The sequence below is a fragment of the Paenibacillus sp. 2KB_22 genome, from assembly GCF_052115745.1.
GTDB lineage: Bacteria > Bacillota > Bacilli > Paenibacillales > Paenibacillaceae > Paenibacillus.
The window spans coordinates 807,400-864,914 of record NZ_JBFRHG010000002.1 but is presented as its reverse complement, the minus strand read 5'-3'; the positions used below and the strand labels follow the sequence as shown (position 1 = coordinate 864,914).

Annotated in this window: 61 protein-coding genes and 1 riboswitch (2 of these 62 only partly in view); of the genes, 51 read left to right on the top strand and 10 right to left on the bottom strand. The window is 45.9% G+C overall.

What is annotated here, in order from left to right; translation table 11 throughout:
• From dxs to AB4111_RS14800, 8 genes are all read left to right on the top strand, one after another.
• On the top strand, window positions 1-584 hold the final stretch of the coding sequence (gene dxs / locus AB4111_RS14835) for a 1-deoxy-D-xylulose-5-phosphate synthase (protein WP_442032187.1). Its footprint begins 1,324 nt before the window's first position; the window shows 584 of its 1,908 coding nt (coding positions 1,325-1,908); its start codon lies beyond the left edge, outside the window; the stop codon is at window positions 582-584.
• Between the two features lie 22 nt (window positions 585-606).
• Window positions 607-1,452 carry a TlyA family RNA methyltransferase gene (locus tag AB4111_RS14830; protein WP_442032186.1) on the top strand — a complete coding sequence of 282 codons (846 nt, stop codon included), beginning with the start codon at window positions 607-609 and terminating at the stop codon, window positions 1,450-1,452.
• Window positions 1,453-1,536: 84 nt separating this feature from the next.
• Window positions 1,537-2,022 carry a hypothetical protein gene (locus AB4111_RS14825; RefSeq protein WP_442032185.1) on the top strand — a complete coding sequence of 162 codons (486 nt, stop codon included), beginning with the start codon at window positions 1,537-1,539 and terminating at the stop codon, window positions 2,020-2,022.
• A gap of 85 nt (window positions 2,023-2,107) precedes the next feature.
• Entirely contained in the window at window positions 2,108-2,557 is a 450-nt protein-coding gene (gene ahrC / locus AB4111_RS14820) for a transcriptional regulator AhrC/ArgR (RefSeq protein ID WP_017687604.1), read from the top strand.
• Between the two features lie 277 nt (window positions 2,558-2,834).
• Entirely contained in the window at window positions 2,835-4,553 is a 1,719-nt protein-coding gene (gene recN, locus AB4111_RS14815) for a DNA repair protein RecN (protein ID WP_253438793.1), read from the top strand.
• Window positions 4,554-4,673: 120 nt separating this feature from the next.
• The gene (gene spoIVB / locus AB4111_RS14810) at window positions 4,674-6,002 is read left to right on the top strand and encodes a SpoIVB peptidase (protein ID WP_253438790.1); all 1,329 of its coding nucleotides are present in this window, start codon (window positions 4,674-4,676) and stop codon (window positions 6,000-6,002) included.
• A 195-nt stretch (window positions 6,003-6,197) separates the two neighbouring features.
• Entirely contained in the window at window positions 6,198-7,004 is an 807-nt protein-coding gene (gene spo0A, locus AB4111_RS14805) for a sporulation transcription factor Spo0A (RefSeq protein ID WP_253438786.1), read from the top strand.
• 422 nt (window positions 7,005-7,426) lie between these two features.
• Complete coding sequence (locus AB4111_RS14800; protein WP_442032184.1) at window positions 7,427-8,383, top strand: GGDEF domain-containing protein; 957 nt, start codon at window positions 7,427-7,429, stop codon at window positions 8,381-8,383.
• Between the two features lie 261 nt (window positions 8,384-8,644).
• Here the strand turns inward: AB4111_RS14800 and AB4111_RS14795 are convergent, their stop codons facing one another.
• Window positions 8,645-9,454 carry a hypothetical protein gene (locus AB4111_RS14795; protein ID WP_442032183.1) on the bottom strand — a complete coding sequence of 270 codons (810 nt, stop codon included), beginning with the start codon at window positions 9,452-9,454 and terminating at the stop codon, window positions 8,645-8,647.
• A 208-nt stretch (window positions 9,455-9,662) separates the two neighbouring features.
• Here AB4111_RS14795 and AB4111_RS14790 point away from each other — a divergent pair, with 208 nt between their 5' ends.
• The 5 genes from AB4111_RS14790 (at window position 9,663) to AB4111_RS14770 (ending at window position 17,086) form a co-directional block, all read left to right on the top strand.
• Window positions 9,663-11,624 (top strand): ABC transporter substrate-binding protein, encoded by a 1,962-nt coding sequence (locus AB4111_RS14790; RefSeq protein ID WP_442032182.1) that lies wholly within the window; start codon window positions 9,663-9,665, stop codon window positions 11,622-11,624.
• A 188-nt stretch (window positions 11,625-11,812) separates the two neighbouring features.
• Window positions 11,813-13,786 carry an AraC family transcriptional regulator gene (locus AB4111_RS14785; RefSeq protein WP_442032181.1) on the top strand — a complete coding sequence of 658 codons (1,974 nt, stop codon included), beginning with the start codon at window positions 11,813-11,815 and terminating at the stop codon, window positions 13,784-13,786.
• 169 nt (window positions 13,787-13,955) lie between these two features.
• Entirely contained in the window at window positions 13,956-14,993 is a 1,038-nt protein-coding gene (locus AB4111_RS14780) for an NAD(P)/FAD-dependent oxidoreductase (RefSeq protein WP_017687612.1), read from the top strand.
• 431 nt (window positions 14,994-15,424) lie between these two features.
• Window positions 15,425-16,075, top strand: coding sequence for a hypothetical protein (locus tag AB4111_RS14775; protein WP_442032180.1), 651 nt, complete (start codon window positions 15,425-15,427; stop codon window positions 16,073-16,075).
• A 534-nt stretch (window positions 16,076-16,609) separates the two neighbouring features.
• Window positions 16,610-17,086 carry a hypothetical protein gene (locus AB4111_RS14770; protein WP_017687614.1) on the top strand — a complete coding sequence of 159 codons (477 nt, stop codon included), beginning with the start codon at window positions 16,610-16,612 and terminating at the stop codon, window positions 17,084-17,086.
• A gap of 118 nt (window positions 17,087-17,204) precedes the next feature.
• Here the strand turns inward: AB4111_RS14770 and AB4111_RS14765 are convergent, their stop codons facing one another.
• Window positions 17,205-17,804 (bottom strand): thymidine kinase, encoded by a 600-nt coding sequence (locus AB4111_RS14765; protein ID WP_062835251.1) that lies wholly within the window; start codon window positions 17,802-17,804, stop codon window positions 17,205-17,207.
• 176 nt (window positions 17,805-17,980) lie between these two features.
• Here AB4111_RS14765 and AB4111_RS14760 point away from each other — a divergent pair, with 176 nt between their 5' ends.
• Complete coding sequence (locus tag AB4111_RS14760; RefSeq protein WP_253438764.1) at window positions 17,981-18,193, top strand: hypothetical protein; 213 nt, start codon at window positions 17,981-17,983, stop codon at window positions 18,191-18,193.
• A gap of 8 nt (window positions 18,194-18,201) precedes the next feature.
• Here the strand turns inward: AB4111_RS14760 and AB4111_RS14755 are convergent, their stop codons facing one another.
• Both AB4111_RS14755 and AB4111_RS14750 read right to left on the bottom strand, forming a co-directional pair.
• Complete coding sequence (locus AB4111_RS14755) at window positions 18,202-18,549, bottom strand: potassium channel family protein (protein WP_192133999.1); 348 nt, start codon at window positions 18,547-18,549, stop codon at window positions 18,202-18,204.
• A 64-nt stretch (window positions 18,550-18,613) separates the two neighbouring features.
• Window positions 18,614-18,931 carry a DUF2627 domain-containing protein gene (locus AB4111_RS14750; RefSeq protein ID WP_442032179.1) on the bottom strand — a complete coding sequence of 106 codons (318 nt, stop codon included), beginning with the start codon at window positions 18,929-18,931 and terminating at the stop codon, window positions 18,614-18,616.
• 224 nt (window positions 18,932-19,155) lie between these two features.
• Between AB4111_RS14750 and lpdA the strand changes: the two genes are divergently transcribed.
• From lpdA to lipB, 5 genes are all read left to right on the top strand, one after another.
• The gene (lpdA, locus tag AB4111_RS14745) at window positions 19,156-20,580 is read left to right on the top strand and encodes a dihydrolipoyl dehydrogenase (protein WP_442032178.1); all 1,425 of its coding nucleotides are present in this window, start codon (window positions 19,156-19,158) and stop codon (window positions 20,578-20,580) included.
• 139 nt (window positions 20,581-20,719) lie between these two features.
• The gene (locus AB4111_RS14740) at window positions 20,720-21,748 is read left to right on the top strand and encodes a thiamine pyrophosphate-dependent dehydrogenase E1 component subunit alpha (protein ID WP_342570561.1); all 1,029 of its coding nucleotides are present in this window, start codon (window positions 20,720-20,722) and stop codon (window positions 21,746-21,748) included.
• A 2-nt stretch (window positions 21,749-21,750) separates the two neighbouring features.
• A complete protein-coding gene (locus tag AB4111_RS14735; protein WP_062835245.1) occupies window positions 21,751-22,737 on the top strand; it encodes an alpha-ketoacid dehydrogenase subunit beta in 987 nt (328 codons plus the stop codon).
• 48 nt (window positions 22,738-22,785) lie between these two features.
• A complete protein-coding gene (locus tag AB4111_RS14730; RefSeq protein ID WP_442032177.1) occupies window positions 22,786-24,231 on the top strand; it encodes a dihydrolipoamide acetyltransferase family protein in 1,446 nt (481 codons plus the stop codon).
• A gap of 111 nt (window positions 24,232-24,342) precedes the next feature.
• Window positions 24,343-25,050, top strand: a complete 708-nt coding sequence (gene lipB / locus AB4111_RS14725; protein ID WP_253438744.1) for a lipoyl(octanoyl) transferase LipB — start codon at window positions 24,343-24,345, stop codon at window positions 25,048-25,050.
• A 26-nt stretch (window positions 25,051-25,076) separates the two neighbouring features.
• Here lipB and prli42 read toward each other — a convergent pair whose 3' ends face one another.
• Complete coding sequence (prli42, locus tag AB4111_RS14720; protein WP_017687624.1) at window positions 25,077-25,178, bottom strand: stressosome-associated protein Prli42; 102 nt, start codon at window positions 25,176-25,178, stop codon at window positions 25,077-25,079.
• Window positions 25,179-25,260: 82 nt separating this feature from the next.
• Between prli42 and AB4111_RS14715 the strand changes: the two genes are divergently transcribed.
• Window positions 25,261-26,394 (top strand): M20/M25/M40 family metallo-hydrolase, encoded by a 1,134-nt coding sequence (locus AB4111_RS14715; protein ID WP_442032176.1) that lies wholly within the window; start codon window positions 25,261-25,263, stop codon window positions 26,392-26,394.
• 127 nt (window positions 26,395-26,521) lie between these two features.
• On the opposite strand, the gene AB4111_RS14710 is transcribed toward AB4111_RS14715, so the two are convergent.
• Window positions 26,522-26,668: a Z-ring formation inhibitor MciZ gene (locus AB4111_RS14710; RefSeq protein WP_442032175.1), complete on the bottom strand. Its 147-nt coding sequence runs from the start codon at window positions 26,666-26,668 to the stop codon at window positions 26,522-26,524.
• Window positions 26,669-26,790: 122 nt separating this feature from the next.
• Here AB4111_RS14710 and AB4111_RS14705 point away from each other — a divergent pair, with 122 nt between their 5' ends.
• From AB4111_RS14705 to sigF, 11 genes are all read left to right on the top strand, one after another.
• A complete protein-coding gene (locus AB4111_RS14705; RefSeq protein ID WP_442032174.1) occupies window positions 26,791-27,384 on the top strand; it encodes an NUDIX domain-containing protein in 594 nt (197 codons plus the stop codon).
• A gap of 2 nt (window positions 27,385-27,386) precedes the next feature.
• Entirely contained in the window at window positions 27,387-28,607 is a 1,221-nt protein-coding gene (locus tag AB4111_RS14700) for an endonuclease Q family protein (RefSeq protein WP_442032173.1), read from the top strand.
• 174 nt (window positions 28,608-28,781) lie between these two features.
• Window positions 28,782-29,411: a stage II sporulation protein M gene (spoIIM, locus tag AB4111_RS14695; RefSeq protein WP_253438730.1), complete on the top strand. Its 630-nt coding sequence runs from the start codon at window positions 28,782-28,784 to the stop codon at window positions 29,409-29,411.
• A 107-nt stretch (window positions 29,412-29,518) separates the two neighbouring features.
• Entirely contained in the window at window positions 29,519-29,986 is a 468-nt protein-coding gene (gene fur / locus AB4111_RS14690) for a ferric iron uptake transcriptional regulator (RefSeq protein WP_036607866.1), read from the top strand.
• 159 nt (window positions 29,987-30,145) lie between these two features.
• Window positions 30,146-30,388: a DUF4227 family protein gene (locus tag AB4111_RS14685; protein ID WP_017687632.1), complete on the top strand. Its 243-nt coding sequence runs from the start codon at window positions 30,146-30,148 to the stop codon at window positions 30,386-30,388.
• Between the two features lie 75 nt (window positions 30,389-30,463).
• A complete protein-coding gene (locus AB4111_RS14680) occupies window positions 30,464-31,354 on the top strand; it encodes a tyrosine recombinase (RefSeq protein ID WP_253438727.1) in 891 nt (296 codons plus the stop codon).
• 129 nt (window positions 31,355-31,483) lie between these two features.
• The gene (locus AB4111_RS14675; protein ID WP_442032172.1) at window positions 31,484-32,308 is read left to right on the top strand and encodes a purine-nucleoside phosphorylase; all 825 of its coding nucleotides are present in this window, start codon (window positions 31,484-31,486) and stop codon (window positions 32,306-32,308) included.
• Between the two features lie 247 nt (window positions 32,309-32,555).
• Complete coding sequence (locus tag AB4111_RS14670; protein ID WP_442032171.1) at window positions 32,556-33,731, top strand: D-alanyl-D-alanine carboxypeptidase family protein; 1,176 nt, start codon at window positions 32,556-32,558, stop codon at window positions 33,729-33,731.
• A 143-nt stretch (window positions 33,732-33,874) separates the two neighbouring features.
• The gene (gene spoIIAA / locus AB4111_RS14665) at window positions 33,875-34,228 is read left to right on the top strand and encodes an anti-sigma F factor antagonist (protein WP_017687636.1); all 354 of its coding nucleotides are present in this window, start codon (window positions 33,875-33,877) and stop codon (window positions 34,226-34,228) included.
• Window positions 34,225-34,680 carry an anti-sigma F factor gene (gene spoIIAB, locus AB4111_RS14660; RefSeq protein WP_036672324.1) on the top strand — a complete coding sequence of 152 codons (456 nt, stop codon included), beginning with the start codon at window positions 34,225-34,227 and terminating at the stop codon, window positions 34,678-34,680. Before spoIIAA ends, spoIIAB begins: the two co-directional genes overlap by 4 nt.
• Before the next feature lie 14 nt (window positions 34,681-34,694).
• The gene (sigF, locus tag AB4111_RS14655) at window positions 34,695-35,450 is read left to right on the top strand and encodes an RNA polymerase sporulation sigma factor SigF (RefSeq protein WP_036607856.1); all 756 of its coding nucleotides are present in this window, start codon (window positions 34,695-34,697) and stop codon (window positions 35,448-35,450) included.
• An 86-nt stretch (window positions 35,451-35,536) separates the two neighbouring features.
• Here the strand turns inward: sigF and AB4111_RS14650 are convergent, their stop codons facing one another.
• Complete coding sequence (locus AB4111_RS14650; protein WP_442032170.1) at window positions 35,537-36,463, bottom strand: DMT family transporter; 927 nt, start codon at window positions 36,461-36,463, stop codon at window positions 35,537-35,539.
• A gap of 108 nt (window positions 36,464-36,571) precedes the next feature.
• Between AB4111_RS14650 and AB4111_RS14645 the strand changes: the two genes are divergently transcribed.
• From AB4111_RS14645 to AB4111_RS14565, 17 genes are all read left to right on the top strand, one after another.
• Window positions 36,572-37,480 carry an AraC family transcriptional regulator gene (locus AB4111_RS14645; RefSeq protein ID WP_442032169.1) on the top strand — a complete coding sequence of 303 codons (909 nt, stop codon included), beginning with the start codon at window positions 36,572-36,574 and terminating at the stop codon, window positions 37,478-37,480.
• A 573-nt stretch (window positions 37,481-38,053) separates the two neighbouring features.
• Window positions 38,054-38,710, top strand: coding sequence for a stage V sporulation protein AA (locus tag AB4111_RS14640; protein ID WP_442032168.1), 657 nt, complete (start codon window positions 38,054-38,056; stop codon window positions 38,708-38,710).
• Window positions 38,691-39,119 carry a stage V sporulation protein AB gene (locus AB4111_RS14635; RefSeq protein WP_442032167.1) on the top strand — a complete coding sequence of 143 codons (429 nt, stop codon included), beginning with the start codon at window positions 38,691-38,693 and terminating at the stop codon, window positions 39,117-39,119. The genes AB4111_RS14640 and AB4111_RS14635 overlap by 20 nt, the downstream gene beginning before the upstream one ends.
• A gap of 24 nt (window positions 39,120-39,143) precedes the next feature.
• On the top strand, window positions 39,144-40,811 hold the full coding sequence (locus tag AB4111_RS14630) for a spore germination protein (RefSeq protein WP_442032166.1): 1,668 nt from the start codon (window positions 39,144-39,146) through the stop codon (window positions 40,809-40,811).
• A gap of 103 nt (window positions 40,812-40,914) precedes the next feature.
• Window positions 40,915-42,246: a diaminopimelate decarboxylase gene (lysA, locus tag AB4111_RS14625; protein ID WP_017687645.1), complete on the top strand. Its 1,332-nt coding sequence runs from the start codon at window positions 40,915-40,917 to the stop codon at window positions 42,244-42,246.
• A 248-nt stretch (window positions 42,247-42,494) separates the two neighbouring features.
• Window positions 42,495-42,926 carry a peptidylprolyl isomerase gene (locus AB4111_RS14620; protein WP_253438709.1) on the top strand — a complete coding sequence of 144 codons (432 nt, stop codon included), beginning with the start codon at window positions 42,495-42,497 and terminating at the stop codon, window positions 42,924-42,926.
• Window positions 42,927-43,108: 182 nt separating this feature from the next.
• Complete coding sequence (locus tag AB4111_RS14615) at window positions 43,109-44,413, top strand: hypothetical protein (protein WP_442032770.1); 1,305 nt, start codon at window positions 43,109-43,111, stop codon at window positions 44,411-44,413.
• 163 nt (window positions 44,414-44,576) lie between these two features.
• A riboswitch (FMN riboswitch) is annotated at window positions 44,577-44,743 on the top strand.
• A gap of 322 nt (window positions 44,744-45,065) precedes the next feature.
• Window positions 45,066-46,169, top strand: coding sequence for a bifunctional diaminohydroxyphosphoribosylaminopyrimidine deaminase/5-amino-6-(5-phosphoribosylamino)uracil reductase RibD (gene ribD, locus AB4111_RS14610; RefSeq protein ID WP_442032165.1), 1,104 nt, complete (start codon window positions 45,066-45,068; stop codon window positions 46,167-46,169).
• A 60-nt stretch (window positions 46,170-46,229) separates the two neighbouring features.
• Window positions 46,230-46,898, top strand: coding sequence for a riboflavin synthase (ribE, locus tag AB4111_RS14605; RefSeq protein ID WP_253438701.1), 669 nt, complete (start codon window positions 46,230-46,232; stop codon window positions 46,896-46,898).
• Between the two features lie 32 nt (window positions 46,899-46,930).
• The gene (locus AB4111_RS14600) at window positions 46,931-48,163 is read left to right on the top strand and encodes a bifunctional 3,4-dihydroxy-2-butanone-4-phosphate synthase/GTP cyclohydrolase II (protein WP_442032164.1); all 1,233 of its coding nucleotides are present in this window, start codon (window positions 46,931-46,933) and stop codon (window positions 48,161-48,163) included.
• 102 nt (window positions 48,164-48,265) lie between these two features.
• Window positions 48,266-48,733, top strand: coding sequence for a 6,7-dimethyl-8-ribityllumazine synthase (gene ribH / locus AB4111_RS14595; protein WP_442032163.1), 468 nt, complete (start codon window positions 48,266-48,268; stop codon window positions 48,731-48,733).
• Between the two features lie 104 nt (window positions 48,734-48,837).
• Window positions 48,838-49,638, top strand: a complete 801-nt coding sequence (locus AB4111_RS14590) for a segregation and condensation protein A (RefSeq protein ID WP_076328266.1) — start codon at window positions 48,838-48,840, stop codon at window positions 49,636-49,638.
• Entirely contained in the window at window positions 49,607-50,263 is a 657-nt protein-coding gene (scpB, locus tag AB4111_RS14585; protein ID WP_442032162.1) for an SMC-Scp complex subunit ScpB, read from the top strand. Before AB4111_RS14590 ends, scpB begins: the two co-directional genes overlap by 32 nt.
• Window positions 50,264-50,448: 185 nt before the next feature.
• Window positions 50,449-51,186 (top strand): DUF2953 domain-containing protein, encoded by a 738-nt coding sequence (locus AB4111_RS14580; protein WP_442032161.1) that lies wholly within the window; start codon window positions 50,449-50,451, stop codon window positions 51,184-51,186.
• A 148-nt stretch (window positions 51,187-51,334) separates the two neighbouring features.
• Window positions 51,335-51,817: a GerW family sporulation protein gene (ytfJ, locus tag AB4111_RS14575; RefSeq protein ID WP_442032160.1), complete on the top strand. Its 483-nt coding sequence runs from the start codon at window positions 51,335-51,337 to the stop codon at window positions 51,815-51,817.
• 160 nt (window positions 51,818-51,977) lie between these two features.
• Window positions 51,978-52,403 carry a phage holin family protein gene (locus AB4111_RS14570; RefSeq protein WP_442032159.1) on the top strand — a complete coding sequence of 142 codons (426 nt, stop codon included), beginning with the start codon at window positions 51,978-51,980 and terminating at the stop codon, window positions 52,401-52,403.
• Entirely contained in the window at window positions 52,400-53,173 is a 774-nt protein-coding gene (locus tag AB4111_RS14565; protein ID WP_442032158.1) for a peptidoglycan recognition protein family protein, read from the top strand. Before AB4111_RS14570 ends, AB4111_RS14565 begins: the two co-directional genes overlap by 4 nt.
• Window positions 53,174-53,568: 395 nt before the next feature.
• Here the strand turns inward: AB4111_RS14565 and AB4111_RS14560 are convergent, their stop codons facing one another.
• The 3 genes from AB4111_RS14560 to AB4111_RS14550 form a co-directional block, all read right to left on the bottom strand.
• Window positions 53,569-53,796: a hypothetical protein gene (locus AB4111_RS14560; protein WP_339235357.1), complete on the bottom strand. Its 228-nt coding sequence runs from the start codon at window positions 53,794-53,796 to the stop codon at window positions 53,569-53,571.
• Between the two features lie 174 nt (window positions 53,797-53,970).
• A complete protein-coding gene (locus tag AB4111_RS14555; protein WP_442032157.1) occupies window positions 53,971-54,240 on the bottom strand; it encodes a hypothetical protein in 270 nt (89 codons plus the stop codon).
• Between the two features lie 183 nt (window positions 54,241-54,423).
• Window positions 54,424-55,164 carry a GT-D fold domain-containing protein gene (locus AB4111_RS14550; protein ID WP_442032156.1) on the bottom strand — a complete coding sequence of 247 codons (741 nt, stop codon included), beginning with the start codon at window positions 55,162-55,164 and terminating at the stop codon, window positions 54,424-54,426.
• Between the two features lie 188 nt (window positions 55,165-55,352).
• Between AB4111_RS14550 and AB4111_RS14545 the strand changes: the two genes are divergently transcribed.
• The 3 genes in view from AB4111_RS14545 to AB4111_RS14535 are tightly spaced (each overlapping or abutting the next) and all read left to right on the top strand, a layout consistent with a single transcriptional unit that may run on beyond the window.
• The gene (locus tag AB4111_RS14545) at window positions 55,353-56,012 is read left to right on the top strand and encodes a glycosyltransferase family 2 protein (RefSeq protein ID WP_442032155.1); all 660 of its coding nucleotides are present in this window, start codon (window positions 55,353-55,355) and stop codon (window positions 56,010-56,012) included.
• Entirely contained in the window at window positions 55,990-57,081 is a 1,092-nt protein-coding gene (locus tag AB4111_RS14540) for a glycosyltransferase (RefSeq protein WP_442032154.1), read from the top strand. The genes AB4111_RS14545 and AB4111_RS14540 overlap by 23 nt, the downstream gene beginning before the upstream one ends.
• Window positions 57,065-57,515 carry the 5' portion of a hypothetical protein gene (locus AB4111_RS14535; RefSeq protein ID WP_442032153.1) on the top strand. Its footprint extends 188 nt past the window's final position, so 451 of the gene's 639 nt are visible here — the first part of the coding sequence; the start codon lies at window positions 57,065-57,067; its stop codon lies off the right edge, out of view. Before AB4111_RS14540 ends, AB4111_RS14535 begins: the two co-directional genes overlap by 17 nt.

Below are 57,515 nucleotides of genomic sequence, written 5' to 3'. Positions count from 1 at the left end.
TTCTGATGATGCCAAAAGACGAAAATGAATTGCGCCATATGATGAAAACGGCGCTTGATTATAATGAAGGTCCAATTGCTTACCGTTATCCGCGAAACAATGTGGTCGGTGTACCTCTGGATGATGTACTTGTTCCGATTCCAATCGGATCATGGGAGCAACTGCGTCCATCGGAGGGATATGCTGTCATCGCTTCAGGATCGATGGTACAACTCGCTGAAGAAGCAGCGGAGTTGGTGAAGCGGGAAGGTATCACAGCAGGCGTAATCAACGCTCGCTTCCTCAAACCTCTTGACGAGCAGATGCTGCGTGATCTGGCTGTTCGAGGAACCAAATTGATTGTACTTGAAGAAGCATCCCAAGCAGGTAGCATGGGTAGTGCAGTACTGGAGTTTTATGCCGAACAGGGATTGCATGATGTTCATGTACAATTAATGGGGATTCCGGATCGCTTCATTGAGCATGGCAGTATTAAGGAACAACGTGAGGAAGTGGGTCTTACCGTTGAGAATGTATGTGCTGAGCTACGCAAGATGGCTGTTCAATCATCTTACGGCATACCCAAAACACGTTTTCCTTCGTAAATCTACATGATAGGAGATATACATGTCACTCCCGAAAGAACGAATTGATGTTCTGCTGGTTGAGCAGGGCTATTATGAAAGTCGTGAGAAGGCAAAAGCTGCAATCATGGCTGGACTGGTGTACGCCAATAATGAGCCGATCGAAAAGGCGGGCATGAAAATTCCAAGGGAAGCCGAGCTGAAAGTTAAAGGCTCGGTACATCCCTACGTCGGCAGAGGCGGATTGAAGCTCGAAAAAGCGATCCGTCATTTCGGCCTTGATATGAATGGACTTGTCATGCTCGACATTGGTTCCTCCACTGGTGGATTTACGGATTGTGCACTACAGCATGGTGCGTCTCACGTTTACGCTATTGATGTGGGTTATAATCAGCTTGACTGGTCTTTGCGTAATGATGAGCGGGTTACTGTTATGGAACGAACCAACTTTCGCTATGTGACGCCTGAAGATCTGACGGGACCAGTGCCGAACTTTGCGAGCATTGATGTGTCTTTCATTTCACTGCGAATCATATTACCGCCGCTTCTGGCTCTTTTGAAACAACCTGCAGATATCGTTGCATTGATTAAACCTCAATTTGAGGCAGGGCGTGAAAAAGTAGGCAAGTCCGGTGTGGTACGTGATACGAAGGTTCACAAGGATGTTTTGCAGACGATGCTTCATTTTGCCAGTCAACTTGGTTTGCATCTGCAGAGTTTAACTTTTTCCCCGATAACCGGTGGAGAAGGTAATATAGAATTTCTCGCACATTGGCGTCTGGAAGAACCAGAGGCATCACAACCAGAGAACGATCCAGCTTCACTTGATGCACTTGCGGAGCAAGTTGCCAAGGAAGCAGCTCATACATTTACGGGAAACTCATCATAAGATGGGTTTCTTTTCGCTGGAAAGATGATTGGTGTAAAGGGAAATCGTGAATGAACCTCGAATATGTCTTCGAGGTGAGCGATAATGGATGGTCAATATGACACAATCGTTATAGGTGTACTTGCTGTCTGTTTGATCTTGTGGCTGTTCTTCGGCTTGCGTAATTGGGTGAACCGACCGATGCCGGTAAGCTTGTCTGGAATGCAACTGAACGTGAAGATTCAGGATTCCCCTGCCTTGGATTTGCTTGAAGCACAGGGTTACGAAGTCATCGGTGGCAAAATGAAAGTCCCTCTGGCTTTTGAGGCCAATGAATCCGTTTATTACAGCAGATTATTTATTGATTATGTTGCAGAACGTGAGGATCTCAGATACCTGGTGAAAACATCACGTCGCAGACAGCCACTTGAAATGACCGGCCCTGCGCTAAGGGATCGCTTCCTCAATTATCTGTTGTTATATCCTGGCTGTGAAGGATTGCTGTATGTTGATTTGGAGGATTCCGATATTAAGTTAATCAGGCTCATGGACTATCAGGAAGATGTTTATGATGGGGATGATCTTGACTAATATAAAAGAATGAACATTGCAGGGCAAAGTCTGCGGCGGATTTACAATTGCTGCTTTATTGCAATACATTTAACTGGAGGCATGTATGAAAGGACAAAGGCACATCAAGATTCGTGAAATTATTAGTCAAAATGAAATTGAGACCCAGGATGATCTGGTTGAAGCACTGCGCAAATCAGGTTTTCAGGTGACTCAGGCGACGGTATCCCGGGATATCAAGGAACTGCTGTTAATCAAGATTCCGATGGATGACGGACGGTATAAATATTCTTTGCCGACAGATCAACGATATAATCCGATTCAAAAGTTGAAGCGTGCACTCGTTGATAATTTCTTGCACATTGATCACACGAACAATCTGGTTGTGATGAAATGTCTGCCAGGAACAGCCAACTCCATTGCAGCTTTGCTTGATAATATTGAGTGGAATGAAGTCATGGGCACAATCTGTGGAGATGACACCATTCTTATTATCTGCCGGACTGAGGGTAACAGTGTGACCGTTATTGAACGCATCATGGGTTACATTGCTTAAAGTGCGTGTTCAAAAAGATTGATTTTCAGTACCGAGAAGATGTGATGAAGCTAGAAATGGAGTAGCGGAGCGTAGGGAAACTACGTGAGCAACTGCAATGTTTCCGAAGGAAACAACCTTCGTAAGCATTCCACTTATTTCGGCTGAATTCCAACTTCGATGCTGATGATTCCACCGGGCATCCTTCGTAATCAAAAGCGGACTTTTTGAACAACCTCTTGAATCAATGTTTCAAAAACATAATATCTGAGTTAGTCATCCGGAGGTGTTTTTGCAGATGTTAGTTACGTTATCGATTCGCAATCTGGCTGTGGTGGAAGAAGTGGACGTTGTATTTCATCCGGGATTCCATGTACTTTCAGGGGAAACGGGTGCAGGGAAGTCGATTATTATAGATGCTCTTGGCTTAATTGCAGGTGGACGAAGTTCAGCTGATCTGATCCGGTACGGATGTGAAAAGGCAGAGATGGAAGCCCTCTTTGAGATGGAACCAAGTCATCCTGTCTGGCAGACGTTAGAGAAGCTTGGTATCCATTGTGAGCCTGAAGAGCATTTGGTTATTCGGCGTGAGTTGAATACTCAGGGGAAAAGTACGTCCCGCATTAATGGGCAATTGGTCAATCTGACCATGCTACGTGAAGTAGGCGAGAAATTAATTAATATCCATGGTCAACATGAACATCAGAGTTTGCTGCGTGCAGAGAGCCATCTGGGGCTTCTCGATACCTATGGCTCGGAAGTAATCGGACCTGTCAAAGCAAAGTACCAAGAGCGCTACAGCAAGTTTATCACGGCGGAAAAAGAACTGCGTGCGCTTCAGGAGTCGAGTCAGCGGGCATATCAACTCTTGGACATGTATCGCTTTCAGCTTGAGGAGATCGCAGCAGCAAGCCTTACACGTGGCGAGGATGAATTACTCGGGGAAGAACGGGTCAAACTATCCCATAGTGAGAAAATGATGGACAGTGTTGCTGGTGCATATGATCTGCTCAGTGGTCAACGCGGGCTTGAAGCTGTGAGCATTGCTCTTTCAAGAATTGAAGACATTTCTGGATATGACAGCAAAGGACTACAACCCATTGTGGAGCAGCTGCAATCCGCATTTTATCAATTGGAAGATGCGACATTCCAGTTAAGGGATTATCGGGAGAAGATTGAATTTAATCCGGCGAGACTGGAAGAAGTGGAGCAAAGGCTGAATCTGATTTCTGGCCTCAGACGGAAATACGGGGACAGTGTTGAACTTATTCTGAGTTATTATGATCAGATTAGCCATGAAACCGACCAACTGGAGAACAAGGACGAACGGCTGGAGAAATTGCGAGCTGAACGTGACAAAATGCTTAACCTTGTGATGGAGTCTGCTGAAGAACTCAGCAAGGTTCGCAAACAATGCGCCGAGGAACTTGCTGCACAGGTGGAAAGTGAGCTCAAAGATCTGCAGATGGAGCGGACCACACTGCGTGTTCAGATTACCCCATTTGAAGATCCGAAGGGCATAGAATGGAATGGACGCCGTATTCGTCTGAATCGTCAGGGTGCGGACAATGCAGAATTCCTGATCTCACCGAACCCGGGTGAGCCATTAAGACCACTTGGCAAGATTGCTTCAGGTGGTGAGTTGTCGAGAATGATGCTGGCGATGAAGAGTATCTTTGCACGGCATGACCGGATACCTGTGTTAATTTTTGATGAGGTTGATACAGGTGTTAGCGGTAGAGCGGCACAATCCATCGCTGAAAAATTGTTCCGCCTGTCTTCGACTTGTCAGGTTTTCTCAATAACTCACTTGCCACAAGTGGCTTGTATGGCAGATCATCAGTATCTCATTGAGAAACATGTCTACGATGGACGGACGATGACGCAAGTGGAATCGCTGTCAGACGAAGGCAGAGTGAAGGAATTGGCACGTATGTTGGGCGGCGTGGAAATTACAGAAAAAACACTGCATCACGCACAGGAAATGCTGAATTTGGCGGAAGCCAAAAAAGGGTGAAACGAACGGCTGGCGTAATGATTGACAGTAATAAAAGCCTGGGGGCAAGGTTATCTTAAAGGTACGCAATTGGCGACCACCTTTCGTCAAGCGAAAGAAGCAAAGGGAGTGTGACAGCCATTGAATTCCCCCCTCAGGAAGAAATTGCTAGGTCTTTTATTTGCCTTCTTTCTTTGTGTGATTAGCCAGGCCATTCAGCCTGTGCAAAGTTATGCTTCACTGCCGGATGAATTGCAGGTGTTTGCTGGCAGGCAAGCAGATGTCCGGCTCGCTGTACCTGCTGCTTCAAGCGCCGTTGTAGATCGTCCTGATATTGTTGGCTTGGATGATCAGGCAGCGATGCATGTTACGAGTCAACAACCTTTGCATCTTAACCCTCAACAGACGGGACATGCCAAATTAACGTTGAAGTTGTGGGGTAAAATTCCGGTCAAAACAGTCCATGTGAATGTGATACCGGATTTGCGTGTTGTACCCGGGGGTCAAACGATTGGCGTCAAAGTTAAATCGGCGGGCATTCTGGTGGTTGGCCATCATCTAGTCCATTCTGGGCAGGATGAGCGTGTATCGCCAGGAGAAAACGCAGGCATTAAGCTCGGAGATCTGATCACGCATATGGATGGTAAACGCCTGGATGGCGTGGCAGGTGTCTCTGAAGCCGTTGAACTTGCAGGCAAAAGTAAAAAAGGTATTGATGTTGTGTTGAAGCGTGGTAAGGAAACGGTCAAGACTCGATTGACTCCGGCTTATGACTCCGAGGATCAAGCGTGGAGGCTTGGTTTATACATTCGTGATTCTGCAGCCGGCGTTGGCACACTTACCTTCTATGCTCCCGATCAGGGCGTATACGGCGCACTGGGCCATGTCATTACAGATATGAATACACAAACATCTATTGTTGTGGGTAGTGGTCAGATCGTTCAGTCCAATGTGACGTCCATTTCGAAAAGTGAGACCGGTGATCCGGGTGAAAAACGTGCTCATTTCCTCAAGGAAAGCAAAATTTTGGGCAATATTGAACGCAATACGGCTTTTGGTATCTTTGGTAAAATGTCCGGAAATCCTGAGCACAGTTTGTATTCAAAAGGAATTCCCGTCGCTTTCTCACATGAAGTCAAAGAAGGACCGGCCGAAATACTTACCGTGGTTGACGGTCAACAAGTTGAACGCTTCTCCATTGACATTGTCCATGTGGCAGATCAAACGGAGCCAGCAACGAAAGGTCTAGTACTTCGCATCACGGACCCGAAACTGCTGGATAAGACCGGAGGCATCGTTCAAGGTATGAGTGGCAGCCCCATCGTACAAAATGGTAAGTTGATCGGTGCAGTTACTCATGTATTCGTCAATGATCCTAAATCGGGTTATGGTTGCTTCATCGAATGGATGTTACAAGATGCTGGCGTTATGATGAAAAAGGAAAACACGAAGAACCTCAAGGCTGGATAAAAAGCCCTGAGGTTCTTTTTTGTCGAAAGGAAACATAATATATCGGATAATGAAATAAATTATTTATTATATAGGATTGAGAAAAAAAAATAAAGAAAAATAATTTTCGACAGGAGGAATTTAACTTGCTGTGTCGAAAATTTAACCTGTAAGGAAATGTACGAAACGATGTTTAATTTAAAGGAGGATACCGTTTTGCAAAAAATTGAGGTATTGCTGGCCGATGATAATCGTGAATTTACGAATTTGCTTGCCGAATATATATCTGAGCAGGAAGATATGGAAGTAACCGGTATTGCATACAATGGAGAAGAAGTATTGCAATTGCTGGAGCAAACTCGGGATGTGCCGGATGTATTGATTCTGGATATTATCATGCCTCATCTGGACGGTCTGGGTGTGCTTGAGCGCTTGCGCGACCTGAACCTGTCTCCACAGCCTAAAGTCATTATGCTTACGGCATTCGGACAAGAGAATATCACACAGCGTGCCGTGCAACTCGGAGCTTCCTATTACATTCTCAAGCCGTTTGACATGGAAGTGCTTGCGAATCGTGTGCGTCAACTGGTGGGAACACAGACGGCGATGTCCACAAGCAGCGGATCATCCATGTTCATGAAATCCAATGTCGTGCCAATGGGCAAACACAAAAATCTGGATGCTAGCATTACGTCCATCATACATGAAATCGGTGTACCTGCGCATATTAAGGGATATCAATATTTGCGCGAAGCCATTACGATGGTGTATAACAATATCGAAATTTTGGGAGCTATCACCAAAACATTGTATCCGGCCATTGCCGAAAAATTCAAAACCACGCCGTCCCGCGTCGAACGTGCCATCCGTCATGCGATTGAAGTGGCATGGACGCGTGGTAACATCGACAGCATCAGCCACCTGTTTGGCTACACGATCAACATCAGCAAGTCGAAACCAACAAATAGCGAGTTCATCGCGATGGTTGCTGACAAGCTGAGAATTGAGCATAAGGTGAGCTGAAAGGGTCAGGAGTAGTGATCCGCTACAAAACTTGTATTCAGAATAGTTTCCAGCCAGATGAATTTGGCGATAAACAACCTGAATTAGCACATATCTTGGCGATAAACCGCTGGGATGTATGCTAACGAATACCGTCATTTATTGGATTTAGTACATCCAGTAAATGACGGTGTTTTTGCTTTACGACTATATGAATCAAGAGGATGAAATTGATCTGTGTACGAATTATTTCCAACATTTTAGATTGAGCATTAGAGTAATGCGATTTAGTTAGATTTAGTAAAAGGAAATATTTCATAAACTTTTACCTTCAGTTAACGCTTTTTCAAGTAGAAAGTGGTACGATGTGACCATTGACAAAGACCTACATATATATTTTGGAAAGTTCGGATTAGATGCTACGAACAGAGGAGTAGAATCGTATGTTTACGCAAATAGGCGAGATTGCTGAACCAATTCCTGTAGTACAATTTGATACAAAATGTGATATCGTCTATCATCTTTTCAAGTCCAATCCCAGTCTGGAAGGTATAGCTGTTATGGGGGAGAAGGGGGTGTCATTGATGATGCGCCCTCAATTCTTTCAGCAGATTGGCACCCAGTATGGCTACAACCTGTATATGGGACGTCCTGTAGAACTAGTGATGAACACGCAGGCACTGGTCGTGGATTATTCGGAACAGATTACGGATGTCAGTGTTCTCGCCATGGACCGAGATGAAGGGGAAATATATGACCTTGTGCTGGTCACCTCAGGGGAAAGTTTCTTTGGAGCTGTGAGTATTCGCCGTTTGCTGCTTGCTGTTGCTGATGTACGGGCTGAAATGGCGATTTTTATGAACCCCCTGACTGGCCTTCCAGGTAACCATATCATAGATGAAAGGCTATCTCAGGCTCTTCAGATGGACCATTTTAGCGTATTGTACGTTGATCTCGATCAATTCAAATCCTACAATGATAGCTACGGCTTCAAAATGGGGGATCAGCTTATTCAGGCGACAGCTAATTTGCTTCGCAAGCTTTTTGTTCTTCCTGAAGCTTTTCTTGGACATATCGGTGGTGATGATTTTATTGCGATTCTCAATCACCATGACTACAAGCACATTAGTGAGGAAGTCATCTCGGGTTTTGAGAAAATGAAAAAGACGTTCTACAACGAACATGATTGGCATCACCAATATGTTCTGGGGGAAGGACGCTCCGGGCTGAATCGACCCATCCCTCTCGTGTCGGTATCGATCGCCGTTGTGACCAATAGCAAGCAAAAATATGAAAATATAGATCAGATCATTGATGAGGCCACACGCATCAAAAAAGGTTGTAAAGCGATTGCCGGCAGCATCATCTGTGCAAATGATACCGCCAGCAATCCATGTTAGAAATAAAAAGTACACATACGATATAAATGGAAATATACAACTATACGAGAAACGTAGAGGAGAGAATGAACCTTAAGAAGTGGAGCGTTCGCCTTTATACCCAAAACAGTAAAATGCAGAAATGCAGAAAAACCACTACTTATCAGGAGATAGTCACCTGTAATAGTGGTTTTTCTATCATGCGAGTTGAGAACTGTGTTGTGAAAAGAAAACACCTCAACCTCAATATGTATACATATAAGTATGTTTGAGCAAAAGTACTCAGATTCGAATATCGACGGATGGATATGACGTAGCCTGAGAGGCGGAAGCCGGAGTTTGCGGGCCGTTTCCGGATTCCTGATTCGTGGCGCCCCCATCTGATGGCTCCTTACTTTCCGTTTTCTTTCCTTCACTTACTTCCTGATCTTCTTCTCCAGATGTTGCAGAGACAGGTGGTTGTGTTGTTTCTTTAGGTGTGGGCTGATGGATCTCTTTCACTAGATCCCCAATCTTTTGATTGACCTTGCTAAGCTGAGAATTGATGTCTTGAACAACCTCTCGTTTTGCCTGAAAGACGGTGCGCTCTGAATTTTCCAACATCATGGATTTGCCCAGATCGAGAGCGTTTCCCGGAGGATTAATCTCCAGAACGAGTCGGTCGAAGCGGGTCTCTCCTTCAGTGGTCTGAATGGAGCCCTGCATGCGATCACGCAAACCGACCAGCTTACCCAATTGATCATAAGTCTGACTATGCTTAATTAGATGATCCAGTGAAGGGGCTTGTGTCTCTTCGGAAGGTTTGGGTGGTTGCTGTTGAGTTTTTTCGGGCTGTCTTAATTTGTTCTTTTCCTGCAATTCCTCTGATTTAATTTTAGCGATCTGGCTATCGATCTGGGAAATGGAGCTCGTTAAGGATTTAATCCGCTGAGCTTTGGTTTTGGTATCCAACTCGTCATTGGTTTTTACCCCTTGCATTTCTTCATTGAGCCGGATCTTCTGCTGCATGAGTCCCTGGATTTCTTTATCCCGATTGGAGACTTGATTCCCGGGAGTGAAACTGCTTTTGGTTGCAGATGAGATTGAATTCATATCCTCTGTACTCCTTCTACTCTTAATCATGGTTCTATTTACATATATCGGTTGTTAAGAGAAGGATTTGAATAGCTTTTTTTTGTCGTCAGGATGGTTTCATTTACATCGGTTGTATTGTGTACTTCATCATAATAATTGATAATGGTTATCAATAAGTGGGTGGAAGTCTAGAAATAATACATGCAGACGGAGTTGGGTTAGCAAAATGTGGAACGATTATTATATCCTCTGGAACTATGCTGCGGTGAGTATAGCAGATATACGTTACATGGAATTAGAGGCCTATGAAGAGATGAATTACAAATTTCCAACAAGTACCTTTGTACTCACCATTCAGGGTGATGCTGGCGTAACGATTGAAAAACAAACGTATGAAGTGAGTCGCTTTTATATTCTCCATGGGGGAAAAGGGAGTAAGTTGGTGATTCAAGCAGGCGAATCCGGATTGCGCTTATATTACTTGATGTACAAAGCAAACCTGCCTCGTGGAGGGAGAAACGATCTGGGAAGGTTAATGGAGCGTATCAATCCGTTCCAATTGAACTATGGCTTTACCCCCGATATGCCAACCATTCTATATGAGCAATTGAAACAGATGCACTTTTTGTGGGATCAAAAGAACCCCATTCAGCACTTTCAGGTCAAGAGTTTGTTCTATGCATTTGTGGAGCAGATATCGTCACAGGTTCCTCTTGTGTCCAATCGCTATCCAAGTATTATGGATCAGGTCAGCAAAGTCATTGAAATTGTAGAGTCTTCCTATACCCAGCCACTTACGCTTCATGTTTTGGCAGACATGATCGGCACCAGCCCAAGAAGTTTGTCACGCAAGTTCAAGCAGTCGACGGGAACCAGTCCCATCGATTATCTGATTCAGTTTCGGTTGTTCAAAGCCAAGGAGATGTTGCTGCAAACGGACGCCACGTTGGAGGAGATTGCAGCCGGCATCGGTTATCCGGATGGATATTATTTGGGACGTATGTTCAAGAAACATACAGGTCTTTCTCCTTTGCAATTCAAAGAAAAAAGCTCAGCACCCCTATATTGGCCTGATCTGACATCAGACATGGCGCGAAATGACATTTTCAGAGGTGGAAGTGGAAGGTATGTTTATACTGATGGTGATAATCATTATCAATATAAGCATGGAGGGTCAATAAATATGAACAGACAGACAAGAACGGGAATGCTGCTGAGTATTCTACTAAGTCTTACGTTACTGCTAAGTGCCTGCACTACAGGTGCTGCCAGTAATTCGAGCGGGGATGCATCCGGCAGCAATCGTACGTCAAGTTCCACGAAGACAGTACCAGCGGAGAATCAAAGCAAAACATCGGAACCACGTACAATCTCAACAGTTAAAGGAGATATTACAATCCCCGCTGAACCTAAACGGATTGTCGTTGACTTGTACCTGGGAAGCCTGATTGCTCTGGGTTTCAAGCCTGTGGGTACACCGGAGATGAATCTGAAGAATCCTTATTTTATCGAATCACTTGAGGGTGTGCAAAATATTGGTGAATATGAAACCATTTCTCTCGAGAAGGTGTTGGAACTTGAACCGGATTTGATTGTGACAGGTAATCCTGATTTGTTTGATTCCTTTAGCAAAATTGCACCTACTCTGGTTGTTCCTTATGGCGAATTGAAAAACACCCACGAAGAGATCGCTTACTTTGGAGAAGTGCTGAATAAAGAAAAAGAATCCGAGGCTTGGTTAGCCGATTATGACGCAAGAATCGCAGATGCCAAGAAGCATGTCAGTGAGGCGATTGATCCAGCAGCTGAGGTGTCGGTCATGCAGTTCTATGATAAAGCACCGTTGGCCTTTGGTGATAATTTTGGTCGGGGAGGTCAGGCAGTCTACAACGCGCTTGGTTTGAATCCTCCTGCAGATAAAAAAGAGATCTTAATGAAAGATCAACTTGTTGAAGTATCATCGGAAGCGATTCCTGAGTTTGCCGGAGATTACATTATTCTAACAGCAGATAATCTGACCCTGGAAGAGTTGAAATTGAAACCAGTCTGGAGTTCACTGGATGCGGTTAAGAATGATCGAGTGTTTATCTGGAGCAAGGATCGTTCATGGTACTTTGACCCGATTGCAACATTGGATCAAACAGAGGAATTGGCCGCGTGGTTTACGAAGATCTCTGAACTAAAATAAACGTAACAAGTGTTGGATGAGATGAAATCCAATTCCACTCTAGATTTCAGTTGATAATGAAAATTATTATCATTTATAATGGAGGTATATTAGTGAACCTCGGCTATGTATATGTTATTGGACGTGTGGCAGAACGATGACCTTGTAAGGTCTTTGGTCCAGATGAGGCTGGGATTGGAGAGTATTCAATGCAATTAGATGAACAGATGAAATGCTGGAATCTTGCCGCTGTTAAGGTTCTGGATATACGCCGGATCGTTATGGGGGCAGGGGAACAACTGAGTTCCTATACACTTCCGGCAAATGGTTATATATATACGATTCGAGGATCGGCTGTGCTTCAGTTGGATGGACAAACATACAAGGCAGAGCGATTTCACATGCTTCATGGGGCAAAAGGATCTTCACTGGATATCCAAACCAACGAAGATTTGGAATATATTCTGCTCTATTACAGAGCATTCCTTGCCTTTCCTGGTTATCGCAAAAAGTGGTTATTGGCACAGCCTGAGGTTGCCCCGTTTTCTTTGCAATATGGATTTACGCCAAATAGTCCGCTTGGACTGTTACGTTACCTGGATGAGCTTGAGGATGCATGGGCACAGTCCGGCAGTCTGGATCTGCTTCATACGAAAAGTTTATTTTACCAATTCATTCATGAAATGATGGTTCAGCTAACAGAGCAAGAGATCAAAACAGAGCTTGCTGACCCGGTGAAACAAACCCTTCGTTACATACAGACCCATTACAGGGAACAGGTCACGCTTGATTCTCTGGCTGAACAATTCAATTACAGCTCTCGTCATTTATCCATGCAATTCAAACGAAAAACGGGTTACAGCCCTATTGATTATTTAATTCAGACTAGAATCGCCAAGGCTCGTCATCTGCTTGTACAATCTGATGCAACACTGAGTGAAATTGCAGTAGAAGTGGGTTATTCGGATGTGTATTATTTTAGTCGCATCTTCAAAAAACATGTGGGAATCTCTCCGATATTATATCAACGGAAGATGAGAGAAGAGGGGCGAACAGACGATTGTCCATTGCATATCTCTGAATCGTCCATTGGCCGGAAGTGGAAGTCGGGATATATTGATTATGAGAATCATTATCAATATATAGACGGAGGGTCTACACGGATGAAAAGAAGAAAAACAAGTTCCAGTATGATTATGGTTGCATTATTGAGCATCACGATGCTGCTCGCAGCCTGCTCTTCAGGTACAGCAACAACACCAATAGCTGGCGAAGGCACGGGTGCCAGTTCCAATAACAGCAGTACGGCAGTGTCATCAGACACAGGAAGCCAAGCGAACAAAGACAATGAAACACGAACGGTCTCAACGGTTAAGGGTGATGTGGTTGTTCCAGCGAATCCTAAACGGGTTGTTGTATTATATCTCCAGGGAGACGTCGTTGCGCTTGGAATTAAGCCCATAGCTACATCTGAAGTATTCAACGGGGCTGCCTACAAGAGTGAGCTTGAAGGTGTTAATTCACTAGGCACCTGGTTCGAACCGAATCCTGAAGCTGTCATTGATCTTGACCCGGATCTAATCATTGTTCCTTCCGAAGAGACATATACGTTGTTAAAGGATATCGCACCTACGGTATATATTCCGTACGAGAAAATGACAACAGAAGAAAGACTCCAGAGTATAGCGAGTATTTTTGGCAAAGAACAGGAAGCCGAGACGTTAATCACCAATCTCAACAACAAAGTCGAAGAGAGTAAGAAGACTCTTGCAGATGCAGGCATATTGGACAAAACGGTATCCATTGTGGAGGGCGGCTTGAAAGGTATGGTTGTTGTAGAGAGCAAGCAATATGGCAGAGGATCTCAGGCGCTATATGAATACTTGGGGATGAAAGCACCTGAAGTAGTACAAAAAAAAATTGATGTAGTATCGGAAGCGGGAGGCTCCAATCTATCCATGGAAGTACTGCCTGAATATATAGGGGATTACGTGTTTCGTTCGGTGTATGAAGGGGCAGATAACCTTACGAATGATCCAATATGGAGTAGCATACCGGCTGTGAAAGAAGGTCGCCTAATTGAGATTGATTTTGATTTCTTCTATTATTCAGATATCTATTCAGTCAATAAACAACTTGATTTTGTCGTGGAAAAGCTGTTGGCGGCTCCAAGAGCGAATTAGTAAAGAATAGTAAAGTGCAGAGTAGTTCGAAAATGTTTTGTACAAGAAATGTTTGTTTTTTAGCCATTGTATTTTGATAAGATTACCATTACACTAGGATTTAAGTGATAATGAGAATCGATATCAAATACTCGATGTTCTGGATCGAATTAACGGAGGTATTTTTAATATGAATCAGCAGTTGGAACTCTATGATGTAACCATTATCGGCGGTGGCCCTGCGGGCATGTACTCTGCCTTTTATAGCGGCATGCGGGACATGAAGACCAAGTTAATTGAGGCACGTGACAGATTGGGTGGTCGCATGTTATTTTATCCGGAGAAAATGATCTGGGATGTCGGGGGTGTGACGCCAATTCTGTGTGAAGATCTGATCAAACAATTGGAAGAACAGGCACGAACTTTCGAGCCAACCCTTGTATTTGAACAACAAATCGAAGGATTTGAACGTCAACCTGATGGCACAATTCTGTTAACTTCTGCAACGGGTGAACAACACTGGACACGTACCGTTATTATGGCAATCGGATATGGTATATATAAAATGGCCAAGCTGGAGCTTGAAGGTGCAGACCGTTATGAGGTTAGTAATCTGCACTATACCGTGCAAGAACTGGAGCCATTCCGCGGTAAACGCGTGCTGATCTCGGGTGGAGGCGACTCTGCTGTGGACTGGGCGAATGAATTGGAAGCACTGGCGGAGCAAGTTACGGTTGTGCATCGTCGTGACCGCTTTGGCGGGCTGGAACGTAATGTACTGCGCATGAGAGAATCCTCTGTCGATGTCCGTACACCATACGCCGTAGAGACCTTGCATAGTATGAGTGGTGATGTGATTGAACAGGTGACCATCTCACATGTGGACACAGGCGAAACTGAACTGCTTGAAGTAGATGCTGTCATTGTGAACCATGGCATGAAGAGTGACTTTGGTCCAATTCGGGATTGGGGACTTGATCTTGGCGAATGGCACGTCACCACAACGGAGAGATTGCAAACCAATATTCCTGGTGTTTTTGCCGCAGGTGATTTTGTAGATTATGGTAGCAAACTCTATCTGATTGCGGGTACCTTCACTGATGCTGCCCTTGCGGTGAACAGTGCGAAGCTTTACATGGACCCTGAAGCGGAAAAAGTGGCTTATGTTTCTTCCCATAACAGTCGCTTTAAGGAGAAAAATAAAGCTCTTGGTGTCGTGGAAGAATAGATGAATACGTTTGGATCGAGCAAGATGATTTCGGGTTAATCCCGAAGTCATCTTTTTTGCATAAAATGGGTAATAAGAAGGCATAATGGCACAAGATAGAGCAGGCCCCGAATTGAACATGTACTACCAATTGTCTATAATAAGCCAGAGAAACATTAGAATAACAACTATATATATTGAAATAATAATTTACACGACAACGGAGGACAGAAAAAATCTGAAAAAGCGTAGCGGGCGCCTAAAAGCTTTCTGAAAGAAAGCTACATCGGAAGCATACGCTATCCTCGGATTTTCCCTTGAGAAAAAGGGAATCGAAAAAATCTGGGGATAACAGCGATTGGAAGATTGTTCTGTCATCGTAGTGCCAGTGTAAATAAACTTTAATTCAACTTATATAGATACCATAAATAGATCAGAGTGGAGTGCAGCGTATGAAAAAGGGATCGCAGTCACAACGAGGTTTCACCTTCATCCAGCGGTGGTTCAAACGATCTGATAAAAAAAAGATCAAATGGTCAGAAATGTATCTCGCACTTGCCGGTGCGCTCCATCGCTTGTTGGTTGAAGGGCGGCGTGAACGTTCAGCAACCAAACGGCTGCATCAGGACTTGCCCATTAACGCGTTGGGTGAGATGAAGCTAGAGCCAGGGGATATTGTGTACACGCCAAGCTCGGAATCAACGTATTACGCCGGGCATATGGGCATTATCGGTCTCGATGGCAAAGTGTATCATGTACACCCTTATGGGCCTGTATTTGCTGATTCATTAGAGTGGTATCTCACGCGGTTCTATGAAGGGGATCGCTTCATTGTATTCCGTTCCAGACTGAGTGAGGCAGGCATGAAAGCAGCCGGTTGGGTACAGGACCATTACAAGCAGGTGAAATTCTACCGATTGCAGACCAATCTTCGCAGTATTGAGCGTAATTACTGTTCCAAGTTTATATATCAGGCCTATCAGTTCACATCCGGACTGGATCTGTGGAGTCGCAAATTTACCCGAATGAATCAGGGGTATATCTACCCATTTCGAATTGAGCGCTCACCAGAGCTGGACGTTCTGGGAACTTTTTATAAATAAGGTAGGAACCGACTGAAATGCTGTTCTTCCGAAAGGAAGGAAAGCAGGTTATGTCGGTTTTTTTTATATGTGTAGAGATTAAAAACAGGAAAAACGCCCAAAACGTCGAATAGATTATGAGATAGGCATGCACAACTTGGAATCGTATACATAACAGAAGGCGCGATGATTTTTAGCCAAAAGCGAAAAAACGACTACGAAGTAGGCGAACAAGAGAGAGTGAAGCGAGATGAAATGGCCGGGCTTCTTACACCGATTCCGACTGAACCAAAATGTAGTGAAGCTATCGGACTATACCCCAAAAAAGGAAAGGAGGCACTACTGTTCCATATGTAAGAAAAACGTCAAATCGGTCGTGCATTATGCGGCACCACAGGGAAATGTTTCAGGTGTATGCAGTTCTTGTAAGTCTTTGGCGGATGAAAGAGGAATGTTTCCCATTTAATAAGAAGAGATGCGCTCAGGAAATAAGAATTTTTTGATTTATGCGCGTTTTTGTAGTACATTAGCAAATGTATTCGAAGGAGGATTCTAATGTACTCAGGTAGACAAGACGATACTTTATACATCATGACCTACACCTTAAACAGCGGTATCAAGGGTACGGTTCCACTGTCTAATAAGCAGATTATTGAGTGGCTGGATTGCTACAGAAATGAGAAGCGCTTCGTGACCGAAATCGGCAAGGAGTTTTTTGGATTGAATGCAGGATTGGTAGCAGACTTTAAGGTTCAGAATCATTTATCGGATTATCAGCAGACCATTATGCCTACACAGCAACAGGATAACCTGGAACGCCTGTCCAGTGCTTATAAATCAACGGAGTTATTAATGAAGATTGATTGTAAATGCGGCACGGCTTACGTGACGGAATCTCCATACAAGCGCACGAAATGGTACTGCACGAAGTGTAAAGAGATTGTATTTTTGGATGCTAAAAAAGGAATGGTGGAAACGTCGCGTGGTGACGCTTACTACATGACCAACAAATATTTTGTTTCCCGGGACTAGCGGGAAGTGATCCTGTAAGCATCGCTGCAAAGCGATGCTTTTTTGTGCAAATGTTCGCCGCGACAAACAAAAAAAGCCCAAAAGGGCTTTTTGGAGGATCTCAGAGATCACTTAGAAATTATGAGGAGCATTCAACTTTGTGAGGAGGAATGAAGCAACAACGACAGCGTGGCTCGTAAGCTTCTGAATCGCCAATCATGACAACCGGACCCAATGTAACGGGCTCCCCATTGACGATACGTTGCGTAAAGGCAGCATCCGGGCTGCCACATACGGCACAGAAAGCCGAGAGTTTCTCAATGTCATCTGCCATGGCAAGCAAACCGCCGACATATCCGAATTCCTTACCACGGTAATCCATATTAAGTCCGTCCACAATAACATGTTTGCCACAATAAGCTAGCTCCGAGACAAGTTCCATGATGGCACTGCTGAAAAATTGTACTTCATCAAATGCAACAACATCAGCATCTATGGTTTGATTCAGGATCATTTCTACGGATTCCGGGGTTAATTGCCGGGGAATGGAATGGGCAGGAAGTCGATAACCAATTCGGCTCACGATCTCATCCTGGGCAAACCGATCATCCTCGGCTGGTTTGTAGGCCACAACCTTTTTACGGCCAAATTGAATTAATTTCTGACAACGGCGAATGAGTTCACCGGACTTTTCACTGAACATGGGTCCAGTAATTACGGTAATACGTCCTGTTTGCACGGTGCTGCTACTCCTCTCACATACGGGATTCAACAAAAAAAGCGACCATTACAGAGTACCACAAAATCTTTGGTAAGAGCCAGAACTAATCTGTGCAGCTTTGTGTTACTATATGGAATGTTAAGCCGTTGGTTCCGGCAGCTGTTACTAGGAGTTATGGAAAAGAGGTGTTTACGATGAGTGAAGTATTAACATCACTTCAAGAACGATATGAAAGCTTGAAAGAACAGGCATCCCTGGATGAAGCGGCGCAGGCCTTATTTGCAGAACTATTCGCAGAAGCGGAGCGACTGCAGGCAAGTAACCTGACGCTTCGCAGAACGATCTTGAAGTCTTCTTCCAAAGAATCGCGTATGTCTACCAAACTGCGGGATGCCTTATACGAATGACCCGGAGATTACTCCGGGTCCTCTTCTGTCTTTAATTTGCGAGGGAATAGAATACCTGCTGTAATTCTGGCAATCATGGCAAAGGTGAGACCAATGCCTGCAAACATGTAGATCACGGTAAAAGCTTTGCTAAATCCGGTAGATGGCACAAATTCAGGATGTCCCACCGTAGTCAGGGTAACCGCACAGAAGTATAACGCATCGATCCAGTGCAAACCTTCAACACGAGTGTAAAACAAAGTGCCTGAGAGCAACGTTGCTGCCGTTAACGCGAACAAAGCCAGAAACTTGGGGTCCTTGAACGCATGGAAAATGCCTTTAAGAAGTCGTTGCAACGTGATTAAAAATGATACCATGATGATCCATCCTGTCTATTGTAAAGTAGGCGGTGTGTTGTATAAACACACAAAAAGCCCGGACTCAAGGAGTCCCTCCGGGCGTCTCTGCTTTTTCGGGTACACTTTTGGACCGGAAACGGGGACCTACATAATTACGCTTGCGGTCACGGAACAGAATCCAGCCTCCCAGAAAACTCATACCTGCGGCAAAAAGGACAAGTCCACCGCCAAAGGAAAGCCACTGGAATCCTGGTGAAATCAGTTCGTTCCCGTGCTCGGCATAATATAGGAACAGGGCATCTTTCATCATCAGAAAACCCTTCATTGCCATTAAACCGGGGATGACCAGAACAATAATCGCCAAAAATCGCGCAAAGACCAATCTTGTATTCATGAGCATTATACCCCTTCTGCCAAATTCGACATTAAATAAAGGTTACGCTTACAGATCATACCTGATTCCATCATAGCTTGGAATGCATGGGCTGTCCATGTGTGATTGCTTCAAACTTTGAGTTGACTGCTTAAGGAGAGTACAATGGCATATAGAGGGTATAAGCCAAACCATGATTCAAGCCATCATAAATGATACTGAAATTTGATTCATAGAGGAGAGCATGAGAGATGCCAATTACATGTGATGTTGCAATTCTTGGAGGAGGAACCGGTGGATATGTAGCTGCAATCCGGGCTGCACAACTGGGTAAACAGGTCGTTATCATTGAGAAAGACAAGCTCGGCGGAACCTGTCTGCATCGTGGCTGTATTCCGAGTAAAGCTTTGCTGAAAAGCGCGGAAGTGTACGCCGAGATTCAGGAGAGCGAGACGTATGGTATTGAGACAGCTGGAGCCACACTTGTATTTCCCAAAGTACAGGCACGTAAGGATGCGATTGTGGAGCAGCTCCATCAGGGCGTTCAATATTTGATGAAAAAAAATAAAATCCAGGTCGTACACGCGAACGGTCGCGTTATCGGACCTTCCATCTTTTCCCCGCAGAGCGGAGCGGTCGCTGTAGAGTTCGAAGATGGGGAGATGGATACAGTTGTGCCGACCAATCTCATTATTGCGACTGGTTCACGTCCACGTGTGCTGCCAGGGCTGGAACCGGATGGCCAGTTTATTATGAGCAGTGACGAAGCATTACGAATGGATGAGCTTCCTGCATCACTCATTATTGTCGGTGGTGGTGTGATTGGACTGGAGTGGGCATCCATGCTGAATGACTTTGGTGTAGACATCACGGTGGTTGAAGCAGCTGCTCATGTGTTACCTGCCGAGGATGAGGATGTTGCCAGAGAGATGCAACGATTGCTTGGCAAGCGTGGTGTTCGTTTCCTGACAGGGGCCAAGGTTCTAACAGAAACGTATAGCACGAATACAGAGGGCATCCAGATTGATGTGCAACTCGGTGACGATAAGCAGGAAACGCTGAAAGCGGAGAAAATGCTCGTGTCAGTTGGTCGCCAGGCCAATGTCGAAAATATCGGACTCGAAAATACGGATATCAAACTGGAACGTGGGTTCATCGCCGTGAACAAACAGTTACAGACCGGTGAAGGTCACATCTACGCCATTGGCGACTGCATTGGTGGTCTGCAGCTTGCGCACGCGGCAAGTCATGAAGGCATTCTCGCTGTCAATCATTTGGCAGGGGAAACGGTACATGCCGTTGAATCCCACCGTATTCCGCGTTGTGTGTACACACGTCCGGAAGCAGCCAGCATTGGATTCACCGAGCGTGAAGCCAAAGAACGTGGCTATGAAATCAAAACAGGCAAGTTCCCGTTTCAGGCGATTGGCAAATCGCTCATTCACGGAAGTCGTGATGGATTCGTGAAGGTGATCGCAGATGCCAAGACGAATGATATATTGGGGGTACATATGATTGGCACCCACGTGACAGAATTGATCGCTGAGGCTTCACTGGCTCAGATGCTGGATGCTACACCTTGGGAAGTCGGACAAACCATTCATCCACACCCTTCTCTGTCGGAAATCATGGGTGAAGCCATGCTGGCGGTTGATGGAAAGGCCATTGGAATGTAAGCCAAACAGGCTTATGAGAAAGGTTCTTTCCTTTTTTGGGTAAAAGGGATTATAATAAGGTTAAGCCAAGTCTTAGTACCAGGTTATAAGATCGGGTAGTAAGAGTGGCACAGGCTCTGATTAAAAGGAGGTACCTCATATGAGTTCACAAGGTACTGCAGACGCGGTCCATCGGCATCAACAGCTGGGACTTAGCGATGGTGAAGTATTGGATATGTACAAATACATGCTGCTCGCACGCAAGTTTGACGAGCGTTGCTTGCTCTTGCAACGGGCTGGCAAAATTAACTTTCACGTATCCGGTGTAGGACAGGAAGCTGCTCAAGTGGGCGCCGCTTTTGGTCTGGATCGGGATCACGATTATTATTTACCGTATTACCGCGATTATGGTTTTGTACTGGCGGTAGGCATGACTCCGCGTGAGTTGATGCTGTCTGCTTTTGCAAAAGCGGAAGATCCGAATAGTGGCGGCCGGCAAATGCCGGGTCACTTCGGTCACAAAAAGCTGCGGATTGTGACGGGCTCCAGCCCGGTTACAACACAGGTTCCGCACGCTGTTGGGTTTGCGCTGGCTGCCAAAATGAAGAAGCAAAAATTTGTTTCTTTTGTTACGTTTGGTGAAGGATCAAGCAATCAGGGTGACTTCCATGAGGGAGCCAACTTTGCAGGTGTACACAAGTTGCCTGTCATTATTATGTGCGAGAACAACCAGTATGCGATTTCGGTTCCAATTCACAAGCAGCTTAGCGGTAAAATATCGGATCGTGCACTCGGTTACGGTTTCCCCGGACTGCGTGTAGATGGTAACGATGCGCTCGAAGTATACGCTGCTGTGAAGGAAGCACGTCAACGTGCCATAGCAGGCGAAGGACCCACACTGATTGAAGCGATGATGTATCGTCTCTCTCCTCACTCCACTTCCGACAATGATCTGGCTTACCGGACTAAGGAAGAAGTCGAAGAGAACTGGAAGAAGGACGGCGTGCTTCGCATGAAGAACTATCTGATTGATTGCGGCATCTGGGACGAAGCCCGGGATGCGGATCTGGCTTCCCAGCTTGCGCTGGAAATGAAAGAAGCAACTGAATATGCAGACAACGCGCCATATCCGAAACCTGAGGACACTCTGACGCACGTTTATGCGGACAGCGAAGAAGGGGGACGGTAAGTATGGCAGTGATGGAATATATTGATGCAATCCGTCTCGCGATGAAAGAAGAGATGGAGCGGGATGAAAATGTCTTTATCCTCGGTGAAGATGTAGGGGTCAAAGGTGGTGTGTTCACCACAACCAAAGGGTTGCAGGATCAGTTTGGCGAGATGCGTGTCATGGACACTCCGTTGTCCGAATCAGCTATTGCAGGTGTTGCCATTGGTGCAGCAATGTATGGCATGAAGCCGATTGCCGAGATGCAATATTCGGACTTCATGTTGCCAGCAACAAACCAGATCATTAGCGAAGCGGCCAAAATCCGCTATCGTTCCAACAATGACTGGAGTTGTCCGATTGTCATTCGTGCGCCGATTGGTGGCGGAATCTTCGGTGGGTTGTATCACTCCCAATGTCCGGAATCGATTTTCTTTGGTACACCTGGTCTGAAAATTATAGCGCCCTACTCAGCATACGATGCCAAGGGACTGCTCAAAGCGGCCATTCGCGACCCGGACCCGGTACTCTTTTTTGAAAATAAAAAATGCTACAAGCTCATCAAGGAAGATGTGCCTGAAGATGATTACATCGTTCCGATCGGTAAAGCCAACGTACTTCGTGAGGGTGCGGATATTACGGTGATCGGCTACAGCCAGCCGCTGCATTTTGTAATGCAGGCTGCTGAGGAGCTGGAACGTGAAGAAGGCATTACAGCACACGTTCTGGATCTGCGCACATTGCAACCGTTGGATCGTGAAGCGATTATTGCTTCCGCTCGTCTGACAGGCAAAGTGCTGATCGTACACGAAGATAACAAAACAGGTGGTGTAGGTGCCGAAGTTGCCGCGATTATTAGCGAGGAATGTCTGTTTGAACTGGATGCACCGATTCAGCGTCTCTGTGGACCTGACGTGCCGGCCATGCCAATTAGCCCAACATTGGAGAAATTCTACATGCTGAGCAAGGACAAAGCCAAAGCAGCAATGCGTACACTTGCCGAGTTTTAATTTCGTTTTTTTGGATCGTTTAATAGTAAAGTTTGGAGTGATAATCAAATGGCTGAACGTATGAAATGGATCGAGGTCATTATGCCGCAATTGGCGGAATCGCTGGTCTCGGCTACCATAGGCAAATGGTTGAAAAAACCGGGCGACCGTGTGGAACAGTACGAGCCGATCTGTGAAGTAATCACGGATAAAGTCAATGCCGAGATTCCATCCACTGTGGATGGAATTATGGGTGACCTTTTGGTGGAAGAGGGCACAACGATTGCTGTTGGTGAAGCAATCTGCCGCATGCAGGTCGCAGCTTCTGACGAAGAAGCAGCTGAGCAAGTAACACAAGTATCGCAGCAACAGGAGCATGTGCAGCAACATGTAAGCCATACTCCTGTTGCCGCCTCAAATACAGCAGGACATGATCCCAACCAGCCGATGCGTAATCGGTATTCCCCGGCAGTTCAATCCTTGGCAGCAGAGCATGGTTTGAACTTGCAAAGCATCCAAGGTACTGGAGCAGGTGGTCGTATTACCCGCAAAGATGTGCTGGCATTTGTTGCACAGGGAGGCAATGCTGCTGGATCGTCTGCACCAGCATCATCACCAGCAGCACAGCATACACCTTCTGGTGTGCCGTCTGCTTCTCCATTTAGTGGCGTAAATCGTGGAAATGGAGAAATGGGTTTAACCGCTGGAGAAGCGATCTCAGCGTCCGATGCAGGCGTTCCTGTGAGACATTCAGGCATTCATCTAACCGAAAGCCCGAAAATCCCACAGATTGAAGTAGAAGGTGGCGGCCAGGGAAGATCGGAGTATTTCATTGATGTTACACCTGTGCGTAATGCGATTGCCCGGAATATGCGTCAAAGCGTATCGGAAATCCCGCATGCATGGACAATGATCGAAGTTGACGTAACGAATCTCGTGATGCTGCGCAATAAACTCAAGGATGAGTTCAAGCGCAAGGAAGGCATCAATCTGACATATCTGTCATTCATGATGAAGGGTGTCGTTAACGCGATTAAAGACTATCCAATCATGAACTCGGTATGGGCAGTGGACAAAATTATCGTCAAACGGGACATTAACCTGTCCATGGCGGTAGGAACCGAAGATTCCGTACTTACACCCGTAATCAAACATGCCGACCAGCGAAATATTGCAGGTCTGGCCCGTGAAGTGGATGAACTGGCTCGCAAAACACGTGAAGGTACGCTGAAGCTGGACCATATGCAAGGTGGTACGTTCACGGTAAACAACACGGGCTCATTCGGTTCGATCCTGTCCCAGCCAATCATTAACTATCCGCAGGCAGCGATTCTTACATTCGAGTCGATTGTCAAGAAGCCCGTGGTTATTAATGATATGATCGCTGTTCGTTCGATGGCTAATCTGTGTCTGTCGCTGGATCACCGAATCCTGGATGGTGTAATCAGCGGACGTTTCTTGCAACGTGTCAAAGAAAACCTTGAAGGATATACCATGGAGAGCACGGTGTATTAAGTAAATAGTTGATGGGAAAGTGTATGTGCCGGAGGCCGTGCACTTTTCCTGCTGTCTATGGACAAATGCTCAATTGTACATTGAACCTGAAGCAGAAGGGTGTGGGGAATCATGAGCAAGCCACTGGATGTTGCATACCTACCGATGCTTGATTATGAAGAGGCTTGGAACCGCCAGAAAGCGATTGTGCAGCGATTGGACGAGGGTGAGGGAGCGGAGCAGATGCTGCTGTTACAGCACCCGCCAACGTATACAATTGGTTCACAAAATCATCCGGAGCATCTGCTTCTCAGTCCGGAAGAGTTGCGTGAGCAAGGGATTTCTTTATTTCAAATTGACCGCGGCGGTGATATTACTTATCATGGCCCAGGTCAGTTGGTAGGTTACCCGTTATTGATTCTTGGTCGGGATGAAGACTTGGATTTACACGGATATTTACGGAAACTTGAACAGGTACTTATGGATTATCTCGCAGACCAGGGCATCGAAGCTGGACGCAAAGAGGGTTATACGGGTGTGTGGATTGGCGATATGAAGATTGCTGCGATCGGCATCAAGTTTAATCGCTGCAAACACCGCCGCGGTTTCGTGACCAGTCACGGGTTTGCTTTTAACATCAGTTCAGGCATTCAACATGCTGGGTTTCAGGGGATTGTTCCTTGTGGAATTGAGCAGTATGGCGTTACCTCACTGGAGGATATAACGGGCAAGTCTTATACAGTGGAGCAGGTAGCACGCGATATTGTTCCGTACTTTAATCGCATTTTTCCATATCAAATCAATTGGATTAGCGAAAAAGAAGCCCTTCAACGGCTGTAAACAGTTCGTCGAAAGGCTTCATGTTGCTATCCAAACAGCAACGGTTCGAGAGCTATGAAAAGGGTGGACCCGATCATGGCGATCAGCATGAGATAGATGATGATTTTGAACCATTTCTTTTTTTGCATGATGAGAGAACTCCTTTCAACAAAAAGTAAACAAGCCATAGTAATTATATTGTACCGTATCCACGAGAGGGAGGAAAGTCCTATGATTAAACAACAACGTGTTATCGATCAGTTCATGGAACTGGTACAGATTGATAGTGAAACGAAAAATGAACAGAACATTTCGAAGGTGTTAAAAGAGCAGTTTGCAGACCTCGGTCTACATGTCTATGAGGACGACACCATGGAGCAAACCGGACATGGCGCCGGAAATCTCGTTATTACTTGGGAAGCCGAAGGAACAGATGGAGTTGCACCGATCTTTTTCACATGTCATATGGACACCGTAACGCCGGGACAGGGAATTAAGCCTGAACTCGGTGAAGATGGCTGGATTCGCAGTGATGGAACAACGATCCTGGGAGCAGATGACAAGGCAGGGATTGCGGCACTGTTCGAAGCGATTCGTGTGATTCAGGAAAACAAGATTCCACATGGTAAAATTCAATTTGTCATTACGGTTGGCGAAGAGTCCGGCCTGGTGGGCGCACGTGCCATGAATCCGCAGGATATCGATGCCGAGTTCGGTTATGCGCTGGATTCTAATGGAGCTGTAGGTACGATCTGTGTTGCTGCACCGGCCAGAGCTGAAATTCAAATGAGCATCTATGGTAAGTCCGCACACGCGGGAGTGAACCCGGAAGACGGGATCAGCGCCATTCAGGTTGCGGCCAAAGCAATTGCAGCGATGACACTGGGCAGAATTGATGATGAGACAACAGCAAACATTGGCAAATTCCAGGGTGGATCAGCACTCAACGTGGTATGTGACTTTGTACAGCTTGAAGCGGAAGCTCGCAGTATTGTGCAGGAGAAAGTTGAGTTGCAGGTTGCACAGATGCGCGATGCGCTGGAAACGACATGTCGCAAATACGGTGCAACAGCTGAATTCAGAAGTGAGATCCTGTATCCCGCATTTGGTTTCCATGATGAACACGAAGTTGTACAGCTTGCACAGCGTGCCATCCGCAGTATTGGTCTGGAGACTCATACGTTTGCTTCTGGTGGGGGCAGTGATGCCAATATTTTTAACGGATTCGACATTCCAACAGTGAATCTGGCGGTAGGGTATGAGGATATTCATACAACCAAAGAACGCATTCGTGCCGAAGACATTGTAAAGTTGTCCGAGGTGGTTGTCGCTATTATTCAGGAAACGGCAACAGACAAGAAATAACATGTAATTCTTAGACAAAAGTCCGAACCCGGTCTGTATCGGATTCGGACTTTTTGCGAATTCATGTTATATTTCAAGGGAGAAGACTCGGTAATATTGGATGAAAATCGATCCATGGCTTAATAGATCAATGCTCCATTGATTTCCGTCCAGCGAGCAGATCACTTAATTTGGCATCCGGTCCCCACTCGTGCAACCATTGCTTGAGTATGAGCTGTACTTGCCGGGCTTGTCCTACCACGTGTACGGATTTAGGTGTCAAATAACTGTTCATCAAAATTCCCCCTGATTTGTTTATATTTGCTGTGAGACTTCTATACGCTCACCATATGCCCCAAATCAGAAATTTATACATTAACCGAATATATAATCCAACGATATGGAGTTGAAGAACGAATGAAACCAAACCAATCTGCCCAATCCATCCATGCAGCGCAACCTGCCAATCCGAAGTTGGATGAAGTGACCGTATCCACCAAGCCAATCTTCGAGGGGAAAGTAATTTCACTACAGGTCGATACCGTTAAACTTCCGAACGGTGAGACGGCTACACGAGAAATAATCCGGCACCCTGGAGCAGTAGCTGTACTCGCTCTGAACGGGGATCGCATGCTTGTAGTGGATCAGTATCGTCAGGCAATGGGACGCACCGAAGTGGAGATTCCTGCGGGAAAACTGGACCCGGGAGAAGAGCCGGAAGTGGCGGCCGCACGTGAATTGCGAGAAGAGACGGGATATGTGGCCAAGTCGCTGCGTCATCTGCGTTCGTTCTACACGTCACCAGGATTCGCAGATGAGATCATTCATCTATACATCGCTGAAGAGTTAGAAGCCGGAGATATGGAACTGGACGAAGATGAATTTCTTGAAGTATCCGAGATCACACTGGAGGAAGCTTACGCACTCATGGACGATCACCGGATTAGCGATGCTAAAACGATGATGGCTGTGTACGCGTGGGACCTCTACAGAACGACAGGACGGTTCTAGGGATGAATGACCAACTGGAAACGTCCACGATGTGGGAGCCCTGTTATACAGACCTGCATATTCACATCGGACGAACCTCTCGCGGCGAGGCCGTAAAAATCAGCGGCAGTCGCGATCTGACATTTGAGAATATTGCCCGGGAAGCATCGGATCGCAAAGGAATTCATTTGCTGGGTGTTATTGATTGTCATTCGCCGGTTGTACAGATGGATATCGAGCAATTGCTGGAGAACGGTACGATGTCCGAGATTGAGGGGGGCGGTATTGCCTACCAGGACACCACCATTCTGCTGGGAACAGAGATTGAGTTGCGCGAGCCTGAAATGCGTGAGTTCCATATGCTCGCATACTTCCGTGATCTGAAAACGATGAAGTCCTTCACGGACTGGATGAAACGTTATATGAAAAATGTGAATCTCAGTTCTCAGCGGGTATACGTGCCCGCTCTAGAGATGCAGGCCGAGATTAAGGCACGTGGTGGATTAATTGTGCCTGCACATGTATTTACACCGCATAAAGGTATCTATGGCAGTACAGCCCCCCGTATGGGTGAAGTGCTGGATACCCGTCTTGTGGATGCGGTAGAGCTGGGGTTAAGCTCGGACTCATCCATGGCCAGTTATATCCGAGAGTTGGATCATGTACCGTTCCTGACCAATTCGGATGCACATTCACTTGGTAAGATTGGTCGGGAGTATAACGAACTGCAAGTTGCTACCCCTTCTTTTGATGAATTCCGTATGGCACTTCAAGGAGAAGCCGGAAGGAGCATTGCTGCCAATTATGGACTGAATCCAAGGTTGGGCAAGTATCACCGTACCTACTGTGCAGCGTGTGGCAGTATTATGGACGAGCAAGCGCTGTCGGCAGAGCGCTGTCCTCACTGTGGCAGTCTGAAGCTGGTTCAGGGGGTGTTGGACCGCATTCTGGCCATCTCTGATCGGGAGAATCCTCATGTTCCTGCTAACAGGCCCGCCTATCATTATCAGGTACCACTGGAATTTATCCCTGGACTTGGCAAAGCCAAATTGCGCCAGTTACTGGACCATTTTGGTACAGAAATGAACGTACTTCATCGTACGCGTGAGGAAGAACTTGCTGTGGTTGTTGGACCTGTGCTGGCTGGCCTGATCGTGGCTGCACGGAATGGAAAACTGGAATTGTCCTCCGGAGGTGGAGGAACGTACGGTAAAGTTGCTGTTCAGGAAAGAGTCTCGGAGTGACTCGTGTAAATATTCTGTAGTAATATTCTGAGGTTCAACTCACATAGCTTTCGCTATACAGATAACCAATCTGGACAAGAAGTCATACAGGTGCATTCCGGTTCATAAGAATGACTATGAGGATGTAACTGAGAATCCTTGCAGCATGATACCGGAAAGGGGACTCGTACCTGTATGCGCTCTTCCTACTTTACATTTAAAGGTCAGACTTCGTTATATGTATTCGTGGCTGTCTTGTTTCTGGTCGGCGTCATTTTTGGCGCGCTTATGGTGAACGCATTGTCTCTTGATCAACGCCAAGATTTGGAGGGTTATCTCGGCAATTTCTTCATGACCGTGCAGCACAGTGCACAGCTGACAGAGACCGGGGCCTATTGGGACATCGCCATGCTTCATCTAAAATGGGTAGGTTTGATCTTTATTCTGGGTTTATCGGTCGTTGGACTGCCCGGTATACTGGTTCTGGATTTTCTGAAAGGTGTGCTCATTGGATTCACTGTGGGTTACCTGGTTGGGCAGTACTCCTGGAAAGGGCTGCTGTTTGCACTGGTTTCCGTGGCACCACATAATCTATTTGTCATTCCAATCCTTCTGATCTGCAGTGTGGCGGCGATGACGTTCTCGTTATACATCATTCGCAATCGTGTTTTGATGCAGCGAACACCTGGTCGACAAAGGCCTTTTGCTTCATATATAGTGTTAACTTTGGTTATGGCTGCAATGCTGCTCGGCGTGGCGTCTTTTGAAACATGGGTTACACCTGCGATGATGCGCTGGGTCACGCCAATGCTACTACCGGCCTAACGTGTACCGCATAGTGTAAAATGTTGACTTTAATTACGCACTCCCCCTATAATGAAAAGAGTGGGTTAAGTTGCAGTGTGCAGTGATTTCCTAGGGGGAGGGAGAAAATGGAAGCACGGATTGATAAAATTAAGCAGCAACTACAGTCCCAAGGATATAAATTAACGCCCCAGCGGGAAGCCACCTTAAGAGTACTTCTTGAGAATGAAGAAGATCATCTGAGCGCAGAAGACGTATTCATGCTCGTTAAAGAAAAGGCTCCCGAAATCGGTCTGGCAACCGTGTACCGTACCCTCGAACTGCTGAGTGAGCTGCATGTTGTAGAGAAAATCAACTTCGGCGACGGTGTAGCGCGTTATGATCTGCGCGGAGATACATCCAAGCATCACCATCATCACTTAATCTGTGTTCAATGCGGAAGTATGGATGAAATACGTGAAGACTGGCTTGGACCGCTTGAAGAACGTTTGGAGCGGGAATTCAACTTTTCGGTAGTAGATCACCGACTGGACTTTCATGGAATTTGTTATCGTTGCAAAGCTAAAAATGAACAGAAACCCAAAGATGAAGAATAACATAGCATATCTTCAAGCTCTCACCGGCGGTTTTGACGGGAGAGCTTTTTTGGCACCGGACGTGATCTGGAGTTTACCCCGAATGGCATAAACTTGTGTTTATGGACATACCCTGATTCAAGGACATTACCGGATTTGAATCAGAAGGGGGATATACCCATGATTATATCAGTGCGGAGAGGGCTCCGTTTTATTCGATTTATTATATTTTTTGCTGCACTAGTCTATCTGTTCTATCATGTTCTGGATCTGTTCAATGGCTGGATCTCACCTGTGGACCAGTATCAGATGCCGACTGGCAATGCAATCAAAGTATTTCAGGAAACGGATTGGCCGGGTAATGGAGAAGGACGTCCTACGATGGCAGAGCGTCTCCGTTTGTTCTATTGGTACGGGGAGTAGCTTCGAACAGCCAGGGATGCAAATACGGGAGCAGTCTGCCAGAGCGGCAGATCTGTCAGTTGAGGAGCGTTGTACATGAAACAGACGATACACGCCTATGCCTTATACTTGGAAGATGATAAAGGGATGTCGAGCAGCACGCTTGAATCGTATCTCCGAGACGTGGACAAGTTCATTGAATTTGCAGATAAGGAATTTGGCATACGCGAAGCCGATCAGGTCAGACGCACGCACGTCGTCCTGTTTGCAGGACAGCTCAAACAGGCAGGACGTGCCAATGCGACCATTGCCCGCAGCATCGTATCTCTGCGCTCCTACTTTCATTTTTTAATGCGGCGGGGGGAAATTATACAGGACCCTACGTTTGATGTGGAAGCTCCCAAGGCGGACAAGTCGCCACCGCAGGTATTAAGCATACAGGAGATCGAACAACTGCTGACAGCGCCTGATGTTCGTTCACCGCAGGGTGTGAGAGATCGAGCGATGCTTGAACTGTTATATGCTACAGGTATTCGGGTCTCGGAACTGATTGCGCTTGACATTCGGGATGTACAGCCAGGCATGCGCTTTATACGATGTGGTGGGGCGGGCAAGGAACGCATCCTTCCCATCGGTGCACCCGCTGCACATTGGGCAAGTGTATATGTGGAGGAATTCCGCAACAAGTTGCTCAAAACCGATTCGGACGAGCAAGCACTGTTCGTGAATGTATCTGGCAGACGTTTAACCCGGCAGGGCTTCTGGAAGCTGCTCAAAAAAGCGGCAGTGGACGCAGGAATCTCGGACGAAATTACGCCGCATACGCTGCGTCATTCTTTTGCGGCACACCTGATTGCCAATGGGGCGGATACACGTGCGGTTCAAGACATGCTGGGTCACGTAGAGCAGCCTGGACAACAATATGGCAACCATGGTCGCAAAACCATGAAGGAAATCTATGAAACCCATCATCCGAGGGCAAGATAGATTTTGACGCATGGCATTCACAAATAAATGCGGAACATCGGGCCGATTTAGGATAAAATAAATTGAATACATCCAAACGCCGTTATACATAAGACGGATCGTTTCAACTCAAGGAGGAACATACATCGCATGACAGCATTAAACCAACAAATGATTTCGGAAGCAGCATCTTATATTCAAAGCAAAAGCTCCATCAAGCCGGAAGTCGGTTTGATTTTGGGTTCGGGTCTTGGCGTACTGGCAGAACTGATTGAAGATGGCGTAAGCATCGCGTATCAGGATATTCCACATTTTCCAGTGTCCACAGTAGAAGGACATGAAGGTGAACTATTGGTCGGTACCATTAAAGGTCGTCCAGTTGTGATGATGAAAGGCCGCTTCCACATGTACGAAGGATATGGTCCGGAATTGACAGCTTTCCCGGTACGGGTTATGAAAGAACTGGGTGTAACTAGCTTGCTTGTAACCAATGCTGCGGGCGGCGTGAATACGTCGTATGAAGCTGGAGACTTGATGCTGATCTCTGATCACTTGAATCTTACAGGCAAAAATCCACTGATCGGACCAAATGACGCTGCACTGGGCGTACGTTTCCCTGATCTGTCCGAAGCCTATAGCCGCCGTTTGCGTGCGCTGGCGAAGGATACGGCCGCATCACAAGGTTTTAACGTACGTGAAGGGGTATACGCGGGTATGCTTGGTCCGAACTACGAGACACCTGCAGAGATCAAAATGCTGCGTACATTGGGCGCAGACGCAGTGGGCATGTCCACTGTATCTGAAGTGATCGTGGCACGCCATGCAGGCCTGGAAGTGCTCGGTATTTCCTGTATCAGCAACATGGCTGCCGGAATTCTGGACCAGCCGCTGTCACATGATGAGGTGATGGAAACGACAGAGCGTGTTCGTGAGTCGTTCCTGGCGTTGGTATTGGCTGTTATTCCACAAATGTAAGCAAGATTTGAGTAAAAAAGGTTACCTCTTCGAATGAGAAATCATCGGGGGTAACCTTTTTTTGTTGTTGTTGAACGTACGCTTACTCATTCGTTAAGTGCAGTGCGTTTTTTGCTTTGATCACATTTTCAATAAAAGTTCGGGAAATCATGCTTTACATGGAATAATTTACTGGAAACGGGCCGACAATGATTAGCAGTACATGCATGGCACATGCAGTAAGCAAGTCATTTGAGGAGGTAACCTTGTGAAGAAAAGAATAATGGCATCGTTCATGACCCTTTGTATCCTGCTGTCCCTTATGGCATCAACGGCATTAGCTGAAGAAAAACCGAAGGCAGCGGGAGGAACTGATCTGGCCCCGTCGGCACGCTCTGCGATCTTAATGGATGCGGACACGGGAACCGTCATATATGAGAAAAACAGTCATGATCAGCTGCCTCCGGCGAGCATTACAAAAATTATGACCATGCTGCTTACAATTGAAGCGATCGACTCGGGTAAGCTGAAGCTGACGGACAAAGTGAGAACGAGTGAATATGCCGCTTCCATGGGCGGTTCTCAGATCTTCCTGGAGCCTGGGGAAGAGATGACAGTCGATGACATGTTAAAAGGGATCGCGATGGCTTCAGGCAATGATGCCTCGGTGGCTATGGCCGAGAAGATTGCTGGCTCGGAGGAAGCCTTTGTGCAGCTAATGAATGAGCGTGCGAAGGCGCTTGGCATGAAGGATACTCATTTTGCCAACTGTAACGGTCTGCCGGTCGATAATCATTATTCTTCCGCCCACGACATTGCCGTCATGAGCCGTGAACTGCTGAAACATTCCGGAATTACGAAGTACACCGGTGCATATCAGGATTACCTTCGCAAAGATACGGAAAAGCCATTCTGGCTGGTAAACACGAACAAGCTGGTTCGTTTTTATAAAGGGGCAGACGGTTTGAAAACAGGTTACACATCCGAAGCGAAATTCTGTTTGTCTGCAACAGCATCCAAGGATGGACTGCGTGTCGTTTCCGTGGTACTCGGTGAACCAAATACCAAAACACGGAATAGCGAAGTGTCTTCGATGTTTGACTATGCTTTTAGTCAATATACGATGAAGGCGCTCTACAAGGCAGGGGATCTGCTGGGTAGTCTGAAAATTGAAAAAGGTGAAGTTGCCGAGTTGCCGCTGAATGCCACACAAAATTACAGTGTACTGATGCGCAAAGGAGCCAAATCCAATGACATCCGGCATGAATTGTTAGTTGCCAAAGAACTGAAAGCCCCGATCAAAGCCGGGCAAAGTATAGGAAAACTTGTGGTTTATCAAGGCAACGACGTGATTAAGGAGTTCGACATTCAGGCTCCGCAGGATGTGAATAAGGCTGGCTGGTGGAAGCTGTTTAAGCGGACAACGTCCAACCTGTTTGACTAAAAGGCGATTTCTGCGAGTTGCATGCATCCTTCGAACAGATTTTGTAGTTAAATAGGGGTTTTCTTCTAGTTTTGTCGGGGGGCAGGAAAAGCCTTCGGAAGCGTAGAAATCCTTGTTCAAGACAGGGAGGAGAGTGAGCAAACGTGAACTTGCATGTGGAAATGGAACACCATCGCGGGATTCTGATTGTACGATTATCCGGGGAGCTGGATCACCATACAGCTGACATGGTACGGATGCAGATGGATGAAGCCATCCAGCGGAGACAAAGCGAGCATCTGGTACTCAGCCTGAAAGATCTGCAATTTATGGACAGTTCGGGTCTGGGTGTTATTTTGGGAAGATACAAGCTCATTAAGAATAAAGGCGGCAAGATGGTGGTCTGTGACGTCAATTCGCCGGTGTACCGTTTGCTGGAAATGTCGGGTTTGTTCAAGATTATGCCGATATACGAAAATGAGGGAACTGCTCTCTCAGGTCTGGAGGTCGTCTCATGAATGAAGGAACAGGGACAAATTTCATGAATCTGCAATTCGCGGCCAAGTCAGAGAATGAGTCGTTTGCACGGGTAACCGTTGCTGCGTTTATCTCCCAGCTTGATCCAACGATGGACGAGCTCAGTGACCTGAAGACGGTCATTTCGGAAGCCGTGACCAACAGCATCATCCACGGATACAACAACAACTCCGAAGGTGTTGTGTCCATCCAGGCCGAGATTCGGGAAGACATGATCACGATTATTGTGGAAGACCGCGGTGAAGGTATCGAAGATCTTGAACTGGCGAAGCAGCCGCTATATACGTCCAAACCCGAACTTGAGCGGTCGGGCATGGGCTTCACCATTATGGAAAACTTCATGGATGAATTCGAAGTCAGCAGTGAGCCCGGCAGAGGCACCTCCATCAAGATGAAAAAAAGGATTGAATCCAAGAAAGCATTGTATAATTAGGGGTTGGTGTTCTTATGGATGCTGAAGTGAAACCATCTTCACAGACCTATTTGGACGATGCCGAGGTCAAACGGCTGATTGCGCTCAGTCAGTCGGGTGACCATGTTTCACGGGATACGCTGGTGAACTGCAACATCAGACTCGTCTGGTCCGTCGTACAGCGTTTTATGAACAGGGGATATGATCCGGAAGATCTGTTCCAGATTGGTTGTATCGGTCTGCTCAAGTCAGTAGACAAATTCGATCTCAGTTATGACGTGAAGTTCTCAACCTACGCGGTACCGATGATCATCGGAGAAATCCAGCGATTCCTGCGGGATGACGGTACCCTGAAGGTCAGTCGTTCACTGAAAGAGATGGCGAATAAAGTCCGCAAAAAAAGGGACGAACTGTCCAAACATCTGGATCGTCTGCCAACGATTAAGGAAGTTGCCGCAGAGCTGGGAGTAACCCCGGAGGAAGTCGTATTTGCCCAGGAAGCCAACAAACCGCCGACCTCTATCCATGAGACGGTATTCGAGAATGATGGTGATCCCATTACGTTAATGGATCAGATTGCCGACGAGTCTCAGGAACGTTGGTTTGACAAACTGGCGCTGAACGAAGCCATCGGTGGTCTCAGCGAACGGGAGCGGTTAATCGTCTATCTAAGGTATTACCGGGATCAGACCCAGTCCGAGGTTGCCAGCAGGCTGGGTATATCCCAGGTGCAGGTATCACGTCTGGAGAAAAAAATACTGCAATCCATCCGCGACCAGATCGCGCAGTGATTCGGGGATTGCGACAACATAATTGGTGCTTATGCACCAATATACGACAACTAACAACCTTCTATCGCGCATTATGGCGAGGAAGGTTATTTGTTGTTCATACGGATAGATCCTGAACGACTGGACTGCATGACCAGCATCATACCAAGAATACATGCCGTACCCATCCATTGATAGATACCAAAAGGTTCATGGAGCCATATAACGGTTGTTCCAACAGCAGCAAGGGGTTCTGCGCTCCCGAGCAGACTCGTTTCTTTGGGGGTAAGACTTTTAAGACTCGCAATATAAAACCAAAAAGCAATCATGGTCCCAAAAATGATTGTAAATACCAAATACCCGTTAGTTTCGAGCGGGATGCTGGCAAAATCCATTTTCCAAGGCGGGTGAATAAAACTCATTCCCATACCACCGATGATCATAGCCCAGCCGACCACAACAAGTGAATCAAACTTTTTAATCAGTTGCACGGCATATAGCGTATAAAATGCAGCTGAAACCCCGGATAACAGACCCCACATGACTGCGAGCCAGGAGACAGATAACTGCGTAAGCGAGCCATTCGTAAGCAAGAGAAAGCAGCCGCCGAGAGCCAGGATGGCGCATGAAAGATCATTGCGTGTAAGGGTAGACTGCTTCCGAAGTGCGATGTATATCATGATCATGACAGGGGACAGATACTGCAGAAGGGTAGCTACCGCTGAATTACCGTGTTTAATCGATGTCATATACGTATACTGAACGGCAAGCATACCTGCCAATCCAAAAATAATCAGTTGTGCAGCTGTTTTTTTATTTCTCCACACATCAAAAATCTGAACTCGCCCACGTGTAAACGACTGAATAACCAGAAGGAGTAGCCCAGCGATCAACAATCGTATAGTGACATACCAATTGACCTCAATTCCATCCAGTTGAAAGAGTTTTTGAGATACCGTACCTCCAACTCCCCAGCATATGGCTCCCGTCAGAACGAGTACGATACCCGAAATTTTGGATTTTGCAATTGTCATCCTTTATCGCCTCACCTTAAATATAAGAATAGTGTTATATTAAGGAGAAATGCGGTACATTAATATCAATATCACACTTGAAAATATAACTATATTGAGATGAGGGCCATGCAAAATATCGAATTTATCATTGATCACCATTTGAAAGAAATGACGGAACACCGTACCGATACATTATCCGTAGCCTGTTATGAGACAACTATTGTTCAACATGTTCACGGACATATTCCTCTCCACTGGCATGATGAATTGCAGTTTGTTGCCGTTCTTCAGGGAACGGCGTTGTTCCATATCAACGATCAAAAGATAATTTTGTCCAAAGGTGACGGGATTTTTATCAACAGTGGAATAATGCATATGGCCGAAGATCACGGGGTGAGCGAGAACTGCATCTACTTATGTCTGAATTTGTCCCCGCATGCTGTTATGCCCTCGGATTTGTATATAAAGTACGTACATCCATATGTAACAGCAACTAATTTGCCTTTTCTGTATATCGAAAGAGCTAACACTTGGGGAGAACAGATCCTGGATGCTATTGCACGGATTAGAAAGGAGCTAGTGGACCAAGTTCCTTTTTATGAAGTGAAGGTTGCTTCTGCGGTGTTGAATATGTGGAAACTGCTGATTATGAACGGATATTCCCTGGAACATGATCCATCGGAGATGAGTAGAAACAAGCGAATGAAAGACATGTTGCAATGGATTCATCTCAACTATGCCAATCCGATTAGGTTAGAGGATATTGCAAAGGTCGGACAGTTAAGTCGATCGGAGACATGTCGTTATTTCAAGCAAATTCTTAGAAATACACCCATGCAATATGTGATCGAGTACCGCATCCAAAGAAGCATTGATCTATTGCAACTCTCCGAGCGCAGCATCACCGAAATTGCTTATGAGGTCGGTTTTAACAGCACAAGTTATTACATTAACCAGTTCCGCAAAACAATGAATTCAACCCCTTTACGATTCAGAAGGGCACTGAGTAAAAGAAAAAAAGGTAATAATTTTTGATATTGTTGACCTTATAAAAACCAACACCCAAGAGTCGCCCATACGGCGACTTTTTTGATATGCAAAAATAATGCTCCACATTCAGTTGCACCTCAAATCGGTCACAAGCAGAGCGTATAAAAGGCCGATCTCAAAATTTCTACACAGCTGTAACCTAAGACGGTTCCAGAAGACAACTTCAAGAGTCATTGAATTTTTGAACAATATAACCACAAAAGCTCATCTTTCAATTCCCTCCCTGCCACCTCCCCAACATATTTATTTCAAACTTTTGGAAACGAGAGGACGATGGGTAGCGGAGGGATGGAATCGGTCAAAAGGAGCGAAGCGTTCGCCTTTGTCTCCAAATTTCTAACACTTAGAAATCAATCAGAAGAATTTGGAGACAACAGCGATCAGAAGGTCGGTCTGCCGTCGGAGTGTCTGCGTGTATCCTCCCCCGAGCAACAGCGACCAATGACCGATCCATCCCGCAGCGCCCCCCACCCTCACGATCTTTTTCCAACCCGTTTGTAATAAATTTGCACATTCTTCAAATACTAACCTAAATTACGCAGTAAAGGAGTGTTATGGATGTCTCAGACACCCACTCCAATGGTCTACGTTAGACTGCGCAGCCGCATTCGCATCCAGAGGGGCAGAGCAGTCAAGCTTGGAGACATTGCACATGTACTGACCTCTTCTGAAGACCAGGAGAGCAGGCTACTGGAGCTTGAACTTTTGCGTCCTGGACCGGAGGATGGCAATCTGATCCTCATTGATATATTACAGATTATTCCCCAAATTCGGCACATCTTGCCGGAGGTAAGTGTGGAACTGATGGGATCAGGTCATACGTTGGTTGAAGTCATCGCGGGAAATGGTCAACCTTCCAAGTCCCTGTTCATTCTGGTTTGGCTACTGCTTTTCTTCGGATCAGCCTTAACCATTATGAATTTTCATGCCGATGTGAACATGCAGGAAGTACAGATTCGAATTGTGGAGATGCTCACTGGGCATCGAGACGAACATCCCTATCTGTTTCAAGTGGCGTATTCGATTGGGATTGGATTCGGAATGGCGGTATTTTTTAATCACTTGTTCAAGAAAAAGTGGAATGAGGAGCCTACCCCGCTGGAAGTGGAGATGTTCCTATACCAGCAAAATGTAGATAAATATGTGGTGATTGAAGAAAGCGAACGGATGCATGAGCAGGAACGCAGGGAGATGAATGCGGATGAGCGTTCTTAATGGAGCAATCAGCATTGTATGGGGTATTGCAGGGGGAATTGCCGTAGGAAGTGGCGTAATTGCGCTCATTCTGGTGCTCGACATGATTCCCAGGTTGGCTCAACTTACGCAATCGTATGACAAGACTCACTGGTACGAAGGGGCGCTAATCGGTGGTTCACTGCTCGGGACGGTGGCGGATTTCTGGCACTGGAAAATGCATGGGGTGCTACTGCTCAGCCCGATTGTTGGTTTGTTCTGTGGCGTGTTCATCGGTCTGCTGGCCGCAGCACTCACCGAGGTGCTTAATGTACTGCCCGTGCTAGCCAAACGGCTGGGCATGAAGCCTTATCTTTTTGGCTTACTGCTCGCCATGATTTTGGGCAAAATGACAGGTTCCCTGTTTGATTTTTTTATATATCAGCGGTAACTCGTGGCCATAGGAGGATGGAAGATGGATGAACAAACGGAGCACACAGGCCAGGAAAATAGTGAAGGTATAACGGAAGAGATGTTACACAAGTCTGCTTATGAGATTCAGAAGGAAGAAGAGGAGAAGGCGTACAATAAGAAAAAACAAAATGAGATGTCTGATAGCATCGAGGAATCCGTGCAGTATTGGCAGGAAAATGATGATATTTCCCCGCGGATGAGTGAAAACAAAAATACGCTCAAGCAAGTTCTCGGACTTGGGGAATCCTTTGACGTGGATATGAGAGAGATGGTGCTCGGTGGCAAACAAGTGGGATTGCTTCTTTTAACGGGTTTTGCCAAGGATGAGATCCTACTGGAAGTATTAAAAAGGTTAACATATCTTACGCCTGATCAGGTATCCGAGCACGCTCTAAAATCTTATTTCGACTCTTACATTCCCCATATACAGGTGGAAAAAGTCGAGAAGATGAGTGCGGTCATCAACAAGGTTTTAACTGGTATGAGTGCACTGTTCGTTGAAGGGGATCGCTCTGTCTTAGTAATGGATACCCGGAGTTACCCGGTTCGTTCACCGGAAGAACCTTCACTGGAAAGGGTAGTCCGCGGTTCCAGAGATGGCTTTACCGAAACGCTCCTGACCAACGTAACGTTGGTGCGCCGCAGAATTCGCGACCCTGGACTGAAGTTTGAGATCATGCAGGTGGGTCGGAGAACACAAACCGATGTCTGCGTGGTGTACATTGATGATATTGTGGATAAAGTGCAGGTGGACTCAGTCCGTGAGAAAATTCAGCGGGTGGATATCGATGGTATTCCCGCCGCAGATAAACAGCTGGAGGAAGCGATTATTAACAAGGGATGGAACCCATTCCCGCTCGTTCGTTATTCGGAACGGCCGGATGTTACAGCATCCCATCTGCTGGAGGGCAGAGTCGTCATTTTTGTAGATACTTCCCCCAGTGTAATGATTTTGCCAACGACGTTCTTCGACCTGTGTGAACATGCAGAGGAAAATAGACAGACGGCATTGATGGGAACGTATTTACGTTGGGTGCGTTTTGCAGGGATTCTCATATCGCTGTTTTTGCTGCCACTATGGCTTCTCATGGTTATAGAACCTTCGCTCAAACCGATGGGACTTGACTTCATTGGTCCACAGGAAAATGTAAAGTTGCCCCTGATTCTGCAGTTTCTTCTCATAGAACTTGGTGTCGATCTATTGCGGATGGCTGCGGTTCATACGCCTACACCTCTGGCATCGGCCATGGGTTTAATCGCGGCCATTCTCGTTGGAGATATCGCCGTGAAAACGGGATACTTTGTCAATGAGGTTGTACTCTATATGGCCATCGCAGCTATTGGAATGTTTGCCACACCAAGTTACGAGCTGGGGCTCGCCAACAGGTTGGTCAGACTGTTTTTGCTCATAGCAGTAGCGATATTCAAAGTTCCGGGATTGGTCGTTGGCTGTACATTGCTCATATTGGCGCTCACGGTTCACCGGTCGTATAATTCATCGTATCTCTGGCCTTTTATACCGTTTAATGCAAAGGCCTTGGGCAACTTTTTATTCCGGCTTCCTTTACTGGAAAATAAAAAACGTCCATCATTCAACAAAACACGTGACAACACCAAAATGTCCGATGATCCGGACGGTGAACTGCGAAAAAGTAAAAAACACAAATGATCTTCCGAAAAATCCATTCATCTCGCTGCCTAATTTGATATACTGGTGTAAAATCATTGGAATAGCAACTGTTCCAGTATATAAAAAGTGAGGAATGCAGATTATGTATTTACATGGTACAAGTAAAATAAATGCGCAAGGGCATCTGGAGATTGGCGGAGTTGATGCAACAGATCTGAAAGAACAATTTGGAACCCCCCTTTATGTTGTGGACGAGCAATTGGTTCGCGAGCGTTGCAGAGAGTACATGGAAGCATTCCGTGCTTCCGGATTGGGTTTCCAAGTTGCATATGCAAGTAAAGCATTCTGTGTAATGGCGATGTGTGCCCTTGCAGCTGAAGAAGGGCTTTCCCTGGATGTTGTATCTGATGGTGAACTGTTCACTGCACTGCAAGCAGGATTCCCGGCTGAGCGCATTCATTTCCACGGTAACAACAAGACGCTGGAAGAAATCGAAATGGCTCTTGATGCAGAGATTGGATGCTTTGTTGTCGATAACTTCAATGAATTGCATCTGTTGCAGGCTGTAGCAGCAGACAAAAATCGTAAAGTAAACATTCTGCTTCGTGTGACGCCTGGTGTTGAAGCCCATACGCATGAATATATCTCCACAGGCCAAACGGATTCCAAATTTGGATTCGATATCGGTAATGGTACAGCATTTGAAGCGATTGACTTGGCTTCCAAGCAGTCTAACCTGGTATTGCTCGGTGTGCATTCCCACATCGGTTCCCAGATCTTTGAAGTTGAAGGCTTCCAGATGGCTGTTCAACGTGTTGCTGAATTTGCAGCAAGCGTATATGAACGTCTTAACGTTGCTTTCAAAGTGGTTAACCTTGGTGGTGGATTCGGAATCCGTTATATCGACGGAGATACGCCGCTTGAAGTTGCGCAATACGTGAAGGCTATTACAGACGCAGTTAAAAATCATTTTGCCCAAATCGGCTATGCCGTACCTGAGATCTGGGTTGAACCAGGCCGTAGCATCGTGGGTGAAGCGGGAACAACGCTGTATACCGTTGGAACAAGCAAAGACATTCCGGGCGTGCGTAAATACGTTGCCGTTGATGGTGGTATGACTGATAACCCACGTCCTGCTTTGTATGAATCCAAGTACGAAGCTGTGCTAGCCAACCGTGCGAATGAGGCTGCTCAGGAAACAGTATCTGTTGCGGGTAAATGCTGTGAGAGTGGCGATATGTTGATCTGGGATCTGGATCTGCCAAAAGTGGAAAGTGGTGATCTGCTCGCTGTAGCTTGCACAGGCGCGTATAACTACTCCATGGCTAGCAACTACAACCGGATTCGTCGTCCGGCTGTTGTGTTTGTCAAAGACGGTCAAGGAGATGTCGTAGTACGCCGTGAGACGTATCAAGATATCATCCAGAATGACCTGGTACCAGCGCGCATTGGCAAACAGCCAGTAACTCGCTAATTCGTCAAATGATAATGCGTTTCTGCATTATTCAGGATATAGGGATTCTATAGTTGAAGCAGATGAAAAGGGAACTTCCTTTTTCGTCTGCTTTTTACGTATTCGGACTAAATTGTGAAAAAAGTTGCCGTTTTTTTTGCGATCCAGTCATTTTCGGTGTACACTAAGAAAAGTGCTGTAATGCTTGACCCAGGGTCATGCGTTTTGGCACCATTAACGATGGTCAATACGAAAGGAGTCATTTACATATGGCGAAACAAGCGAAAATTAAATTGGCAAACGGCGGAGAAGTTCTGATCGATCTGTTCGATCAAGAAGCTCCAAACACAGTAGCAAACTTTGAGAAACTGGCTAACTCTGGTTTCTACAATGGTCTTACATTCCACCGCGTTATCCCGGGCTTCGTAGCTCAAGGCGGATGCCCTAACGGTACCGGTGCAGGTGGCCCAGGTTACACAATCAACTGTGAAATTAACCCGAACAAACATGAGCGCGGAACACTTGCTATGGCACATGCTGGCCGTAACACAGGTGGAAGCCAGTTCTACATCTGCTACCAACCGCAACCACATTTGGATGGACAACATACTGTATTTGGTAAAGTAACTAAAGGTATGGAGTTCGTGGACGCTTTGGAAGGTAAAGACAAAATGGAAACTGTTGAAGTTGTAGAAGCTTAATAAGCTTTGTAACTTTGACTTACTTGATTTAAACTCGGAGTGCTTCTTTTATAGAAGCACTTTTTTTATTTTCATCATGAAATACTGCAAAATGAGCATAATGGATCTGGCGAAAGTTCTGGCCTGGGTTTATTCTGGCGTTAGACGAAGCGACAAGGGAGGATGAAGAACCTTTGGATACAGTGGATCAATTACGTTTGTTAAAACAGGTCTATAGCGGACCCACACGGTGGGACGAAAAACTACAGGCATCCCGACATGATGTTTCTCAGAGTATATCCGCACAGGAGCGAGAAGGGCTTGAGGCAGCAGGGCATGAACCGAACCGATTTGTACGTCCGCAACATGATGAAACAATCACTGAGCTGAAACAACTTGCAAATCAATGGACGATTAATGAAGCAGCACAGGCCTTTGTTTCTTCTTTGTGGTCAGCACCCATGATCTGGCGCTCGCTGCTTACGGGCAAGCTTATTGCAAGCGGTATGCCAAGCCATGAACACACGCCATATCCATCTTCGAGTACTTGTAAGATCTGTGGATTAAGCGTAGACCAAGCAACCGACACGACGTTGCAATGGTATTGGCGCATGACCAATGGAACACCTTTGGATGGTGATCCTTTTGGACAAGTACTGGCACTTCGAGAGCTAGCTGCCGCGCAGGAGCTTCCAATACCAAATGAGTACGACCGCTGGACACTCCGTGCGGTGTTAACGGTGCTGCGCGAATTACCTCCGAAAACACGCTACAGCAAAGCAGCAATAGCACACAAGAAGGAACGTCTTTTGCCTACACAGAAGGAATATGCATACCGTGACTTGCTTGAGACATTAGCTCTGATTGGCATACTGGATACGTCGGAACATCCCGGAATGATAACAGAATACACTACTTACATACAGCGTGACGAGCGCCCCAATGTGCGGGTTGAGGTACAGGCGCCTCTGGCGTGGTGGGACTCATCTGTCGGAATCAATGAGAACAACCTGAACAAGATATTCCATGATTTTGATCTGACGAATATATCTCTTGCGGATAAGCCTGAAGAGAATCCAACTGTAAAGGACACAATCTTAGGGGCATTGGAGAAAAAGAGGAGTGTTCGTGGCAAAGTTCCCAAGGCATCTCCTGATGCAGGTACCGGGGAGGTACAGTCTGGAGATGTGTATGCTGTTCGGGTCCGGGAAGGCGTATGGGTGACAGTATATTGTCATGAAGTCAGAGACAAACGTGTCATCGTTGAATATCTGGATGGTGTCTTTCCCGAGATGCCGGGAAAATCAGATTTGCATGGGACGTTTCGACCACGAACGAATGGACGCTGGCAATGCTCAGCTATCGCGATTGATTCCACAAGTTGGGTCAGAAGGGTGGCAAGAGAGTTCCCGATTCCTGCTTCGCCCCTGCAAGAACCTGACCGCATTCCCTTTCATAATGCCAAAGAATTGAAGCATATGGCGAGCTGGTGTTTTCCAGAATTGTAGAATGATGCGGTGGATATGAGATGGATCTTACCAAAAACCGTTCTCTTTGTGAGTAGCGGTTTTTGGTATTCCTTAGCTTATTAAAAGTTAGTATGTGACAAAAAGGAACAAAAAACAATTGATTTTTTGGCATTAAAGTGCTAACATCCAATTAATAACGAAAGCAATCCTTCAGGGCAGGGTGCAATTCCCTACCGGCGGTGATGCAGGAAGTGTAAGGACACATGTCCAGCACTTGATGCAAAGTCCGTGACCTGTCTGCCTGTGGCAGATGGCTGATCTGGTGTAATTCCAGAACCGACAGTATAGTCTGGATGGGAGAAGGAGAGGTGCAGACCTAACAGGTTTGCATTCAGCAGGAGTATTGCTGTACAGTCATGATTTGTAATGTCTTGCACTGTGCAGGGAAGATCCGGTTACGCCGGACAGTTCCATACATATGCCACACTATAAAAGCTCTTTACCTGTAATTGATGTTCATTAAGGTATGTGTCTATTTTCACTTGCCCGAAATGAAGTTTTGGGCAAAGTGTTGGCGTGCTGTATCCATTTGACTCCTGTTGTTGACATTTGTCTCTCATCATCCCCATCGAACGGTTGTTCGACGGGGATTTTTTAATAAACAAGACTTTAAACCGCGGGGTGAACGGATTTGGAAATGATCAATGATGAATTTTATATGGCACTAGCACTAGATATGGCGGAACGAGCACAAGGACAGACGGGAATTAATCCGGTTGTTGGATGTGTAGTTGTGAAAGAGGGTCGTATTGTAGGTCTGGGGAGCCATCTGAAACGTGGAACTGGTCATGCGGAGGTGCATGCGCTGAACATGGCAGGCAGCGATGCAGAAGGCAGTACGGTATACGTTACACTTGAGCCCTGCAGTCATTATGGGAAGACGCCACCTTGCAGTGAACGCCTGATTCATGAAAAGGTAAAACGTGTTGTGGTATGTTGTGAAGATCCAAATCCGCAAGTATCCGGCAGAGGCATAAGCATGCTTCGTCAACAAGGCATTGAAGTTGAAGTTGGCGTACTGCGTGAGCGTGGAAGACGCATGAATGAAAAATTCATTAAATTTATTACAACCGGCCTTCCTTTCGTGACACTGAAGACGGCTACTACCTTGGATGGGAAAATTGCTACTCGCAGCGGAGACAGCAAGTGGATCTCCAACGAGTCCGCTCGTGAGATTGTGCATGCCCTTCGTCATCGTCACCAAGGCATTATGGTTGGCGTCGACACGGTGATCGCGGATAATCCGGAGCTTACAACCCGCTTGCAAGTGGAAGGCATCAGCCCGGTACGTATCGTGGTGGATTCCAAGTTGCGTCTCCCAGTAGGTGCAAAAATGGTTAAGGATGGACTAGCTCCAACATGGGTATTGACAACAGACGAAGCGAGTCCTGAAGCTGCTGAACGTTTGGAAGCCTATGGTGTTGAAATTATCCGCTGTGGTCCTGGACCACGTGTGGATCTGTTAAGCGGACTTAGCAAGTTGGGTGAGCGTGAGATTGGTTCGATTTTGCTTGAAGGTGGGGGCACCTTGAATGGAGCCATGCTGGAGGCACGGTTGGTCGATCGACTGCTCATGTTTATCGCTCCTAAGATTGTAGGCGGTTATGATACACCTGGCAGCTTCCGCTTCGAGGGTGTGGAACGTATGAATCAGGCAATTCAATTGAATCAGTTGGAGATCGAACAAGTTGGAGATAATATCAGCATTGGCGGTATTCCGGTGTGGCCTGAATAAATAAATGGATTTTAAAATAGTAAGTTGGTTCTATATATATTAAACAAGGGAGGCGGCAGCATGTTTACCGGTTTGGTGGAAGAAGTTGGTCAGATCCGGCGTATTAGTCGGAAAGGCGAAGCGATGGTCCTGAATATCGGAGCTTCCGCCATCATGGACGATCTGAAGATTGGTGATAGTGTAGCAGTGAACGGAGTATGTTTAACTGCGACAACGCTGGAAGGTGGAGGTTTTACCGCCGATGTAATGCCTGAAACGTATCGCCATACCAATCTCAGTCAGCTGCAATCTGGCAGTAAAGTTAATCTGGAGCGGGCCATGCAATCAGGCGGTCGTTTTGGTGGACATATCGTTCAGGGCCACGTCGATGGTACTGGAGTGATTGGCAGTATAACACGTGATCAGAATGCGATTGTGTTTGAGATCAAGCCGGATGATCACCAGTTGTTCAAATATCTGATCCCCAAAGGATCGGTTACACTGGATGGCATTAGCTTGACCGTTGTCCATACATCGGATACCTCATTCACGGTTTCCATTATCCCGCATACCATTGGTGAAACTGTACTAAATGTGAAAAAGACAGGGGATACCATTAATATCGAATGCGATATTTTGGGTAAATATGTGGATCATCTGCTCCAGTATGGGAGAGGACATCGGGAGACTGGTGCTGGCAAACCGCGCAGTATCAGTGAAGATTTCCTCTCCAATCACGGATTTGCATAGAAAGAGAACAGAAATAAACTGGAGGTGGACCAATGTCAGAACAATCCATTCTGAACACAATAGAAGAAGCCATATATGATCTCATGCGTGGCAAACCTGTCATTGTTGTGGATGATGAAGATCGGGAGAATGAAGGCGATTTTATCGCTTTGGCCGAAAAGGCGACACCTGAAGTCATTAATTTCATGATTACTGAAGGTAGAGGGCTGGTGTGTGTTCCGATTACACAACAACGTGCGGACGAACTTAACCTGAAACCGATGGTTCAACAAAATACGGATTTCCATGGAACAGCTTTCACCGTCTCTGTGGACCACAAAGATACGACCACAGGTATCTCGGCACATGAACGCTCTATAACCGTGAAAGGTCTGATCGATCCTGAGGCGAGAGCCGGGGACTTCCGTAAGCCTGGTCACATGTTCCCGCTCATTGCAAAAGACGGCGGCGTACTTCGTCGTGCCGGGCACACAGAAGCGGCAGTAGATTTGGCCATTATGTGTGGTTCGTATCCCGCAGGCGTTATCTGTGAAGTGATTAAGGAAGATGGCACAATGGCCAGACTTCCGGATCTGCAGGAGATTGCCCGCAAACATGATCTGAAGCTGATCAGTATTCAAGACATGATTCGTTACCGTAACGAAAAAGAGCAGCTGGTTCAACGTGAAGTGGCTGTACGTATGCCAACGGACTTTGGCGAGTTTCAAGCAGTGGCCTATACAAACGCTGTAGACAACAAGGAGCATGTGGCTCTGGTTAAAGGTGAGATTGATGGTTCCAAACCCGTACTTGTACGTGTACACTCTGAATGTCTGACAGGCGATGTATTCCATTCCCATCGTTGTGACTGTGGTCCTCAGTTTGATGCGGCACTCAAACAGATTCACGAGGAAGGAAACGGCGTACTGCTCTATATGAGACAGGAAGGTCGGGGCATTGGTCTAATCAACAAACTCAAAGCCTACAAGCTGCAAGAGGAAGGTCTGGATACCGTGGATGCAAACCTGAAGCTGGGATTTGCTGCCGACTTGCGTGATTACGGGATTGGCGCCCAAATTCTGAAAGACCTTGGGGTTCGTCAGATCAGACTGTTAACGAACAATCCTCGTAAAATTAAAGGTCTTGAAGGATATGGACTTGAAGTCGTAGAGCGTGTTGCGATCCAGATGGAAGAGAACGAGGACAATACGGTGTATCTTCATACGAAGCAAGCCAAGCTGGGACATATGCTCAAGTTTGATGATATCGAGCAGAACGAACAGTAAATATATTTTAGATGAACAACGTTCACCATGTAATTTATGGAAGAGATTGATTAGGGATTTCCGTTACTTACATTACATTATATCGTTAGGGAGATGACTTGAATGCCACAATTTTTTGAAGGACATTTAGTATCAGAAGGATCCAGATATGGAGTTGTCGTTGGACGTTTCAACGAATTTATCACCAGTAAATTGCTTAGCGCAGCGCTCGATGCATTCAAACGTCACGGTGTGCAGGATGATGAAGTGGATGTAGCCTGGGTTCCAGGAGCGTTCGAAATCCCTTTGGTTGCGCAGAAAATGGCGGAGAGCGGCAAATATGATGCGGTGATTACCCTGGGAACAGTTATTCGTGGATCAACTACGCATTACGATTATGTGTGCAACGAGATGGCTAAAGGGGTAGCAGCAATTAACCTGAAAACTGGCGTGCCTACGATCTTCGGATTGGTTACGACAGAAAATATTGAACAAGCGATTGAACGTGCCGGAACCAAGGCGGGTAACAAAGGTTGGGATGCAGCTACGGCGGCAATTGAGATGGCGAACTTGACGAAACAGCTAAAATAGTGCTTATTTAATAGTAGTGCCCTGCTATGCGCAGACGAAGACGGGAGACCGAATTCGGACGGCTTGGCAGGGTTTTGTATTTTTCTGGCGGGAGGATTCGTCTAGTGACGGTAGTTACATACAAACTGGAGACTTTTGAAGGGCCTTTGGATCTGCTGCTTCATCTGATTGATAAGGCTGAAATTCATATCCAGGATATTCCCATCAGCGATATTACCGATCAATACATGGCGTATTTGCATTCGATGCAGGAACTGGAACTGGATATTACGAGTGAATTTCTGGTCATGGCAGCTACACTGCTGTCGATCAAGAGCAAACTTTTACTGCCCAAACCACCGGTAATTGAAGACTTCGAGGATTATGATTTTATGGAAGAAGAAGATTATGATCCACGTGCAGAGCTCATTGCACGTCTGATAGAATATCGCAAGTACAAGGGAATTGCGCGACATCTTCATGAACGGGAGTGGGAACGCAGCCTTATATTTTCCAAAGAGCCCGAGGATCTGCGCCCCTATATGCCCGTAGAAGCCCAATCGAACCCGGTTGAAGGATTACACACCTCTGACCTGATTGCAGCATTTCAGAAGGCTCTACGCAAGGCTGAGAAGCGTACAACCGTAACCCGGATCAAACGGGATGAGATTTCGGTTAAGGACCGGATAAGGGATGTCATCGGCGCTTTGGAAAGTATGGGGCCGGGAGGAAGACTGTTATTCTCCAAATTGATGGATGAGCATATCTATCGTCATGAGATTGTTGTCACTTTTCTGGCGGTGCTGGAACTGATGAAGATGAAGCAGATTGTCTGTTATCAGGAACGGATGTTTGAGGATATCGTTATGGAATGGAGAGGGGAAACAAAGAATCATGGATTTTCCGAAATTGAAATCGATTATTGAAGGCCTGCTGTTTTTGTCCGGAGAAGAGGGTCTAAGTATCAAACAAATTGCCGAGATCGTGGACCAGCGAGTGGAACTTGTAACGGACGCGATTGAGGAGATGATTCGTGAATTTTCACAGCAGAGTCGAGGCGTACAGATTCTAAAGATCGCTGGCGTAGTTCAGCTGGGCACCTTGCCTGAGCATGCTGTGTATTTTGAGAAACTGGCGTATTCTCCAGCACGAACCTCCTTATCCCAGGCGGCTCTGGAGACGTTGGCCATCGTGGCGTACAGGCAGCCGATTACCCGGGTTGAGATTGAGGAGATTCGCGGTGTAAAATCGGAGCGTGCTATTCATACACTTGTGAATAAGGATCTGATCATTGAAGTGGGACGAGCGGAGGCAATTGGACGCCCCATTTTGTACGGAACGACCAAGTCATTTCTGGATTATTTCGGACTGGCTTCAATCAAAGACCTTCCGGAACCAGGCTTGTTCGAAGATTCGGAAAACCTGGAGGAAGAGACACAACTGTTATTCAACAAACTGGATTTGCAACAACTGGAACCAGAAAGTGCTGATCCGGCGGATGATCTAAGTCATATCGACAATGAAGACGATCATTCGGACTCTTCACTTTAATTTGCAAGTTCATATTAACCGACACCGATAGTGGGGTCGGTTTTTCTGCATTTATTTTTAGAAAAAGGCGAATAGATAAGTTCCAAACAAATATGAAATGGGATTTTTAGGTCAGACGTGAATTTTTTCCTATCCAGAGTGCCATACTAGACGAGAAAAGAATTGAGGGCTTGGAGGTAAGGCCTGTGTGGATTTGGCTTGGAGGAATCGGTTTATTGTTCGCATTGCTGATTGCCGCAGTCCTCATCTCAAATGTTCATGTACATTTTACATTCAGTAAGCATAAAAGTGATGATTACGCCAATATTAATGTTCGTATTCTCTATGGAATTGTGCGGATTAACTATGAGATCCCGAGTATTGTTTTTCGCAATATGAAGGAAGGTTTTCTGGTCAAGACTGAACAGTCCATGAATCATTCCAGAGGGGAAGCCCTAGGTAGTGAGCGGGTGAACAAACGTAAAGTCAAAAAGTGGGCCAAAGATGTAAAGGTTATGCTAAGAGCGACCGATGCACTCAAGCTGTGGCTCAAGCAAACACTCATGCATGTGCATATGACACAACTGTCCTGGTCTACCCACATCGGCGTTGGCGATGCAGCATACACCGCGGTGCTGACGGGCTGGGTGTGGAGTATCAAGTCCATTATTGTTGGTTTTCTCACCTATCAGATTCGTTTCGATGATACACCCGTGCTTCAGGTGATGCCGGTGTGGTCAGACGAAATGGAGTTCAGAACAGAGCTCGATTGCAGGGTAAAGATTCGGATTACAGCTCTTTTGATCGCTGGAGTTACACTGCTAACCCGTGTGCTCCAAGTCGAAGGCGGATGGCGGATGTGGCTCAAGCTTCTTCGAGAACAACGCCGTAAGCGTAAGGAGAAGCGAAAGCAAAAGAAAAAAATTAGTGGGACAGCACTGTAGAGGTCCATCTTAGTCGGTTTGATTTTGGGAGTATGAGGCTGGAGTTCACTGATTGTACTTAAATTGCTTATTTACATAAGTCCCTTCAAGTTTGGGGATGATATGGTTAGATCAAACCTAGCTTACATTGAAACTGGAGGGAATTAAAATGTCAGATCATCCAATTCAAGGCTTAATGGAAACCGCTATGGAGAATATCAAGGCCATGGTGGATGTCAATACAATTGTTGGCGATGCAGTCGAAACACCGGATGGTACCGTGATTCTGCCAATCAGTAAAGTGGGATTCGGATTTGCTGCCGGTGGTAGTGATTTTCACGTCAATGGAGAAAGTAATGGCAAAAGTGGTACCACGGGTACTTCTACTGAACATGCCAGTTCAGCAAAAGTGGCTTCTCCATTTGGTGGCGGTAGCGGCGGCGGTGTATCCATACGTCCTATTGCGTTCCTGGTGGTAGGTAAACAGGGGGTACACATTGTGCCACTCGATAACTCCACACATCTGTTTGAGAAACTCATTGACTCTACGCCTTATGTTCTTGATCGAATTCAAGGCATGTTCCAACGTAATACAACACCAACGAATACAACAGATGTACCGGTTACACCAGATCCTTCAACCTATAGCTGAATTAGTTGGTCATGATCCCTCTCGCTCCAAGCGTGAGGGATTTTTGCTGTTTGTTTGGTAAATGGTGAGTGGTTTTTTGAAGGTTTTTGTATTGCATGAGACTTATGTCTATGATCCGCCTAACCTAGACATGAAATAGGTTATTGAAGGGGGAACGTTAATGCACAGAGATACCGTTTTTATGGTTTTGTTTGGCTGGCTGCTATCGGCAGTCGTGTATTTGGTAGGAGGGATTGATCACCTGTTTATTGCAGTGACCATCTTTGTGGGGCTGGATTACATCACAGGGGTGCTGTCAGCATGGTATAGGAAGGAGTTATCCAGCAGGGTTGGATGGTGGGGGCTTGCTCGTAAGTCATTGACATTTGTTTTTGTCATTATTGCACATCAACTGGATATGGTTGCAGGCAACTCCAATGATTTTATGAGAGATGCGATGTTAATGTTCATTATCGGTACAGAAGGAATCAGTATATTGGAGAACCTGGGGAAACTGGGCCTGCCTGTACCAAAGTTTATCACCTCAGCTCTCTTTAAGCTTCGAGGCAATGAAGATCAAGTTGAAGACGAGGGGAAGATGTCATGATACAGATCACGAAAGACTACATCCCGGTTAATAAATACAGCCGAGCCGGACTGAAATTAAAAGCGAAACGTGGAATTGTGATGCATTATACAGCTTCTCCCGGAGCGCCCGCCAAGAATATTAGCAAATACTTTGCGAGTTTGGCACAGCAAGATCCCAATAAAGCAGTGAAGGTTCGTTATGCAAGTGCACATTACTCGGTAGATCGAACTTCGATATATAACAGTCTGCCGGATGATGAACTGGCCTACCATTGCGGGAGCGCAACATACACGAAGGAAGCTCTAGCCAAACTCGGGACATATCCGAACAATAGTACAGTGGGCATTGAGATGTGCATTGAAAAGGATGGCAGTATCCATGAAGATACATTCAATAACGTTGTGGATCTCGCGGTATACCTCATCAGGGAACGGGGCTTCCCTCCCGTCTTCTTCACACATAAGGAAGTGGTTGGATGGAAGGAATGCCCACTGCCATGGATTAAACAACCTGGTGAATATGAAAGATTTAAACAAGCAGTACATACAAAATTAAACCCGCTACAACAAATAGCAGTCACGGAGGATGATGACATGAATACCGTTTTGGACTACGCACAATGGGCCTGGAATGAACTTGATCAGTACATTGGAGATGCCTATAACGACAAAGTAATCGATGATTGGGCTTGGGTAGAGAAGGTGCGCAAGAAGAAGTTAACGTATGGAGAGTTGCTATTACTAAAGGTCTTGATTGATGAGCGTAGACGCAAAAAAAAGCCTAATTAAGGCTCTTGATTAGGGGCTATGCCTGCCTGCTTGTTAACCAAGCGCTAAAGTGAACCGGATCCTTCAAAAAATAAAAATGTTGTATAATCACGATATGATCAGGATATTCGAGTTCATATTCGGTCTGAATCGAGGATGCATTGATGACTCCGATAACAGCGAATTGATTCGTTTCAATTACATGTTTGGGTGTGGGGAGGTTCATATAACCATCCTTTCGTCTAATGGAGCATAGTCAACAGGGGCGATGGAGAGGTCCATGGTCCCTAGATGACTTATACGAGGCAGGATAGAGAAGATTATGTTGATTCGATTCAAAATTGGTTCAGAATTTCATAAATATATATAAAAGCAGAACCCCACGTCGAATGTGATGTGGGGTTCTGCTTATGTAATTATTCTTTTGAGAACTTGTCTAGGGCCTCATCTGTAAGATGGAGTTCTGCGAAAGCCCTGCATATCTTTTGGAAAGATCTAATCGTATTTGTCTCGTACAACATCTCAATGGGATCAAAGCCCAACATAACAAGCGAATCCACAAGTTCTGTCTGATCTACTTCAGTATGGTGTAGCGCTTCAAGCAAGGTTTCAATAACTGCTAAAAATAAAATGGCCTTATTCACTGTCTCGATCGGTGTCCCCTCCTTCGTAATACTACTAGAATAAGCGGAGGAGGACGGAAAATAACGAGAAAGTCCAATTTCTCAGTGGTTAATCTATTTAATCTAAAAGTGTGGAGAGAATAATTGGTTGATGTAATTAAAATCTGATGATAAGCTCTCCCCTTATATGTAAGATTAAGCTTTTTCGTTTACTTCGTGGAGAATGGAATCGATTAATTCATCATCAATCAGAGTGCTAGCTTTTTCGAGTGCCAACAGAATACCTTGCGGTTGTTCAAAAAAGACCGCAGAGAGAATAGGTGCAACCTCATCTAGATTAATCTTCTCAGCTTTGACCATACTGATCAAGGCAACAACGATCTCATGTCCCTCCACGTTACCTTCCATAAATCTTGTTCTTAAATGCGTTGCTACTATTTCGGTCTTTGACTGCGAGTACGCCATTACATTTCCCTCCAACGGTTCGAATATCTTAGCAGAGCTCCTCTTCATGCAAGTTTAAACCAGGTTAGATAAGGAGTTATCTTAACAATAATAAGGCAGATAGTTTAATTTATCAACAGCCACTAAGTCAATAAAATTGGATTTGAATCACCGTTTTATCCAGTAAAAAAGACCCGGAGAGGGTCATTTTTTGGGTCTGCCTTCCCAATAATCAGGGAATCCGTTGTAATCCCAAGCGTTGAGATTTTCGTTGTCGGCTTGAATGGCAACATCTGCTCCGGAACCCAAGTCAACTCCTACGGTTTGCAGTTCTTTGGCCTTAATCGCCAGTACCTTGCCGGGTGCACCTGCACATACCAGAGCAAGCTTCCACGGTGTCTGTTGGTAGATATGTTCCATTTGTTTGGAAGCTGTGCTCACATGAGACCATGAGGGGCAGTCCACCGTTCCCACAATGCTTGTCCACCCATATCTCCGCTCCAGAACTTCTCGATATTGCTCGGCCTTGGCTCCGCAGATTAGAATAGGCATGTTCTTGAATGTTTCATAGAATAACTTGAATCGGGCGATGTAATTATTCTCAAAAGCATAGAAAGTTTCCCTGGGTTCAACCTTGTAATAGGCAAGGCACATATCAAATAACGGTTTGAAATACCAGTGATCTGTCTGAATCAGATGCCCGACGTAATCCGCTTGTCGCAGGCAGTGTACGATAATTTCTCTCGCACTCGCATTAGGTAAGGTTATCCCGCAATAGGTAGGATCGTTCAACCAGCCGTAATGAGACTTGATAAAATCCATAGTCAGAACGGTATCGTGGGCCAGAATGGTGTTGGAAGCATCCCCAAATCGTACAGAAGCATGGGCTTCTCCATCAGAGGCCATTTGGAACCAGTTGCGGATCAAATCTACACTCCCCAGCATGCATGTCACCTTCTTCCCATGTGTGAATAATGGTTTCTTTGGTATACATATTCATCAACTCCTTCTGTACTAGAATAGGAAAAATGCTTCGTTCTCTCTCTTCTTTTGAGGAATCATGATTTTTTTTCAACGTGCGAAGGTTATTGAGGAACAGTCTAGACTAGATAAAAAGGGAGAGGGGATGGACTGTGAAAAACGTATTTATAGGTAGTCCTGTGCGAAACCGGGCTTGGATTATGGAAAGGCACTTGCAATCACTTGAGCAACAAGATGTGCAGAAGCAGTATATGTACATCCTGAATGATATTGAAGATCAGACGATGCATATCCTTGATCGTCACCACATTCCTTATCTGACTCACAATCTGGGGAGAACATATGGACATATACGTGGACAATATTCCTATCACAACCTGGCGTTGTTGAGAAATATGCTTCTGGATGAGTTTCTTAAATCAGACTGTGATTATCTGTTCTCGATTGATACGGATATCATCATTCCCGAGGGTAGCCTACAGCAGTTAATGGATAATGACAAGGATGTATGTTCCATGCTTATACGGAATCATCCAAAGTTGAAGGCTCATAATGCCATGATTGGCGGAAAACATATACCTGAATTCAAAGCGGCTTTGTTCCCGGTAGATCTCACAGGTGCCGTATATTTGATTAAGCGTGAAGTGATCGAAGCAGGCGTTCGATATGGTTCTCATCCAACAGGTGAAGATGCACCATTCTGTGAGCACGCACGAAGATTGGGGTTTGAACTGTTTGTAGATACTCGGTTGCGCCCCATTCATGCCTATGCGGAAGGAGTGGAGTTGATTGCTCAATTGGCTGCTTCGTAGAAAGCAACGAGAAAATCCGGGTTTTGAAAGTATGGAAATGACCATCGTCTACCCGCCTGCACTTGACTGGAACCTCTTGTTCCAACGTCCTCAGCAATTGATGACCGCCTTCTCCAATATTCCAGGTGTACGGGCTATCTTTATCAATGAAGAAACGTACAAAAAGCAGAGCCGCCCGATTGAAAAGTTAAATGAGGATCTGTTCCTTGTGCAAAAAGGCGTGAACTACGATCACTTGGTCAAAGGGAAGAGGGTACTCTGGTTCTCGAATCCAGGCCAGTACAATTATTCGGATGGGCGGAAGTTTGATTTTACCGTATTTGATTACCTCGATAATTCAGCTGATGAGTTTGCTGTGTGGAAATCCTACATCCCGAAATGTTTTGACCGTGCAGATCTGATCGCTACAACTGCCAAGGTGATGTATGAAGCCCATAAACATGATGGCAAACCAATCTTTATGTGCCCCAATGGGGCAGATGTTCATCATTTTGAGAAAGCGCGAGCGGATCTGCCGAAACCGGCGGACTTCCCCGAAGTTCATGATGGGCAGAAGGTGGTGGGTTTCCATGGGGCAATGGCATCGTGGGTAGATTATTCGCTGATTACCGCTATTGCAGATAAAGGTTATCGTGTCGTTTTGATTGGAAACAATGCCCTTTATCAAAAAAATATTGTGCATCCCAATGTGACTTGTCTTCCGCACAAAGATTATAAAGTGCTTCCAGCCTACATTGCTCAATTCGACGTCTGTATCGTGCCATTCAAGCTGACAGAGATGATCCGTGGCTGCGATCCAATCAAGTATTACGAATATTTATCTGCGGGCAAGCCTGTGTTAACGACGCGTATGGAGGAAATTGTTCATAAATACAGCGATGTAACTTACTTTATGAATCAGCATAATTGCGGAGTGATGTTGGAGAAAGCCATTCGTGAGAATAGTGCTTCCAGAATTGCTGCGCGAGTAAAAGTGGCTAAGTCTAATAGCTGGGATGGCAGGGCAGTGGATGCCGTGAGGATGATTAATCAGGTGATGGGAGGCAGAAATCATGAAAAAGATATTTAAACGATTGTTTGGTAGTCAATCAACGACTCCGCCAATGGAGCTTCCAAAAATAGAGATTGATGCGATGGAGTTCAATGTTACGACATACACCCCAAACACGAATACAACGATTGTATATCTGCCTGCGATCGATTTCCATAGTGAACGATTCGGGCGTCGACCACAGCGGCTGTTAAAAGCACTCGCGGAAGTAGGCTACAATGTAATATATATCAACTCCAGTGATGAGTTCTATCAGGTAGATGCCTTGGAGTATCCTCATCCGGAGCTTCCAAACTTTGTCGTAGCCCGTGTGGGCCAGAATGTCCGTACGCTGTTTCAGGGGGATCGCGTAATCTATTGGGTGAACGATAGTCGGCTGGCAAGTTCGGTCGAGACAGCATATCCTGATCTGGTCGTATTCGATTCGTTGACCGATCCGAATCAATATGAGA

What these genes read in the sequence shown, in the direction of transcription:
- AB4111_RS14680 (WP_253438727.1), top strand. Translation starts at nt 30,464, where the DNA reads ATGAAACAGACGATACACGCCTATGCCTTATACTTGGAAGATGATAAA.
- lysA (WP_017687645.1), top strand. Translation starts at nt 40,915, where the DNA reads ATGTATTTACATGGTACAAGTAAAATAAATGCGCAAGGGCATCTGGAG.
- sigF (WP_036607856.1), top strand. Translation starts at nt 34,695, where the DNA reads ATGGATGCTGAAGTGAAACCATCTTCACAGACCTATTTGGACGATGCC.
- AB4111_RS14775 (WP_442032180.1), top strand. Translation starts at nt 15,425, where the DNA reads ATGAAAAAGGGATCGCAGTCACAACGAGGTTTCACCTTCATCCAGCGG.
- AB4111_RS14760 (WP_253438764.1), top strand. Translation starts at nt 17,981, where the DNA reads ATGAGTGAAGTATTAACATCACTTCAAGAACGATATGAAAGCTTGAAA.
- lipB (WP_253438744.1), top strand. Translation starts at nt 24,343, where the DNA reads ATGAGCAAGCCACTGGATGTTGCATACCTACCGATGCTTGATTATGAA.
- AB4111_RS14740 (WP_342570561.1), top strand. Translation starts at nt 20,720, where the DNA reads ATGAGTTCACAAGGTACTGCAGACGCGGTCCATCGGCATCAACAGCTG.
- AB4111_RS14710 (WP_442032175.1), bottom strand. Translation starts at nt 26,668, where the DNA reads ATGAACAGTTATTTGACACCTAAATCCGTACACGTGGTAGGACAAGCC.
- AB4111_RS14780 (WP_017687612.1), top strand. Translation starts at nt 13,956, where the DNA reads ATGAATCAGCAGTTGGAACTCTATGATGTAACCATTATCGGCGGTGGC.
- AB4111_RS14565 (WP_442032158.1), top strand. Translation starts at nt 52,400, where the DNA reads ATGATACAGATCACGAAAGACTACATCCCGGTTAATAAATACAGCCGA.
- AB4111_RS14750 (WP_442032179.1), bottom strand. Translation starts at nt 18,931, where the DNA reads ATGCTCATGAATACAAGATTGGTCTTTGCGCGATTTTTGGCGATTATT.
- AB4111_RS14685 (WP_017687632.1), top strand. Translation starts at nt 30,146, where the DNA reads ATGATTATATCAGTGCGGAGAGGGCTCCGTTTTATTCGATTTATTATA.
- ahrC (WP_017687604.1), top strand. Translation starts at nt 2,108, where the DNA reads ATGAAAGGACAAAGGCACATCAAGATTCGTGAAATTATTAGTCAAAAT.
- fur (WP_036607866.1), top strand. Translation starts at nt 29,519, where the DNA reads ATGGAAGCACGGATTGATAAAATTAAGCAGCAACTACAGTCCCAAGGA.
- AB4111_RS14735 (WP_062835245.1), top strand. Translation starts at nt 21,751, where the DNA reads ATGGCAGTGATGGAATATATTGATGCAATCCGTCTCGCGATGAAAGAA.
- AB4111_RS14715 (WP_442032176.1), top strand. Translation starts at nt 25,261, where the DNA reads ATGATTAAACAACAACGTGTTATCGATCAGTTCATGGAACTGGTACAG.
- AB4111_RS14790 (WP_442032182.1), top strand. Translation starts at nt 9,663, where the DNA reads ATGTGGAACGATTATTATATCCTCTGGAACTATGCTGCGGTGAGTATA.
- AB4111_RS14700 (WP_442032173.1), top strand. Translation starts at nt 27,387, where the DNA reads ATGAATGACCAACTGGAAACGTCCACGATGTGGGAGCCCTGTTATACA.
- lpdA (WP_442032178.1), top strand. Translation starts at nt 19,156, where the DNA reads ATGCCAATTACATGTGATGTTGCAATTCTTGGAGGAGGAACCGGTGGA.
- AB4111_RS14785 (WP_442032181.1), top strand. Translation starts at nt 11,813, where the DNA reads ATGCAATTAGATGAACAGATGAAATGCTGGAATCTTGCCGCTGTTAAG.
- AB4111_RS14675 (WP_442032172.1), top strand. Translation starts at nt 31,484, where the DNA reads ATGACAGCATTAAACCAACAAATGATTTCGGAAGCAGCATCTTATATT.
- AB4111_RS14645 (WP_442032169.1), top strand. Translation starts at nt 36,572, where the DNA reads ATGCAAAATATCGAATTTATCATTGATCACCATTTGAAAGAAATGACG.
- AB4111_RS14640 (WP_442032168.1), top strand. Translation starts at nt 38,054, where the DNA reads ATGTCTCAGACACCCACTCCAATGGTCTACGTTAGACTGCGCAGCCGC.
- AB4111_RS14755 (WP_192133999.1), bottom strand. Translation starts at nt 18,549, where the DNA reads ATGGTATCATTTTTAATCACGTTGCAACGACTTCTTAAAGGCATTTTC.
- AB4111_RS14825 (WP_442032185.1), top strand. Translation starts at nt 1,537, where the DNA reads ATGGATGGTCAATATGACACAATCGTTATAGGTGTACTTGCTGTCTGT.
- ytfJ (WP_442032160.1), top strand. Translation starts at nt 51,335, where the DNA reads ATGTCAGATCATCCAATTCAAGGCTTAATGGAAACCGCTATGGAGAAT.
- AB4111_RS14730 (WP_442032177.1), top strand. Translation starts at nt 22,786, where the DNA reads ATGGCTGAACGTATGAAATGGATCGAGGTCATTATGCCGCAATTGGCG.
- AB4111_RS14570 (WP_442032159.1), top strand. Translation starts at nt 51,978, where the DNA reads ATGCACAGAGATACCGTTTTTATGGTTTTGTTTGGCTGGCTGCTATCG.
- AB4111_RS14630 (WP_442032166.1), top strand. Translation starts at nt 39,144, where the DNA reads ATGGATGAACAAACGGAGCACACAGGCCAGGAAAATAGTGAAGGTATA.
- AB4111_RS14705 (WP_442032174.1), top strand. Translation starts at nt 26,791, where the DNA reads ATGAAACCAAACCAATCTGCCCAATCCATCCATGCAGCGCAACCTGCC.
- AB4111_RS14800 (WP_442032184.1), top strand. Translation starts at nt 7,427, where the DNA reads ATGTTTACGCAAATAGGCGAGATTGCTGAACCAATTCCTGTAGTACAA.
- spoIIM (WP_253438730.1), top strand. Translation starts at nt 28,782, where the DNA reads ATGCGCTCTTCCTACTTTACATTTAAAGGTCAGACTTCGTTATATGTA.
- AB4111_RS14550 (WP_442032156.1), bottom strand. Translation starts at nt 55,164, where the DNA reads ATGCTGGGGAGTGTAGATTTGATCCGCAACTGGTTCCAAATGGCCTCT.
- AB4111_RS14555 (WP_442032157.1), bottom strand. Translation starts at nt 54,240, where the DNA reads ATGGCGTACTCGCAGTCAAAGACCGAAATAGTAGCAACGCATTTAAGA.
- AB4111_RS14620 (WP_253438709.1), top strand. Translation starts at nt 42,495, where the DNA reads ATGGCGAAACAAGCGAAAATTAAATTGGCAAACGGCGGAGAAGTTCTG.
- scpB (WP_442032162.1), top strand. Translation starts at nt 49,607, where the DNA reads ATGGATTTTCCGAAATTGAAATCGATTATTGAAGGCCTGCTGTTTTTG.
- spoIIAB (WP_036672324.1), top strand. Translation starts at nt 34,225, where the DNA reads ATGAATGAAGGAACAGGGACAAATTTCATGAATCTGCAATTCGCGGCC.
- AB4111_RS14600 (WP_442032164.1), top strand. Translation starts at nt 46,931, where the DNA reads ATGTCAGAACAATCCATTCTGAACACAATAGAAGAAGCCATATATGAT.
- AB4111_RS14635 (WP_442032167.1), top strand. Translation starts at nt 38,691, where the DNA reads ATGCGGATGAGCGTTCTTAATGGAGCAATCAGCATTGTATGGGGTATT.
- ribE (WP_253438701.1), top strand. Translation starts at nt 46,230, where the DNA reads ATGTTTACCGGTTTGGTGGAAGAAGTTGGTCAGATCCGGCGTATTAGT.
- AB4111_RS14650 (WP_442032170.1), bottom strand. Translation starts at nt 36,463, where the DNA reads ATGACAATTGCAAAATCCAAAATTTCGGGTATCGTACTCGTTCTGACG.
- AB4111_RS14830 (WP_442032186.1), top strand. Translation starts at nt 607, where the DNA reads ATGTCACTCCCGAAAGAACGAATTGATGTTCTGCTGGTTGAGCAGGGC.
- ribH (WP_442032163.1), top strand. Translation starts at nt 48,266, where the DNA reads ATGCCACAATTTTTTGAAGGACATTTAGTATCAGAAGGATCCAGATAT.
- prli42 (WP_017687624.1), bottom strand. Translation starts at nt 25,178, where the DNA reads ATGCAAAAAAAGAAATGGTTCAAAATCATCATCTATCTCATGCTGATC.
- AB4111_RS14795 (WP_442032183.1), bottom strand. Translation starts at nt 9,454, where the DNA reads ATGAATTCAATCTCATCTGCAACCAAAAGCAGTTTCACTCCCGGGAAT.
- AB4111_RS14770 (WP_017687614.1), top strand. Translation starts at nt 16,610, where the DNA reads ATGTACTCAGGTAGACAAGACGATACTTTATACATCATGACCTACACC.
- recN (WP_253438793.1), top strand. Translation starts at nt 2,835, where the DNA reads ATGTTAGTTACGTTATCGATTCGCAATCTGGCTGTGGTGGAAGAAGTG.